This window comes from Candidatus Nitrospira nitrificans (assembly GCF_001458775.1).
Lineage (GTDB): Bacteria > Nitrospirota > Nitrospiria > Nitrospirales > Nitrospiraceae > Nitrospira_D > Nitrospira_D nitrificans.
In genome coordinates, this window is record NZ_CZPZ01000033.1 from 115,343 (window position 1) to 172,764 (window position 57,422).

The 57,422-nt window shown below is 57.5% G+C and carries 54 protein-coding genes, 2 tRNA genes and 2 riboswitches (1 of these 58 cut by a window edge); of the genes, 20 read left to right on the forward strand and 36 right to left on the reverse strand.

Annotated elements, in window-relative coordinates; all coding sequences use genetic code 11:
- The 16 genes from cobD to COMA2_RS17110 form a co-directional block, all read right to left on the reverse strand.
- Nucleotides 1-493 carry the start of a threonine-phosphate decarboxylase CobD gene (cobD, locus tag COMA2_RS17035; RefSeq protein ID WP_090901161.1) on the reverse strand. Its footprint begins 620 nt before the window's first position, so the window shows 493 of its 1,113 coding nt (coding positions 1-493); it begins with the start codon at nt 491-493; the stop codon falls past the left edge of the window.
- Complete coding sequence (gene cbiB / locus COMA2_RS17040) at nt 481-1,437, reverse strand: adenosylcobinamide-phosphate synthase CbiB (protein ID WP_090901164.1); 957 nt, start codon at nt 1,435-1,437, stop codon at nt 481-483. The genes cobD and cbiB overlap by 13 nt, the downstream gene beginning before the upstream one ends.
- The gene (locus COMA2_RS17045; protein ID WP_175304687.1) at nt 1,434-2,306 is read right to left on the reverse strand and encodes an adenosylcobinamide-GDP ribazoletransferase; all 873 of its coding nucleotides are present in this window, start codon (nt 2,304-2,306) and stop codon (nt 1,434-1,436) included. The genes cbiB and COMA2_RS17045 overlap by 4 nt, the downstream gene beginning before the upstream one ends.
- Before the next feature lie 10 nt (nt 2,307-2,316).
- Complete coding sequence (gene cobT / locus COMA2_RS17050) at nt 2,317-3,372, reverse strand: nicotinate-nucleotide--dimethylbenzimidazole phosphoribosyltransferase (protein WP_407919022.1); 1,056 nt, start codon at nt 3,370-3,372, stop codon at nt 2,317-2,319.
- Nucleotides 3,373-3,386: 14 nt separating this feature from the next.
- Complete coding sequence (gene cobU, locus COMA2_RS17055) at nt 3,387-3,947, reverse strand: bifunctional adenosylcobinamide kinase/adenosylcobinamide-phosphate guanylyltransferase (protein ID WP_090901174.1); 561 nt, start codon at nt 3,945-3,947, stop codon at nt 3,387-3,389.
- Nucleotides 3,925-4,521, reverse strand: a complete 597-nt coding sequence (locus COMA2_RS17060) for a cob(I)yrinic acid a,c-diamide adenosyltransferase (RefSeq protein ID WP_175304688.1) — start codon at nt 4,519-4,521, stop codon at nt 3,925-3,927. The genes cobU and COMA2_RS17060 overlap by 23 nt, the downstream gene beginning before the upstream one ends.
- A complete protein-coding gene (bluB, locus tag COMA2_RS17065) occupies nt 4,472-5,287 on the reverse strand; it encodes a 5,6-dimethylbenzimidazole synthase (RefSeq protein WP_090901181.1) in 816 nt (271 codons plus the stop codon). The genes COMA2_RS17060 and bluB overlap by 50 nt, the downstream gene beginning before the upstream one ends.
- A gap of 85 nt (nt 5,288-5,372) precedes the next feature.
- Entirely contained in the window at nt 5,373-5,804 is a 432-nt protein-coding gene (locus tag COMA2_RS17070; protein WP_139077455.1) for a hypothetical protein, read from the reverse strand.
- A gap of 8 nt (nt 5,805-5,812) precedes the next feature.
- The gene (locus COMA2_RS21430; protein WP_175304689.1) at nt 5,813-6,028 is read right to left on the reverse strand and encodes a cysteine-rich CWC family protein; all 216 of its coding nucleotides are present in this window, start codon (nt 6,026-6,028) and stop codon (nt 5,813-5,815) included.
- Entirely contained in the window at nt 6,025-6,624 is a 600-nt protein-coding gene (gene cobO / locus COMA2_RS17080) for a cob(I)yrinic acid a,c-diamide adenosyltransferase (protein WP_090901190.1), read from the reverse strand. The genes COMA2_RS21430 and cobO overlap by 4 nt, the downstream gene beginning before the upstream one ends.
- Nucleotides 6,621-8,021 (reverse strand): cobyrinic acid a,c-diamide synthase CobB, encoded by a 1,401-nt coding sequence (locus COMA2_RS17085; protein ID WP_090901193.1) that lies wholly within the window; start codon nt 8,019-8,021, stop codon nt 6,621-6,623. The genes cobO and COMA2_RS17085 overlap by 4 nt, the downstream gene beginning before the upstream one ends.
- Nucleotides 8,022-8,027: 6 nt before the next feature.
- On the reverse strand, nt 8,028-10,052 hold the full coding sequence (locus COMA2_RS17090) for a TonB-dependent receptor plug domain-containing protein (protein WP_090901196.1): 2,025 nt from the start codon (nt 10,050-10,052) through the stop codon (nt 8,028-8,030).
- Between the two features lie 24 nt (nt 10,053-10,076).
- A riboswitch (cobalamin riboswitch) is annotated at nt 10,077-10,248 on the reverse strand.
- A gap of 135 nt (nt 10,249-10,383) precedes the next feature.
- A complete protein-coding gene (locus COMA2_RS17095) occupies nt 10,384-11,148 on the reverse strand; it encodes a carbon-nitrogen hydrolase family protein (protein WP_245631080.1) in 765 nt (254 codons plus the stop codon).
- A gap of 7 nt (nt 11,149-11,155) precedes the next feature.
- Nucleotides 11,156-12,058: an ABC transporter ATP-binding protein gene (locus tag COMA2_RS17100; protein ID WP_245631082.1), complete on the reverse strand. Its 903-nt coding sequence runs from the start codon at nt 12,056-12,058 to the stop codon at nt 11,156-11,158.
- Entirely contained in the window at nt 12,055-13,209 is a 1,155-nt protein-coding gene (locus COMA2_RS17105; protein ID WP_090901202.1) for a FecCD family ABC transporter permease, read from the reverse strand. The genes COMA2_RS17100 and COMA2_RS17105 overlap by 4 nt, the downstream gene beginning before the upstream one ends.
- The gene (locus COMA2_RS17110; protein ID WP_217490805.1) at nt 13,206-14,267 is read right to left on the reverse strand and encodes an ABC transporter substrate-binding protein; all 1,062 of its coding nucleotides are present in this window, start codon (nt 14,265-14,267) and stop codon (nt 13,206-13,208) included. Before COMA2_RS17110 ends, COMA2_RS17105 begins: the two co-directional genes overlap by 4 nt.
- A 28-nt stretch (nt 14,268-14,295) precedes the next feature.
- Nucleotides 14,296-14,532, reverse strand: a riboswitch (cobalamin riboswitch).
- A gap of 136 nt (nt 14,533-14,668) precedes the next feature.
- On the opposite strand from COMA2_RS17110, the gene rpmB reads away from it, so the two are divergent.
- Entirely contained in the window at nt 14,669-14,860 is a 192-nt protein-coding gene (gene rpmB / locus COMA2_RS17115; protein ID WP_090901205.1) for a 50S ribosomal protein L28, read from the forward strand.
- A gap of 25 nt (nt 14,861-14,885) precedes the next feature.
- On the opposite strand, the gene COMA2_RS17120 is transcribed toward rpmB, so the two are convergent.
- The 9 genes from COMA2_RS17120 to COMA2_RS17160 all read right to left on the reverse strand — a co-directional run bounded on the left by COMA2_RS17120 (nt 14,886) and on the right by COMA2_RS17160 (nt 22,480).
- Nucleotides 14,886-15,200: a hypothetical protein gene (locus COMA2_RS17120; protein ID WP_090901209.1), complete on the reverse strand. Its 315-nt coding sequence runs from the start codon at nt 15,198-15,200 to the stop codon at nt 14,886-14,888.
- A 260-nt stretch (nt 15,201-15,460) separates the two neighbouring features.
- Entirely contained in the window at nt 15,461-16,225 is a 765-nt protein-coding gene (locus COMA2_RS17125) for a hypothetical protein (RefSeq protein ID WP_090901212.1), read from the reverse strand.
- A gap of 466 nt (nt 16,226-16,691) precedes the next feature.
- Nucleotides 16,692-16,766: transfer RNA gene (locus COMA2_RS17130), tRNA-Gly, on the reverse strand.
- A gap of 58 nt (nt 16,767-16,824) precedes the next feature.
- Nucleotides 16,825-18,051 (reverse strand): tyrosine--tRNA ligase, encoded by a 1,227-nt coding sequence (gene tyrS, locus COMA2_RS17135; protein ID WP_090901215.1) that lies wholly within the window; start codon nt 18,049-18,051, stop codon nt 16,825-16,827.
- Nucleotides 18,052-18,074: 23 nt separating this feature from the next.
- A complete protein-coding gene (locus COMA2_RS17140) occupies nt 18,075-18,530 on the reverse strand; it encodes a ComEA family DNA-binding protein (protein ID WP_090901218.1) in 456 nt (151 codons plus the stop codon).
- The gene (gene lpdA, locus COMA2_RS17145) at nt 18,527-19,960 is read right to left on the reverse strand and encodes a dihydrolipoyl dehydrogenase (RefSeq protein ID WP_090901221.1); all 1,434 of its coding nucleotides are present in this window, start codon (nt 19,958-19,960) and stop codon (nt 18,527-18,529) included. The genes COMA2_RS17140 and lpdA overlap by 4 nt, the downstream gene beginning before the upstream one ends.
- A 72-nt stretch (nt 19,961-20,032) precedes the next feature.
- The gene (gene gcvH / locus COMA2_RS17150) at nt 20,033-20,422 is read right to left on the reverse strand and encodes a glycine cleavage system protein GcvH (RefSeq protein WP_090901224.1); all 390 of its coding nucleotides are present in this window, start codon (nt 20,420-20,422) and stop codon (nt 20,033-20,035) included.
- Nucleotides 20,423-20,722: 300 nt separating this feature from the next.
- Complete coding sequence (gene ndk / locus COMA2_RS17155; protein ID WP_090901226.1) at nt 20,723-21,145, reverse strand: nucleoside-diphosphate kinase; 423 nt, start codon at nt 21,143-21,145, stop codon at nt 20,723-20,725.
- 825 nt (nt 21,146-21,970) lie between these two features.
- Nucleotides 21,971-22,480 (reverse strand): DUF2314 domain-containing protein, encoded by a 510-nt coding sequence (locus tag COMA2_RS17160; protein WP_090901229.1) that lies wholly within the window; start codon nt 22,478-22,480, stop codon nt 21,971-21,973.
- Nucleotides 22,481-22,718: 238 nt separating this feature from the next.
- Between COMA2_RS17160 and COMA2_RS17165 the strand changes: the two genes are divergently transcribed.
- From COMA2_RS17165 to COMA2_RS17180, 4 genes are all read left to right on the forward strand, one after another.
- Nucleotides 22,719-23,501 carry a lysozyme family protein gene (locus COMA2_RS17165; RefSeq protein ID WP_245631086.1) on the forward strand — a complete coding sequence of 261 codons (783 nt, stop codon included), beginning with the start codon at nt 22,719-22,721 and terminating at the stop codon, nt 23,499-23,501.
- 78 nt (nt 23,502-23,579) lie between these two features.
- Nucleotides 23,580-24,926, forward strand: a complete 1,347-nt coding sequence (locus COMA2_RS17170) for an MFS transporter (RefSeq protein ID WP_090901232.1) — start codon at nt 23,580-23,582, stop codon at nt 24,924-24,926.
- A 48-nt stretch (nt 24,927-24,974) separates the two neighbouring features.
- A complete protein-coding gene (locus tag COMA2_RS17175) occupies nt 24,975-26,417 on the forward strand; it encodes a cytochrome P450 (protein WP_090901235.1) in 1,443 nt (480 codons plus the stop codon).
- 68 nt (nt 26,418-26,485) lie between these two features.
- Nucleotides 26,486-27,685, forward strand: a complete 1,200-nt coding sequence (locus tag COMA2_RS17180; RefSeq protein ID WP_090901238.1) for a hypothetical protein — start codon at nt 26,486-26,488, stop codon at nt 27,683-27,685.
- Between the two features lie 39 nt (nt 27,686-27,724).
- Here COMA2_RS17180 and COMA2_RS17185 read toward each other — a convergent pair whose 3' ends face one another.
- Complete coding sequence (locus COMA2_RS17185; protein WP_090901241.1) at nt 27,725-28,030, reverse strand: hypothetical protein; 306 nt, start codon at nt 28,028-28,030, stop codon at nt 27,725-27,727.
- A 347-nt stretch (nt 28,031-28,377) separates the two neighbouring features.
- Nucleotides 28,378-28,746, reverse strand: coding sequence for a hypothetical protein (locus COMA2_RS17190; protein WP_090901245.1), 369 nt, complete (start codon nt 28,744-28,746; stop codon nt 28,378-28,380).
- A gap of 899 nt (nt 28,747-29,645) precedes the next feature.
- Between COMA2_RS17190 and COMA2_RS17195 the strand changes: the two genes are divergently transcribed.
- Nucleotides 29,646-30,092: a tetratricopeptide repeat protein gene (locus tag COMA2_RS17195; RefSeq protein ID WP_217490806.1), complete on the forward strand. Its 447-nt coding sequence runs from the start codon at nt 29,646-29,648 to the stop codon at nt 30,090-30,092.
- A gap of 159 nt (nt 30,093-30,251) precedes the next feature.
- On the opposite strand, the gene COMA2_RS17200 is transcribed toward COMA2_RS17195, so the two are convergent.
- The 4 genes from COMA2_RS17200 to COMA2_RS17220 form a co-directional block, all read right to left on the reverse strand.
- Entirely contained in the window at nt 30,252-32,543 is a 2,292-nt protein-coding gene (locus COMA2_RS17200) for a 6-phosphofructokinase (protein WP_090901248.1), read from the reverse strand.
- 252 nt (nt 32,544-32,795) lie between these two features.
- A complete protein-coding gene (locus COMA2_RS17205; RefSeq protein WP_090901359.1) occupies nt 32,796-33,440 on the reverse strand; it encodes a DJ-1/PfpI family protein in 645 nt (214 codons plus the stop codon).
- A gap of 509 nt (nt 33,441-33,949) precedes the next feature.
- Nucleotides 33,950-34,474: a P-loop NTPase family protein gene (locus COMA2_RS17215; protein WP_139077457.1), complete on the reverse strand. Its 525-nt coding sequence runs from the start codon at nt 34,472-34,474 to the stop codon at nt 33,950-33,952.
- 237 nt (nt 34,475-34,711) lie between these two features.
- Nucleotides 34,712-35,626 (reverse strand): hypothetical protein, encoded by a 915-nt coding sequence (locus COMA2_RS17220; RefSeq protein ID WP_090901257.1) that lies wholly within the window; start codon nt 35,624-35,626, stop codon nt 34,712-34,714.
- Between the two features lie 135 nt (nt 35,627-35,761).
- On the opposite strand from COMA2_RS17220, the gene COMA2_RS17225 reads away from it, so the two are divergent.
- Entirely contained in the window at nt 35,762-36,160 is a 399-nt protein-coding gene (locus COMA2_RS17225) for a DUF3015 family protein (RefSeq protein ID WP_175304690.1), read from the forward strand.
- 186 nt (nt 36,161-36,346) lie between these two features.
- On the opposite strand, the gene COMA2_RS17230 is transcribed toward COMA2_RS17225, so the two are convergent.
- Both COMA2_RS17230 and COMA2_RS17240 read right to left on the reverse strand, forming a co-directional pair.
- Nucleotides 36,347-37,696 (reverse strand): metal-dependent hydrolase family protein, encoded by a 1,350-nt coding sequence (locus COMA2_RS17230; protein ID WP_090901263.1) that lies wholly within the window; start codon nt 37,694-37,696, stop codon nt 36,347-36,349.
- A 224-nt stretch (nt 37,697-37,920) separates the two neighbouring features.
- Nucleotides 37,921-42,411, reverse strand: a complete 4,491-nt coding sequence (locus COMA2_RS17240) for a DEAD/DEAH box helicase (RefSeq protein WP_456236593.1) — start codon at nt 42,409-42,411, stop codon at nt 37,921-37,923.
- A 126-nt stretch (nt 42,412-42,537) separates the two neighbouring features.
- Here COMA2_RS17240 and COMA2_RS17245 point away from each other — a divergent pair, with 126 nt between their 5' ends.
- Nucleotides 42,538-43,263 (forward strand): glycosyltransferase, encoded by a 726-nt coding sequence (locus COMA2_RS17245; RefSeq protein ID WP_090901268.1) that lies wholly within the window; start codon nt 42,538-42,540, stop codon nt 43,261-43,263.
- 130 nt (nt 43,264-43,393) lie between these two features.
- Here COMA2_RS17245 and COMA2_RS17250 read toward each other — a convergent pair whose 3' ends face one another.
- Nucleotides 43,394-44,728 (reverse strand): coiled-coil domain-containing protein, encoded by a 1,335-nt coding sequence (locus tag COMA2_RS17250; protein ID WP_090901271.1) that lies wholly within the window; start codon nt 44,726-44,728, stop codon nt 43,394-43,396.
- Nucleotides 44,729-45,100: 372 nt separating this feature from the next.
- On the opposite strand from COMA2_RS17250, the gene COMA2_RS17255 reads away from it, so the two are divergent.
- The 4 genes from COMA2_RS17255 (at nt 45,101) to COMA2_RS17270 (ending at nt 47,025) form a co-directional block, all read left to right on the forward strand.
- On the forward strand, nt 45,101-45,337 hold the full coding sequence (locus tag COMA2_RS17255; RefSeq protein ID WP_090901274.1) for a DUF4160 domain-containing protein: 237 nt from the start codon (nt 45,101-45,103) through the stop codon (nt 45,335-45,337).
- Nucleotides 45,318-45,662, forward strand: coding sequence for a DUF2442 domain-containing protein (locus tag COMA2_RS21180; RefSeq protein WP_090901277.1), 345 nt, complete (start codon nt 45,318-45,320; stop codon nt 45,660-45,662). Before COMA2_RS17255 ends, COMA2_RS21180 begins: the two co-directional genes overlap by 20 nt.
- A gap of 191 nt (nt 45,663-45,853) precedes the next feature.
- Nucleotides 45,854-46,093 (forward strand): MoaD/ThiS family protein, encoded by a 240-nt coding sequence (locus COMA2_RS17265; RefSeq protein ID WP_090901280.1) that lies wholly within the window; start codon nt 45,854-45,856, stop codon nt 46,091-46,093.
- Entirely contained in the window at nt 46,090-47,025 is a 936-nt protein-coding gene (locus COMA2_RS17270; RefSeq protein WP_090901283.1) for a PP-loop family protein, read from the forward strand. The genes COMA2_RS17265 and COMA2_RS17270 overlap by 4 nt, the downstream gene beginning before the upstream one ends.
- Before the next feature lie 78 nt (nt 47,026-47,103).
- Here the strand turns inward: COMA2_RS17270 and COMA2_RS17275 are convergent, their stop codons facing one another.
- Both COMA2_RS17275 and COMA2_RS17280 read right to left on the reverse strand, forming a co-directional pair.
- On the reverse strand, nt 47,104-47,532 hold the full coding sequence (locus COMA2_RS17275) for a hypothetical protein (protein WP_139077459.1): 429 nt from the start codon (nt 47,530-47,532) through the stop codon (nt 47,104-47,106).
- Nucleotides 47,533-48,042: 510 nt separating this feature from the next.
- The gene (locus COMA2_RS17280) at nt 48,043-48,789 is read right to left on the reverse strand and encodes a hypothetical protein (protein WP_090901289.1); all 747 of its coding nucleotides are present in this window, start codon (nt 48,787-48,789) and stop codon (nt 48,043-48,045) included.
- Between the two features lie 284 nt (nt 48,790-49,073).
- Here COMA2_RS17280 and COMA2_RS17285 point away from each other — a divergent pair, with 284 nt between their 5' ends.
- The 8 genes from COMA2_RS17285 to COMA2_RS17320 all read left to right on the forward strand — a co-directional run bounded on the left by COMA2_RS17285 (nt 49,074) and on the right by COMA2_RS17320 (nt 57,416).
- The gene (locus COMA2_RS17285) at nt 49,074-50,393 is read left to right on the forward strand and encodes an NAD(P)/FAD-dependent oxidoreductase (protein ID WP_090901292.1); all 1,320 of its coding nucleotides are present in this window, start codon (nt 49,074-49,076) and stop codon (nt 50,391-50,393) included.
- Nucleotides 50,394-50,549: 156 nt separating this feature from the next.
- Entirely contained in the window at nt 50,550-51,830 is a 1,281-nt protein-coding gene (locus COMA2_RS17290) for an NAD(P)/FAD-dependent oxidoreductase (RefSeq protein WP_090901294.1), read from the forward strand.
- Nucleotides 51,831-52,147: 317 nt separating this feature from the next.
- On the forward strand, nt 52,148-52,423 hold the full coding sequence (locus COMA2_RS17295) for a hypothetical protein (RefSeq protein WP_139077461.1): 276 nt from the start codon (nt 52,148-52,150) through the stop codon (nt 52,421-52,423).
- A gap of 970 nt (nt 52,424-53,393) precedes the next feature.
- Nucleotides 53,394-53,486: transfer RNA gene (locus COMA2_RS17300), tRNA-Ser, on the forward strand.
- A 156-nt stretch (nt 53,487-53,642) separates the two neighbouring features.
- Nucleotides 53,643-54,320, forward strand: coding sequence for an FKBP-type peptidyl-prolyl cis-trans isomerase (locus COMA2_RS17305; protein WP_090901300.1), 678 nt, complete (start codon nt 53,643-53,645; stop codon nt 54,318-54,320).
- A 41-nt stretch (nt 54,321-54,361) separates the two neighbouring features.
- Nucleotides 54,362-55,735: an MFS transporter gene (locus COMA2_RS17310; RefSeq protein ID WP_175304691.1), complete on the forward strand. Its 1,374-nt coding sequence runs from the start codon at nt 54,362-54,364 to the stop codon at nt 55,733-55,735.
- A gap of 130 nt (nt 55,736-55,865) precedes the next feature.
- Nucleotides 55,866-56,387, forward strand: coding sequence for a peptidylprolyl isomerase (locus COMA2_RS17315; protein WP_090901306.1), 522 nt, complete (start codon nt 55,866-55,868; stop codon nt 56,385-56,387).
- A gap of 27 nt (nt 56,388-56,414) precedes the next feature.
- A complete protein-coding gene (locus COMA2_RS17320; protein ID WP_090901309.1) occupies nt 56,415-57,416 on the forward strand; it encodes an L-threonylcarbamoyladenylate synthase in 1,002 nt (333 codons plus the stop codon).
- The last annotated feature ends 6 nt before the right edge of the window (nt 57,417-57,422 follow it).

Below are 57,422 nucleotides of genomic sequence, written 5' to 3' on the forward strand. Positions count from 1 at the left end.
TGTTGGGATGACAGAGCACGATTCCATCGATCAAGCGGCCGTCGCTTCGTCCGGTTTTCATCACATGACAAAGCCGGTCGATCGGGATGGCATACTGGTCCCGTCGGTCTGCGCACAGGGAAGCGGCCTGTTTCTTCGCCCGCACCATTGCCGCCGTATATTCAGAAAAAGTGGGTTGGACGACCAGCAGCCGATGAATTCCCAATGCGCGAGGAAGCGCGTCGATCAACTCCGTGGAACCATTGCCCACCACGATCTGTTCCGGATCGATCTGCCAGAACGCGGCCAACGCTTGCCGAAGATCCCAGCAATCAGGGTCAGGATAGTGGCTTAAGAGATGTTTGGACCTCGCGATGGCTCGCCACACATGCGGAGAGGGTCCCAGTGGATTGATGCTGGCGCTGAAATCACAAATTTCGGTGGAATCACGGCCCAATTCTCGTGCCGCAGCGTAGATATCACCACCATGCCCTCTTCCGTTCAGACGAGCCATCGACTCCCCAACGCCAAACACACCCCCAGCGCCGAAGCAGCCACCATGATCGTGGCTGCCAACCGAATGTCTTTGGGTGCTGCGCTCCGTCCCTCCGCGCCGAGCACAGGACGGTCTTGCGCGATTCCATCATAAAAGTTCGTGCCGCCCAACCGTACTCCCAAGATCCCGGCCATCGCCGCTTCAGGCCTGCCGCTATTGGGACTGGGATGGAGACGTCCATCTCGCGCAAGCACGCGCCATCCGTTGCGAATCCGCTCGAGTTGTCGGGTGACGAGCCCTGCGCCAAGGAGAAGCAATACGGCCGACAACCGGGCCGGAATCCAGTTTGCCAGATCATCAAGCCGAGCCGACGCCCACCCAAGATCGGCATAGCGTTCATCCCGATGACCGATCATGGAATCCAATGTATTGACGGCCTTGTATGCCAAGGCCAATGGAACCCCTCCGATCGCCAGATACAACAACGGCGCAATCACGCCGTCCGCCGCGCTTTCCGCGACCGTTTCCACCGTCGCGCGGGCCACCTCCGATTCGGAAAGCTCCGCCGTGTCCCGCCCCACGATCATCGCCACAGCGCCGCGGGCAGCGGGCAGATCGCCGGCTTGGAGCGCATCATCCACCGCGCGGACATGGTCCCACAGGTCCCGCGCCGCAAGAGTTGTCGAAGCCAATGCGATCGACAGCGCCGATCCCATCCACCACGCAACACGTTCGACCTCTTCAATCATGATCACGCCGAGACAGTAGGTCGTAATCGGCAATCCCCCGGCCAAACAGACCCCTGCCATGCGAAGGCCGGCACGACTTCGACAAACCTTTCGGACTCGATGATCGAGCCACGCAATGCACCGGCCCATCATGCGGACAGGATGCGGCAACCAGCGGGGATCGCCACATACCCCATCAAGCGCGGCGGCGAGAAGGAATTCGCCGCCGGTCATGGCAATCGAAGCAGGAGTGGAACGAGTATGAGGAAGAGAATTTCCATCGCTTCATTCACAGCACCAAGCGTATCCCCGGTGATCCCACCGAACCAGCTACGGCAAGCCCACCAGCCGACGAGCACGATCAGAGCCCCGGCGAGAAGGATCAGGCATGCGCCGACCGCCCCAAACCCTCCTGCCAGAGCCATCGTCAAGACCCCCGTGGATATGGCCGCGTGCCGCCACGAGAGATGGGTGAGGAACGGCGCCGCCAGTCCCCCTTCTGATCTGGCATAGGGTGAAATCCAAGCGAGCGTGACCATCGCCCAGCGCCCCACCGCCGGCATGCAGAGCACGGCAGGAAACCGTAACTCAGCCGGCAGCGCCATGAGTCCGGCATACCGAAGAATCAGCGAGAGAAAAAGCCCTGTGGCGCCGATCGCGCCGATACGAGGATCGCGCATGATCGAAAGCCGTTCAGCCGGCGTCCGACCTCCGGCCAACCCATCCAATGTGTCGGCCAACCCGTCTTGATGAAGCCCGCGCGTGAACAATACCAACAGCACGATCAGCAGCACATTCACGACGACCGTCGAGAACATCGTGGTCAATCCGAAATCAACCGCGCTGAGCCCCCCACCGATCAGCAAGCCGACGACCGGATACCACGCCATCGATGCAGCCAGCTCGGGCGCGGTCGGCTCGTGATGAGCCCGGCTCAAGGGGATCGTGGTCAAAAAATGCCAAGCGATAATGAAAGATCCACACAGGTGACAGGTGACACGTGAAACGCCATCGCCGAGCGGACGGTTCGCCGGATGGCCGGAGGTCGATGGAAGACCGGCCGTCACGTTCGCTGCACCAGGATCTGATTCGCCGTCTTTCACATTGTACCTCTCACGCCTTACTGGAGACTCCTGCTTCGTCGAAGGTCGCCATCTCCGTGTAGATCTTGATCGCGGCACAGACCAGATCCATTCCCAAACAGGCCCCGGTGCCCTCGCCAAGACGCAAGTCGAGATCCAACAGTGGTTTCAGTCTCAGATAGTCCAGGATGACACGATGGCCCTGCTCGGCCGAACGATGGGAGGCGATGAGATACTCGCGGCACAGCGGCTGAAGCCCGACGGCAATCAGCGCCGCCGCGCCGGCGATAAAGCCGTCCAATACGACCGGAATCCGAGCCTCCGCCGCACCAAGCATCAAACCAGCCAGTCCGCCGATTTCCAGCCCACCCACCTTGGCGAGCACAGCAAGCGGATCAGCCGGGTCAGGATGATGTAACGCAAGCGCCTGCTCGATCACCGCCACTTTGCGCGCGCGGCCCGACTCGTCGATGCCCGTTCCCCGTCCGGTAACGTCCGCCGCAGGCCGCCCCGTCATCACCGCCGTAATGGCGGCGCTGGGTGTGGTATTACCGATCCCCATCTCGCCGGTGCCGATCAATCCGATGCCCTCTCGCACAGCGTCCGCCGCCAATTCCATGCCGACGGTTACGGCTCGTTCTGCCTGATCACGTGTCATGGCCGGCTCGGAGAAAATATTGCCTGTGCCTTTCATGATTTTGCGATCGAGAAGGCCGGCCACGGTTCCAAATTCGCAGTCCACACCGATATCCACCACCCGCACGGCCACGCCGGCATGTCGCGCCAACACGTTCACCCCGGCGCCACCCCGTAGAAAGTTCAGCACCATCTGAAAGGTAACCTCTCGCGGATAGGCGCTCACTCCTTCGAGGGCCACCCCATGATCGGCCGCGAAGGTAAAGACCATGCCTCGCGGCACATTCGGTTTCAGCTCGCCGGTCATGGTGACGTAGGAGGCAGCCAATTCCTCCAAACGCCCGAGGCTGCCGAGCGGTTTGGTTAGGCGATCCAGCCATGTTTTTGCTTTCGCCCGCACATCTTGATTGAGCGGCTGAATTCCACGACACACGTCCTGTATCACCATGATGACTCCTCTGTTGGTTACTTCAAGCGAAGCGATATCCCACTGACCACCAGATGAACTTCGTCCGCTCCGGCGGCAATCTGCTGGTTCATCCGTCCGGCAAGATCGCGAAACGCGCGGGTCGCAGGCTCAGCCGGAACCAGCCCGAAGCCCAACTCGTTGCTGACGATGACCACCCTCGCCGCCGTGGCCCGCATTCTCCGCACCAGCGTCTCAGCTCTGGCGAGAACGACCGATTCGTCGAGGCCGGTTCCGACCAAATTGCTCAACCACAAGGTGACACAATCGAAGAGAATCGTCCGATATCGAGGCCCCTGCGCGGCAAACCACGCCTCCGGATCGAGCGGCTCTTCAACGGTCTCCCAATCCGCCGAACGTGTGGCCTGGTGCCGGGCGATTCGTGCGGCCATTTCATCATCCAATCCCTGCCCTGTGGCGACGAATGCGCGCGGCCCTCGTGAGCCGGCCAATTTGAGCGCCGCCTCGCTTTTTCCGGACGACGCCCCGCCAAGCACAAGAATGATGCGGCTTGTGGCTCGTCGCGTCGGCTGGCCTTTACTCGGCTTTCTCGGCGACATCGCGTTCCCATAAGAATTCCGGCTCGCCCTGCGTCTTGGCGACCCAACGGGCCAATACAAACAGAGCATCGCTGAGCCGATTGACGAACTTGATGATCGTCGAATCGACCGGCTCCGTTTTGGAGAGGGCCACACACAGCCGTTCGGCTCGGCGACAGACCGTCCTTGCCTGATGCAAAAATCCGGAAACTTTCCCCCCTCCCGGCAGGATGAATTCCTTCAGCGGCTCCAAATCTTTTTGACACCGGTCAATCATCTTTTCCACACGTGTGACATCCTTGGCGGAGACCTGCGGCATATTGTTGAATGTTTGTCCCGGTGCCGTCGCCAGGATGCTGCCCACATCGAACAACTTGTTCTGCACCCACCGCAACTCAGTTTCGAGCTGCGCCGCCGCCCTATGCTCGTCGACGGCATCGGCATTCAGCACCCGCGCGACACCGATCGACGCATTCAACTCATCGATCGTGCCGTAGGCGTCGACCCGCAGGCTGTCTTTCCAGACCTGCTGTCCGCCGGCCAGTCTAGTTTTTCCCGCGTCGCCCGTTCTTGTATAGACCTTGGTGATGCGCATCCCCATCCCCTCTCTTGACTTGGATCCGATTTCCCCATGCCTCCTGGTGAATCAACTGGTCGATTGGAATCCGGCTCCGCCATCCGGCTGCTTGCAAATCCGGCTGCTCTTCAAACTTGGATACATAGCCGATGCAAAGATAGGCGAGGACCGTCACCGATTGAGGCACGCCGATGACCCGCTTCAGCTTCTCGTGATCCAAAATGCTGACCCACCCGACGCCGATGCCTTCGGCTCTGGCGGCCAACCAGAGATTCTGAACCGCGCAACAGGTGCTGTACAAGTCCGTCGCGCGGACCGTGGAACGACCGAGCACATTCGCCCCCCCGCGCCGCCGGCTGCAGGTGATGCAGAGATTGATCGGCGCTTCTTCGATGCCTTCCAGCTTCAGCTGCCGGTACAACGCCCCCTTGGCGCCTGCATACCGGGCAGACGCCGCGGTGTTCGCCTCGACGAAGAGATCCTTCACCGCGCGCTTCGTCGCGCGATTGCGGATGACCACGAAATCCCACGGCTGCATGAATCCCACCGATCCCGCATGGTGCGCCGCCGTCAGCAGCCTCATCATCACCGCATCCGAAATCGGCGTCGCCAGAAAATTCCGGCGCACATCACGGCGCTCAAAGATCGCCCGATAGACGGCGGTGCGCTCGACCGTGGAAAACGCCTGGTGATGACCGTCACGCTCTCGATCGCGACCGATCTCCGAAAGCTTTTTATCACGAGAGGATCGTGCGGCTCTGACGATACTGGTCTTCCGGCGCATGCCCTTCTTCTTTCGACATTCGACCGACCCAGAGTCGGTCTGTAGGTATGGGTTTTCGCTCAATCAGCCAAAATTCACTACTCGCCTAGACGGACGTCGTCGATCGGTGTCTTTGCGCCGTCAACGCGCCGGCCAGGCTGAAGAACGCATGAACGACACAGCCAATACCGGTATAAAACAACGAAACGTGACGTGAACTGTGCCAGGCTCGTCTGCTCGAACCGGCCGGTTCCCACAACATGCCATAGGCCGGCAACAAGAAACCATAGGCGGGACTGACGCAGAAACTACCGACTCCTCCCCAAGTAATGGCCGCAAAGTCCAGCAGTGCCGCTTCCGCCAGGAACGCCGTATAGATCCAACGAGAGCAGAGATAAATGCCCGCCAAAAAGAACACGGCCCATGAGGCGGTGGGCACATATTCGAGCGCGCCGAAATGGCGACCTCGTGTCGCCGCCATGAGCGTGGCAAGCGTGATACCCAGTACGATCTGCACTCGAGCTGAAAGTGTAATCATATGATGCCCTAGGGAATACGCTGATCAGCCTGCGGGAGTTGAGGTCCCAGCTCACCGGTTGCGATCTTTTCCAAACAATGAGAACAGAGACAATCCTGATACCGCGCCGCAATCCAATCCATCTGCGGCTCGGTAATGCCGACTTTTCCGCACCAACACTGGTATCCGCCACACTCGAACACGTGGCCGCAGCGCTCGCAAGTCTTCCGGATCGGTCCTCTCAAAATTCCACTCCTGGTTGCGCCTTGATGCCTTTTCGGAAGGGATGCTTCACTTGCTTCATCTCCGTCACCAGATCGGCCTCTTCCAGAAGGGCCGCCGGTCCTCCTCGACCGGTGATCACCACATGTTGCATCGTGGGACGGTCGCGAAGCGCCGGTAATACCTCTTCAAGGCGGACATAGTCGCACTGCAGCGCGATATTGAATTCGTCGAGGACGACCATGGCATAGGACGCATCGCGCAGGAATTCACAAGCCGTGTTCCACGCCTGTTGCGCGAACTGGATGTCTCGCGCGCGATCTTGAGTTTCCCAGGTATAGCCTTCTCCCATCCGGAGGAAGACCACTCGATCGCCGAAAGATTTCAGCGCGCGCTCTTCCGCCGTGTCGATGGCACCTTTGATGAATTGCACGACCGCGACCTTCCAGCCATGCCCGATGCAGCGCAACACCATCCCAAACGCGGCGGTCGTCTTTCCTTTGCCGGCGCCGGTATAGACGATCAAAAGGCCTTTCTCCTGTTGCGCCTCCTCGATACGCCGATCAACCGACGCCTTAAGCCGTGCCATTCTCGCTTGATGTTCGACTTGATTCGTCATGATGAACCCTTACCTCTGGCCATCCGAACGGTTGACTGACGAGCAGCCTCCACCAGCGCTGTCCCGACTTGTGGTCGGCCGGCAAAATGCAAATGGGTGTAGAGCGCCAGTACGTTTTCCTTCATGAGTCCATCCTGTCCCTTCAAAAATCCTTCCGCATCCCTCGATGCGCAGGCATACTGCAGCGGTCCCTTCGCAACCAGCGTGGAATAGTGAAACTCATGGCCTCGCGCCGTGACGCCGACTTCACCCAGGATGCAGCGCCGTGAACATTCCACTGTTCGGTATCCCAACGTGAGGCCGGGTTTCCGCATGACCGCTTGGGCCGGAAAGATGCCGACCATTTCATGCGGACGTCCGTCGAAATCGCGGATGGACTCCGTGAGATACATCAATCCGCCACATTCCGCGTAGATCACGCCGCCTCGTTCGGCAAATCGCCTGACGGCTGCGCGCATAGCGCGGTTCTCGGCCAACGTTGCGCCATACACTTCCGGATATCCGCCGCCAAGATAGAGCATCTCGACGTCCGGCAAGGTAACATCCCTCAACGGAGAAAAGGTGATTAGTTCGGCGCCCGCCGCTTCCAGCGACTCAAGATTGTCCGGATAGTAAAAACAAAACGCCTGATCCTGCGCCACTCCGATTCGAACCGTACGCCCCTGACTCTTGATCACCGGTGGAGACAGGGCTTCCGGCAACGTGCCAGTCGAATGGGCAAGGGTTTCGATACGATCCAGATCGATCGTCTCCAGCGCGGCCTTCGCCAAGCGATGATAGAGCCGACCATCGCCTTGTTCCATGGCCATGACCAGCCCAAGATGCCGATCCGGAATGGTCAGGGCAACGTCCGGACGCAAGTACCCGACAGGGATCACTTCCGTCTCTCGTTCCACGGCCGCTTTCAACAGCTGGTAATGGCCGTCGCTCCCGACCCGATTGAACAAGACCCCTGCCACGCGTAGGGCAGGATCGAAACGCGCATAGCCCGCCACCATCGCGGCGGCGGAACGGGCCATGGCGCTTCCATCGACGACGAGCAGCACCGGGGCATTCAATTGCTTCGCCAATTCCGCCGTGCTGCCGATCTCGTTCACCGGAGAGCTGCCGTCAAACAGCCCCATCATCCCTTCGATCATGGAGATATCCGCATCGGCCGCGGCGCGGGCGAAGATCGAACGATTACGCTCCGGCCCGAGCATCCACCCGTCAAGATTTCGAGAGAGGCGGCCTGTGGCCGCCCGATGATGACTTGGATCGATAAAGTCCGGCCCCGCTTTGAACGGCTGGACCAGGCGGCCTTGCTCGCGCAAGGCCGCCAGAATCGCCAACGTCGCCGTCGTTTTTCCGACGCCGCTTGATGTGCCTGCAATGACCAATCGTGGATACTGTTTCATGCGACGTTAGAGCGGCAGATCGTAATTGATCCGCACCCCTCCGAAAATCGACCGAATCGGTGTGCCGAAAAACAGGGTCTCTTCGTATTTCTCGTTGAAGATGTTGTCCAACCGGAGATAGGCCTGCACGGACTTCGTCACGTCATAGCTCGCGGACAGATTCCAGACCACGAACGACGGAGTCGGATTGCCGTTCCCCACATTGCCGAACCGTTCCCCGACATAGCGTCCCTCCAGATTGGCCTGCACACTTTCGACGGGCTGATAGCTGAGGACCGTCGAAATTTGATGGAGCGGCCACTTGGGAAGACGTGCATCCGATCCGCTACTGACATCCCGCGTCGCGGCGTACGTATACTGGATGAGCAGGTCCAAATTCTTCATCCAAGGGCCGTCACGATAGAGTTTCAGCTTCGTGCTCACTTCCACACCTTCCGCTTTGGCCAACCCGACGTTCTGCGCGCAAAACCCAAACGAGCCGGGAGCCGTACAAACGCCTGGGTCGAAGATCGACAAGATCAAGTTGCGGTACCGCGTCCAAAAGTAGCCGACGCTGATGCTGCCTCGATCATTCGGCAATGCCTGTTCGATCGCCACATCCAGCGCTTGGCTTTTTTCAGGCTTCAGATTTGGGTTGCCGAATCCAGGGAAAAACAGCTGGTTGATCGTGGGGGCGCGAAAACCGGTCGCATAGCTGCCTCGCAACTTCGTCCCGGTTTCCTTGACCAGATATCCCCCGGTCACTCGATAGGTCGTTGCGCTTCCGAATACATTGTACTCATCCTGGCGGACCCCTGCCGTTCCAAACACTCGGTCCCACAGATTCAACTGGGCCTCTCCAAACCCGGCATGGCTGCTGACGGATCTGTTCTCGAATACCGTCGTGTTTGTGATGAGATCACGATTGTCTCCCCTCTGTTCTCGAAACTGATACCCTGCGGTCAACTTGAGGGGTTTGCCGACTTGAATATTGTGCTGCCATTCGATCCTGTTACTGGTCGTTTCGATTTGAGACCTGAACGGGGAACCGATCGGTCCCGTGGTTCCGGTCACAAGATTACGTTCAACCGCGCCGCCGTCGCTCGCAAGATGTTCAGTCGCCCGCGACAAGGTCAGTTTGTGTGACCACCAGTCGGTAATCGGCTGAGCATAGTTTCCTGCGAAGACATAGTGGGTGCTTCTGGATCGCGCGCCGAAGACGTCGGCCGGATTTGACGCGAAGGTGAGAGAATTAAACGCAAATCCATCAAAATTCACGATGCCGTCGAGCCAGCGGAAGCTAAATTCGAGCCGACCGTCCTTCGGCAGATCCGCTCCCAGCCGAACCGACCCCTGCCAGTTGTGGTAGCCGTCACGCTCGGCCGCGCCGCGCCGATAGTTGATGGCTGAAAATCCGGCCGTATCCAAACGCGTGATCGATCCTGAAAAATCAATCGGACCCTTTTTGCCGGCCAGGCTGCCTCCTTCTCGAATCGTGTTGAACGATCCATACTCGACAAAGCCGGAGATGTTGGGTTTCTCTCGTCCACGTTTCGTCGTGATATTGATCACGCCGCCCATCGCATCCGATCCCCAGAGCATGCTCTGGCTGCCTCGCAAGATTTCAATCCGCTCGATATTGTCGGACGTGAGATTGGCAAAATCATAAATGCCGATGGTGGCGCTGTTGACGATCGCCCCATCGATCAAGACGAGTGTCTGTTCCGGTGTGCCTCCGCGCATCCGCACATCAACGGTCGTGCCAAGACCTCCGCTTTGGAAGACGGCCAGACCCTGCGCCCAGCGAAGGGCCTCCGCCACCGTTTTGACCTTCCGCTGTTGCATCTCTTCGCCGGTAATCACTTCCACCGCGCTGGTGACTTGCTTGGCGGGCAGTTCCGTCTTGGTTGCGCTGACGATGACGTCGGGAGCCTCAAGGTCAGGCTTGTCGGCCATGGCGACTTCTTGAGCCGATACGGGATGGGCAAGAAAAGCGATCGAGAGAATGACGGCACACGCACACGGAACACCACGAAATGAGAACCGCGACATGAAAACCTCCCTTTGACTCGAAGGGTGTCTATCGTCCCGGCAGTTGGGTCTCCTGACTTGCGGATCACAGCTTCTCCGCGCCTTCCCATGTGCCGAGGCACACAGTGGCATTCTGCAGAGTCACTCCCCGCTTACAGTGGCGGCACCGTGATGGATTTGCACCATCTTCCCCGTCGCTGACGGTATGACCTAACGAATCCCTCCCCAATGATTGTTCCGCACCAAACCGCTTGGGCAGGAGAGCGGTGCGTACTCATCCTGCTCGCATCGAATTATCCCGCTTGAATCTCCTTGCTCACACGTCCATCGAACATCCCTGCAGCATGCCGGATTAATGCCGAATGTAGTCGATGGAATATAGAGAAGAACGCGGCGCCATGCGGTCGAAATCCCAATTGAACGTCAAGACGGCAGATCGATTGGACGTATGCGTGAGCACCCGCATTCCATTCTTCACGACCAGGCTCGGCGCGTTCCAGAAGTCCAAGGTCTTTTCCGCGCCGGTTCGGTTACAGACAATCAAGGGGAGACCTGTTTCGTGGGTCCGTTGCTCCCATTCCCCATTCGGACCGTGTGGACCGGGTCCCCACGAGGCCGGCGAGACGAACATCTGCGCGCCTTCAAACTTCATGGCCCGAGCAATATTCGACGTATAGACATCGGCGCACACCAGCACACCCACCTTGACACCGTCACACTCGATCGGAGCGGCCGTATCGCCGGGACTTGACCACGACAGGGAATCGCTCGCCACATTGATCTTGCGATGTTTCCCCAAGATCTCACCCGTCGGACCGATGACAAACACCGTATTATAGAGCCGAGAGCCATCCCGCTCGGGGCACGAAAGAAAGACGGTCCGCTTCAACGCTCTCACCAAGGTGCGGACCTGCTGCATCCATGGATCAGGCTGCGGTTGAATCCAATCCGTGCCGATGAGCTGCGCGAACTGGAGTCCACAGACCGCCAACTCCGGCGTGACGATCCACTCCGCTCCGATCGAGGCCGCATGTTTGATGGCCTCGACAATGATAAAGCGGTTGCGCTCGATCGCGCCGGGAACCGTCTCAAGATGCAGCAACGCAATTGTGTTCATTCCCATCTCAATGATCACCGGACACGTGCCGTCCCGGCAAGGTCACGCGAGGCAATCCGGAACCAGGATGCCGATCGACGAACACACGACATCGATACACGGATTCCAGTACGTCCGGCTCGATGATCGCATCCGGGTCGCCGAGTCGGACGATCCGTCCGCGATCCATCAACAGGATTCGGTCGCAATACTGGCTCACCAGGTTCAAATCATGGGACACAAGGACAACGGTCAAGCCACGCTCATCTCTCAACCGGCGCAACACCGAACAGATCTCAACCTGATGGTGCAGATCGAGAAACGCGGTCGGTTCATCGAGCAGCAACACCTTGGGGGTCTGGGCCAGCGCTCGAGCGATCACCGTCCGCTGCCGCTCGCCGCCGGAAAGGTCCGTCACCACCCGGTAAGCCAACTGGACCATGTCCATCGTCATCATCGCCTGTTGCGCGATGGCCACATCTTCTCGGCTTTCCCATCCCAATCCACCCGTCCATCGGTCACGCGGCTGATGGGGGAATCGCCCCATCAGCACGGTTTCAGCCACCGTAAAGGGAAAGAGACTGTATGTATCTTGGGGCACGACTCCGACCACGCAGGCGACCTCTCGTTGCGGCATCGACGCCAAGTCTCGTCCGAATAAGTCGATGCGGCCTTCCAGTGGATTCAGGAGTTTCGCCAGCACTTTCAATAAGGAAGTTTTTCCTGATCCGTTCGGACCGACGATCCCCAGCACTTCACCGTGGCGCACCTGAAAGGAAACATCATCCAGCGTCCACTTGACGGCATCTGAATCGTGGGACCGGTACCGGAACCGAACAGCCTGGACGTCGTACGCCTGATGTCCTGACAGGCGGTCGGTTGAGTCAACCATCACATCTCCCGCCGTGTGGTTGCCGTCCGGCCCACTCATGTCAACCGATCTTTCCGCCGGAGCAAGAGATACACAAAGAAGGGTCCACCGACCAGGGCGGTGATGATGCCGACCGGAATCTCAACCGGCGAGAGCAGCGTGCGCGCCACCGTATCGGCTCCCATGAGAAAGGTGCCGCCGACCAAGGCGGACGCGGGAAGGAGCACGCGATGATCGGCGCCGGTCATCAGGCGCACGGCATGGGGAACGACCATTCCGACAAATCCGATCATTCCGCTGACAGACACGATCGCCCCCGTGACCAGCGCCGTCAGGACGAAGATAGACCGCTTGGTCTGTTCCGTATCGACACCGAGCGTGCGCGCGGATTCTTCCCCCAAGGCCAAGATGTTCAAGATGCGCATGTGTCTGAAGAGTAACAAGAGACCGATGAGCAGGTAGACCGCGAGTCCGACCAGACCACCGTAGGGCGGGGCGGTCAGCGTCCCCATCAACCAGGTGGTCATTCCATACGAACGATTCGGCTCCATGATCGAGGTAATGAACATGATCATGGCTGAAAAGACCGCGTTCAGAATCACGCCGGCCAACAACAAGCTGTGGATCGGCAACCGCTCGTCGCGGGTGGCCATCCGATACACGACGACCAACGCCACCAAGCCTCCGGCAAATCCACAGGCCGGCAAGGCCACATCGGCAAGAATGGTGGCTCCCACCCCGAACAAGATCCCGGTCGCCGCTCCCAATGCGGCTCCGCTGGAGACACCAAGCACATAGGGATCGGCCAGCGGATTTCTGAGTAATGCCTGCAAGGCCACTCCGACGGACGCCAGCGAACAACCGACTAAGAATCCCAACAGCATGCGCGGCAATCGAACCTGCAGCATGATTGTTCTGGTGACATCGGCAGCCTCCCCATCGGCTGTCCCTGGACCAAGGGGATGCGCGAGCACCTGGAGCATATCGCCATATGCGATCGGTTGCGCGCCGAAATGAAGGCCGATGAGACCGACCATCATCGCCACACACCCAAGACTTCCCAACGTCATCGCCCAGCGTGATCGGGTGAGAATCGCGCCAGGAGGGCCAGCACCGATTTCCAAACCGGCAGGCCTCGATGCAGGGGACACGACCCTCGCGCCTGTATCCGACCGAATCCCCGCGGAAGGCTGTGGTACCGGAACCGTCATGGGCGAAGATTTCCCGCGTCCGATCCGAAGATGTCCGGATGGATCGCGCGAGCAAGTTGTTCCAGGCCCTCGACGATACGAGGCCCTGGACGGTTCAAGAGGTTTGATGAGACTTCGTGGAAACGGTGTTGCTTGACGGCTGACAGCGAGTCCCATCGCCGCCACTGTTGTTGCTCGCTGCGCGGCACCGTTTCTACGTCGCCGCTCGGAAAGATCAGCACCTCCGGATCTTCCTTCAGCACGGTCTCCATACTCAATCGTGGATAGGCGACGTTCGCCTGGGACGCGATGTTGATTCCCCCCGCAAGACCGATCATCTGGTGGATGAAACTGCCAGGCCCTACGGAAATCAACGGGTGACTATTGAGGACATAGAGCACCCGCTTTCTGGGAAAGACCTCGGCCCTGCGCCGAATGTCGGCGATGCGTTGCCGCATGGCTTGCGTCACTTCATTCGCGGCGGGGCCTCGCTCAAACAGTTTTCCCAAGGTTTGGATCTGAAGCGGGATATCCTCCACCGTGGAGGCCTCAAGAACGAACAGAGGAATTTTCAGCTGGTCCAGCATCGTCTGGAGATCGGGATGGAGAAAATCCTTGGGCGCGAGCACCAAATCCGGCTGCAACGCGACCAATGCCTCGACGCTCGGATTCGAATACCCGACCTTGGCCTTGGATTTCGCGGCGGTCGGATAATCGCAAAACTCCGTGACCCCGACGACCTGTTCATCCAGCCCGAGCGCAAACAGCATTTCCGTGATGCTGGGAGCGAGTGAGACGATGCGAGCCGGCGGCTTGGCGAGATAGATCCGACGCCCGGCATCATCGACGAAGGCCCGCGACGAGACATGCGCCATGAACGGCATGCCGGTGAGGATTCCCTGTTGCCGCCGTTTCATCTCACCACACTCTTCCTCGTTGCATCCGTACGACGGCGCAAGCGGCAAGAAAAGCGCAACCAGAAGCCACGCCGTCCCGAGCGGATAATATCGTTTCCATGAGTTCAAAAGAAAAATCCCCAAGGCCTGAATAGACCCTGAGGATTGCACCCGCTTCTTCATCCTCACCTGTTCCCCAGCCTCGAGGGAACGACGGTCACTTCTCCGAGCAGGTCTTCTGGCTCATGGTTCACTCTACTCCCCGGTCTTCCCATCTTTTGCGTAAAACGTTAACCGTGAAACGCAGGACCTTGCGATGACCGATTCACGAGTAACGAATAACGATCAGACAGTGACTTTTACGGGTTTCGTCCCCATTGACAGCGGCGGGACCGCGAGGGATTCGCACCCTCTTCCCTTACTCAGAGCTTATGGTGGCAGCACAATAGAAGAGAACGGCAAAACTTGTCAAGGCTCGCGCCTAGCCCGATCGTAGACCTTGTGCTTGTGGCCATCGATTCAGCTGTGATACTATCGCCCGATTTCAATCAGGTTCATTCAGGCAAGCAAGAAGGAGAACGACCGTGGCATGGATGTGTGAGATTTGCCAAAAGAAGCCGGTATCGGGCAACAATGTGAGTCACGCGAACAACAAAACCAGGCGAGTGTTCAATCCCAACCTTCAAACCGTTCGCGCCGTGGTGGATGGGAGTCATAAACGTATCCGCGTCTGTACACGCTGTTTGCGCTCTGGATTGGTACAAAAAGCGGTCTGACGGCTGTTCGCTCTTCGCCCGCAGGTTACGGCGCCTTCCAGAGAATCTGACCTCCTCGCTCGACCAGCTTGATGACCGATGGATCATCAGGAGAGAGCGTTAAGGTGCGGTTACCGTCTTTGCTCCTGAGCACGAGCCCGACTTCGCCATTCGCGTCCAATCCGAGTCCGGCTCGGGCTTTCCCCTTGGCGTCCAGCAGCAAGAACTCCTCGGCATTCACTCCATTCGGCTTCTGCGCGTCAGCCGATATTGGTGAAAGCAACTGAGTACTCAGCAGGCCGCCGACTGTTCCACCAAGAAATGCCGCGAGGCAAAGCAGAAGCATCTGTTTCTGCGTCATGACTGATCCTTTCATGAAATCAAAAGAGAAACCGAACGGAGGGATCCTAGGCGAGGTGGTTGTGAATCGCAACCATTGCGTACGCCGTCAGAAAAGTCTTTGTCTCAAAAGAAGGCGTTACTTGAAGGAGGCAACTGGATCTGCCGCAGGACCACGAGCCCGGGGAGCGCATCTCGTAACGCGACGCTCCACTATTCTTGACGCGTCAGAACAGATGGATAGGTCCATTGACCGTTTGTAGCTTGTGCGTTCCGCGTGACTTACGGCTTAGTACCGATAAATACAAATCCGTTCGTTCTCGCGCTATTTAACGCGGTGCTGGTGAGCGTTTTGGTTCCGGCATCATAAAATCCGATCCCGTTCACCGTATCGTTTCTGTTGCTGCAGGCAGGGTCATCCTCGAATGTCACGGTAATATTAAACACGTTTCCATGAGTCCGCGGTGAAAATGAACCGGTGAAAGTACAGCCGGTATTGGAACTGCCGGAAATGTTTCCATTGGGTGAGACCTGAGCCGTCACGGTTTCAGTCGCAGTGATCGGACCGGTATAGGTTCCCGCAACAGCGCTTATATCCGGCGTCAAATCATAATTGTTGTCGTATGTCGTCGTAAAAGAAGTACTCGGCCCGCCGACCTGATAGGCAATCGTGCCGCTCAAGCTTTGCTTCATTGTATAGGTGCCGTTGATTGTGGCGTTGAGTATTCCTTGCCCCTCCACATTGAAATCCCTGGCGTTGGGAGAGGTGAAGGCTCCATGTTGTGAGCTGCTCTCGCCTTGTATAAGCCCGGCGACGGTCGAGGGGTCGTTAACCGAAGAATAGAGGACCCAGTAGACTCCGTCGTCGAGTACAACTCCCGCAACGGTACGGTTGGTATTTGTGGTCCCGGTCCAAAGCCCCTCGGCAGAAGTTGCCGCGAGAGGTGCGGGAGACGGCGGTGACGTCTCACCTTCACCGCTACAAGCAGAAAGAGAGGTCAGAAATAACAGGCCGAAAACCAGCATCGTCATCCGTTTCCCATGCATGACCGATCTCCTTGTGAAGCGAGGCCTGATCCCTTGAAACTTAGCGCAGCATTCCTAACAGCCTGTCCAGGAAGTTTCCAACCCCTCTCAAGTGGGGGAAGGCAGATGAACTTTAAATAAGGGAGTGATTGAGTGGTTATTTTCGTTGGATGGGAACCGTGACTAAATCGTGACGGGGACGAGTTGGCGTGGAGTTTGGAAAGGGTAGAAAGAGAGCTCTTTGAGATGCTATCCCGTCGGCAAGAATAATGAGAAAGGCTTGCGCTTCACGCTTAACGTTTCACGTCTTTTCTGGAGCGGGCGATGGGATTTGAACCGCACTCCGTCGCCGAGTCGGCCCTGAAACCTGCCTCCCGGCTCCTGCAGAGGGGGCCAGCCCCCTCGCACGCTCCCCACGAAAGGGGCTCGCCCCTTTCGAAATCCCCGTGTCGTGGATTCAAATCCAGCTGGCGAGTAATGTGAGGTATGGAGCGGGCGATGGGATTTGAACCCACGACAACTAGCTTGGGAAGCTAGGACTCTACCACTGAGCTACGCCCGCTCGCTGGCTGCATCCTACGCGGGGGCTCCATATCAAGTCAAGAAACCCCTTTTCAGTTTCAGCGCTTTAGTTCCGCGATGGCAAACTTCTTTTTCCCGACCTTGAGGCGGCGTTGTTGGTTCGGTTGAAAAAGAATGAGCTTGTCCGGATTTGTCTCTTTGATCCCATCGACTTCGATTCCGCCTTGAATGATCAATCGCCTCGCTTCACTGCCGCTGGAAATCAAACCCGTTTTTGCAATCAGCTTCGCAAGCTTTATGGAACTTCCCTCAACAACGTCTAGCTCTGACATATCTTCTGATTTCAGATCTATACGTTTGTCCGGCTCGTCTGGAAATTCCTTGGCCTGAAATTTCTGCTGAAAGTCAGTTCTGGCCTGCTTGCCGGCTTCCTCTCCGTGATAGCGCGTCACGATCAACTCCGCGAGCGCCTGTTTGGCTTCCATGGGATGCAGCGCTTTGACGTGGCTCAAAGTTTCCGTCGTGAGCAGTTCATAGTATCGATACATCAACGTGTCATTGATCGACATCAGTTTTCCAAACATGTCGCCCGGCTTGTCTTCCAAGGCGATATAGTTTCCGACGCTCTTGCTCATCTTCTTGACGCCGTCCATCCCTTCGAGCAACGGCATCGTGATCACGACTTGCGACTCCTGGCCGTAGTCCCGCTGTAACTCACGCCCCACCAAGAGATTGAATTTTTGATCCGTCCCTCCCAATTCCACATCCGCCTTCAATGCCACGGAATCATACCCCTGGACGAGCGGATAGAGAAATTCGTGGACGCTGATGGGTTTCTGCTCGTGATACCGTTTATGGAAATCGTCCCGCTCCATCATGCGAGCCACGCGATAATGGGCAGCCAGTTGAATCAGTCCGTCGGCAGACATCGGCCCCATCCATCGACTGTTGAACTCAATCACGGTCTTGGCAGGATCCAGAATCTTGAAAATCTGCCGCTGGTAGCTCTTGGCGTTCTCCTGGACTTGTTCCTTCGTCAGCGCCTTGCGAGTCTCAGATACTCCCGTCGGATCACCGATCATCCCGGTAAAATCACCGATCAGGAAGATGACCTGGTGGCCGAGGTCTTGGAAGTGCTTCAATTTGTGAATCAGGACCGTATGTCCGAGATGAAGATCCGGCGCCGTCGGATCGAAGCCCGCCTTTATCCGTAAGGGACGATTCTCCGCGACCGCCCGCTTGAGCTTCGCTTCCAACTCGACCTGGTGAATCATCTCGACCGCGCCACGCTGAATCAGATCCAGTTGTCGGTGTATCTCGTTCATCGCTTTTCTTGCTCCGCCACTGGTTAGGAATTCGCCGCGGAGACCATCACGAACGATCTAAGACGCTCGAATTTCTTGGCACCGATGCCTTTGACCGCGCGAAGGTCTTCGATCTTCTGAAATCCTCCGACTGACTCTCGAAAGGCGATCACACGTTGAGCCAGCACTGCTCCGATCCCGGGCAACGACTCAAGCTCACCGGCATTGGCGCGATTGAGGTCGATCCGTGAATGACTCGACGCTGTCGAGGACTCTGTCTGCGCGGCGGCATCGAGGCTCGAAGCCTGTGCAGTCCGATCAGGTAAGCCGGCAATCCGGCGGTCCAGCCCTTCCAATTCCATAGACTGAGAAGCGACGACCGGCTTCTCGATCGTCGATGGGACGCCGTGAACAGGAGGGTATGGAGCCCATTTGGCCCAGAACACCACACCGATAGTCATGGACAACATGCCGAGTTTCAGGAGCAGGGATCTGATCATCCTCCCGCCTTCTTTCGAACAGCGTGGATGGCGGAACCCCTGACGTCTTCCATCGCCTCCATCAAACCTTCAGCAAGCGTCGGATGGGCATGGATCATCCCGGCCACTTGCGCTACCGTCGCGCCCACATGCATGGCCAGCGTGGCCTCATGAATCAAATCGGCAGCATGAGCCCCGAGGATATGCACTCCGAGAATCTTGTCGGTTGCCGCTTCCGCAATGACTTTAAAAAACCCGGTGGTATCACCCGTCGCTTGGGCCTTGCCCAATCCGCCATAGCGAAACCGCCCGACATTCACGCTCTGGTCAGGGTTCTTGCCGCTCATCCGAGCCTGTTCTCTCGCCTGTTGTTCGGTCAACCCCACTCGCCCGATTTCCGGCAAGGTGAAGATGCCCGCCGGAATCACGTCATAACGAATGGTCCGCCGGTGCCCCAGGATATTTTCCACAGCCACCTGTCCCTGCGTCGAGGCGACATGCGCCAACATCGCCTTACCTGTCACGTCGCCGATCGCATAGATACCCGGTTGATTGGTTTCCATTCGGTCGTCAACGGGAATTTCGCCGCGCGTTCCGATCCGAACACCGGCCTCTTCCAGCCCGATCCCCCGTGAGTTGAATCCCCGTCCCACCGAAACCAACAATTTCTCGACTGAGACCGCGCTGCCGTCCTTGAAGCGCGCTCTCACCGCATCCGATAACTGTTCGAGACTCTCAACGGTCGTTCCGGTCATCACGGTGACACCGCGTTTCTTGAGTTCACGCTCCATCACCGATGAAATATCTTCATCCTCCAGCGGCAAGACATGCGCCTGCGCCTCGACCACCGTCACCTGCGTTCCAAGCGCGCTGTATAAGGAGGCAAATTCGCAGCCTTCCACACCGCCGCCGACGATCAAGAGACTCACCGGGACTTGTGTGAGCGCAAGCATCTGTTGGCTGGTCAGAATCCGTCGCCCGTCGATCGGGAATTGTGGGAGATTAGGCCACGAGGATCCTGTCGCGATCACGAGCGCATCGGCTTGAATATCCACCTGACTGCCGTCCGGTTTGGTCACCGCGAGCGTCAGCTCGTTCTTCAGCGTCCCCTGTCCGATGACATGCTCGATCCTCCATTCCTTCAACAGCGTGGCAATTCCCTTGACCAACGAAGCCACAACCTTATCTTTTCGAGCCACCATTCGGGCAAGGTCATAGGCAGCGGCTCCTTGAAGAATCAGACCCAACTCATCGGCTTTTTTGAGCTTGTCACCGAGTTCCACGACGGACAGGAGAGCTTTGCTCGGAATGCAACCCCAGTTGAGACAGACGCCCCCGAGCTGTTCCTTTTCGACGACCGTGACACGCGCGCCGAGCTGCGCCGCGCGGATTGCTGCGACATAGCCGCCTGGTCCGGCTCCGAGAATAGCGATGTGGGGGTGAGGCGTCATATCAAGGTTGACGTGACGATGGCGGACTAAGAGGGAAGCAAGAGGCGCCGAGACTCAACCTGAGCGTGAACATCAACCTTTCTTTTGGCTGGCAAGAAAGCCCTCGTATTGCGAGGCCGTCATCAGTTGATCGACTTCCCCAAGATCGGCAAGCTCAATCACGGCAATCCATCCTTTGCCATAAGGATCGGAATTCATCACTTCCGGATTATCTCGAAGGGCGGTGTTGATCTGGCTCACCGTTCCGCTCACCGGCGTATAAATCGTTGACGTTGTTTTCGTCGACTCCACTTCCCCGATCTGTTGGCCGATCTTGACCGAAGCACCCACTTTGGGCAACTCCAGGAAAACGATATCGCCTAAGGCATCTTGCGCGAAATCACTGATGCCCACCGTCGCTCGTGTTCCCTCAAGGCGAACCCACTCATGCTCCTTGTGAAACCGCAAATCAGCTGGAATCATGTCGGCTCCAATTTAAGAAATCAGTGCTAGAGGCGGACATTAAGGAAGGCGACACAGTTGCTTCGCCTCGCTTAACCCGAGACTTTTCCGGATGGTAGTTGGGGCTGACTGTTGTTGTCAAGGAAACATCTGCCCGGAGTCGAAGGGAACGATCCTAGGCCCTCGAACCTGAACCGGTTTCGGCTCCGAAGCGGTTCCTGTAAACGAAAAACCGAGAAACAGCGCCGGCGCTGTTTCTCCTATGCCTGTACCCGCAGAGCTTGGAGGGCGAGGAGATCCTCGCCTTCCGACAGAGGAACGTTAGTGAAAAATCTCCATGCCGGGGAAGAAATATCCGATCTCAAATTGCGCGGTTTCCTGCGAGTCCGAGCCATGGACGGCGTTGAATTCAATGTTCGCTCCATGCGTTTTGCGGATGGTCCCAGGATCGGCTTTGGCTGGATCGGTCGCCCCCATCAACTCCCGATTCTTCTTGATGGCATTGTCCCCTTGCAACACAAGGACGACCGCGGGTCCGGAAGACATAAAGGCACAGAGACTCCCGAAAAATGGGCGCGCTTTGTGTACGGCATAAAACCCTTCAGCCACGGTCTGAGACATGTGAATCATCTTGACTGCCACCGGCTTGAGGCCGGCTTGCTCATAGCGATTGATAATATCCCCCACGACATTTTTTTTCACGGCATCCGGCTTGATAATGGCCAACGTTCTTTCGCTCATGATGTCAACGAGTCCTCCAGATAGTTAATGCATGTACTGAACGGCGAAACACATTATAGGGGGGGCCTCTTCTCCCTTGCAACCATCAGCGGAATGGAGGGGAACCATGTGTTGATGGATCTCTGCTCTGCGACGATTGCCGTTCGATGACGACACTACAGTGATTTTATAGCGCCTATTTCTTTGATTCCGACTGAAACGGATTCCTCGTTTGAAAGGGGATGGGCCTCGGCGGAACCAGCCTCGCCGAGACTGAGATGGGGATCGTTTAGAAACTCAAGCCGGTCTCTTTATACCTTCACGAAAGACCTTGTGGATCAATCACATGCAGGACCATATCAATACAATGCGTTTAATTTCAAATGTTTATAAAGACCATACAAGAGCAGCTACACTAGAGGGACGACAGTCATACGGCGAAGCAGGTTTACCTATGTGCCGGGTGGGACGGATGCAGGGGGTTTTCGGGGGCTAGAGGAGGTCACGATGCGACGTCCAAGCCTTCATCCTCAAGGGCAATACAAAGGAGTTTGAACATGCAGGTTATCGTCACCTTCTTTGTTTGTATTGGCTTCATCATTGCCGCTTATACGTTGTTCATCGACAACAATTAAGAAAACGGTAGGCCCTGCCGGCAGTCCCGCCACATTCTCAAAGATGTATCGGCGTCCCATTTCATGGATGCGGGATGCGCGCGCCAATCACTCTCCGGCCAGGAGTAGGGAGTAGGTTTGGATAGTACTCAGGAGTGATCAGCGAATAGGTTCACGAAGCGGATCGGCTAATCTCAATCGCCGGAAGCGTTCAGAACGCTTGGACGTGCGACCATCAACGATCGCATTCGAGGCCATATTGTTTCTGAATCGATTCCGCAACACTCGGCGGCTCCTTGGTGAGGAGCGCACAGGTAGTGAAATTGCCGACAACCTTCTTCTTGCTCTTATCGATATATGTCCAATCGACGATCTCCGTCTTGGCAAATATGTACGACTGCCCCTTTTTGACGGACCGGATCATCGGGAGGTTGTCGATCCTCCCGGACCAGAGATCTCCCTGTACCTTCAGGTTGGAGACCCACAGATATTCTTGCTTGTCGTCTTCGCTCACTCTGACCTTGACCGAATACTGATCAGTGTTGGGCGGCGGTGATCCGGCCTTTCGAAGAAAATCTTCCAGGCCTGCCCGGGCGCGTTCCATGGCTTTCTGCATCGCGGGATCCTCATCACTGATTTCGACCGCATTGTCCTTCTTGGCCTTGTCGCTGAATGATTGCGAGAACGCGGAAGAAGAGAGAAAGAACGCCAACAAAGCGACACTCGGCACAACGAGTCGTTGCATATAAGCCTCCCAGAGCCTACAGCTCACCGTGAATGAGGTGAGCCCGCGATTTCTCGGGCATATTGAACTCGTCCTGCCTGCAAAGCAAGATGCCTCTCACAGTCAGCGTCTCACAAAACCGTTACGCCATCCCCTACTCTGAGAGGAAGAATTTATCTGTTTTTGGTACTCTGCCAACATGTCCGCTCGCCGCCACACTCGTCTTTCCCGCTCCCGCCATCCGCGCCCATCAAGGTCGATGGCGCGCTTCGCGCACCGGCGCTGGCAAAATCTCTGCATGTTTCTCCGGGCCGTCGGTCGAACGCCACCTGCGACAAGGCTGGGAATCAGCGTACTCCTGCTCTTCGTTGTCCTCCTGGGAATCAATTGGGTTTATCACACGTTCTATAAACCGACGGAATTGTTCTTTCCAGTGGAGAAGGCGCTCAGCAAGAATCCCCGCCAGACGTGGCAAGAATACGGCGCGCTGTTCGAGACCCATTCGACAGCCGTCGTTACACCTGAGCTGCTTGCCGCATTGGCCCAGGCCGAAGGCTCCGGCAATCCTGTGGCACGGACCTATTGGCGATGGCGCGTCGTCTCGTCGAATCCTCTGGAATGGTACCAACCGGCCTCGACGGCGGTCGGCATGTTCCAAATCACCGACGGCACGTTTCAAGAAGGGAAACGCTACTGTATCCACAACCATGTGGTCGTTGAAGACGGGCCATGGCACGACCTCGACTCCTGTTGGTTCAACAGCCTCTACACGAGGGTCTTGCCAGGCCACGCCATCGAGCTGACCGCAGCGCTGCTCGACCGTTATGTCGCCAGAATAATCGCAGAGCGACCGGTGACGTTCCAGCAAAAGCAAGACCTGGCTGCGGTCATCCATCTCTGCGGCGCCGGGGCTGGCCGGGACTATGCAAAGCGGAACTTTCGCCTCACGCTTCACCAACGTTGCGGCGACCATGATGTGAAAACCTATCTGCTCAAGATTCAGACATTCAAACAGCAGTTCGCTTCTCTTCGGTTACCGTGAGCGCCCAGTCGGTTTGAAAGACGCGCAGAACAGCAGACGAGATCAGCATCGTCATGCTCACGCGTGACCGAGGCATTCATGGTATGGTGGCCGCGGCAACGTGGCTCGATTGTACGAGAGTGCGTCTTCATGGCGTTGGACGGACCAAGAGCGTTACGGAAGACTGTCTTGGCGGGCGCCGTCGGCAACGTCCTGGAGTGGTATGATTTCGCCCTCTTCGGATACTTCGCCCCGGTCTTGTCTCGTCTCTTCTTTCCCGCTTCGGATCCGTCGTTGTCGTTGATTGCGACGTTCGGTGTGTTCGCCGTCGGCTTTCTGGCCAGGCCATTGGGCGCGCTGCTGTTCGGATATTGGGGCGACACCAAGGGACGACGAGCGGCCCTGGCCTGGTCCATCATTCTCATGGCATTTCCTACCTGCTTGGTCGGCTTATTGCCGACCTATGCTCAAATCGGTCTTGCCGCGCCGCTCGCACTCACGGTCCTGCGCTTTCTTCAAGGTCTCTCGGTCGGTGGAGAGTTCACCGGATCCGTCACGTTCCTCGTTGAGCATGCCGGGCCGACCGAGCGAGGCTACGTCGGCAGCTGGGCGGGGTTCAGCGCGCAGATCGGCGCGCTGTTGGGCTCCGGTGTCGGCACCTTGGCGACTGCGAATCTCTCATCGGAGGCACTCCAGCAATGGGGATGGCGCATCCCGTTCGTGGCGGGAAGCGTCATCGCATTGGTCGGCTGGTATCTTCGTCGGCGCATTCCCGAATCGCCGGCTTTTGAACGGCTGCAACAGACTGGTGCGGTATCTTCCTCACCCGTCCGTGAGTTGCTCACATCACACCGCGCTCCACTCCTCCAAGTGATCGGCCTCGTGCTGTTGCATGGTGTCGGGTTCTACATCTTTTTCGTGTTTCTCCCGACCTATCTGACCAAAGTGACCGATCTCCCGATGGGAACGACGCTGCTGATCAACACGGGGTGCATGGCGCTATTGGCGATACTGATTCCACTCATGGGCAAGCTGTCCGATCGAGTCGGGCATCGATGGGTTCTGGCCGGCGGCGCCGCCGGTCTGGCCCTCGGCACCGTCCCGCTCTTTTCGTGGCTGAGCGGCGGTCATCTCGCGCTGATCGTCATGGCCCAAGTCTTGATAACGCTGTTCGTGTCGGCCTATATGGGTCCGTTTTTTGCCGTTGTGGCGACGCTCTTTCCGGTCGCGAGCCGTTACACAGGCCTCTCGATTTCGTACAATATTGCCGCGGCGCTCTTCGGCGGGACCGCCCCCTTGATGGCCACGGTGCTGATGGAACGGAGCGGGAGCGCGCTTGCCCCTGGATGGTATGTCGGCCTCTGCGCCGTCCTGTCGTTGATCGCGCTGTCTACGATTCGCAAAGAGAAGAAAGAAGCCGCCGAGATTCCTGCCGGCACGTATTGACAGCAGTGACTCGATAGACGGGATCTTCACAAACCAGGTAGAGGCCGCGTGACCGATCACACGATTCCACCACCCTCCCTTTCCGGTCCACCGGTCTCTCGCTGGTGGGGATGTTTTCCCGAACTTCGCCGTGACACCCTCGGCGTTCTCTTGCGCTGTCACGCTTATGGCGACGTCGTCAAACTTCCGATGGGTCTTGTCCTCGAATTGCTCTTGCGGCGGCGTGACGCCGCCATGTATGTGCTCAACCATCCCGCCGACGTCAAACATGTGCTGGTGACGAATCAAGAGAATTATCGGAAAGCCCCGGTCGCGCCGGCCGAATCGCGCATCTTTGGTCGGGGCCTGCTCCATGCGGAAGGCGAAACGCATCATCGTCAGCGGCGGCTTTTTCTGCCCTTCTTTCACGGCAACCATGTCACCGCCTATGCCGATCTGATTACCGGCAAGGCCGACAAGTTGGTCACAGGATGGCAAGACGGCGCGACGATCGATATCGGACGGGACATGGCGGATCTCACCCTCACCGTGATCTGGCGTCTCCTCTTCGGCCGGGATGTCGGGCCGGAGGCCGACACCATACGGGAGACCATTGCGGTCGGCCAGAGTTTGATCAAACGACAGTACGATTCGCTTCTCGCAAGCTTGACCCCCCTGTGGGTTCCGACACAAACCCATCGCCGGCTCGCGCGTGGCCTCGGGGCGTTGGAGTCGATGATTCGAGGATTCATCGACGAGAGGTGCATGTCGCCTCATCGGAACGACGACGTGCTATCGCTGTTGCTTGCCGCGACCGATGCCGACGGCCGCCGGCTCGGCGATCAAGAGATCCGCGACGAACTCATGACGTTCTTGCTGGCCGGTCATGAGACCACCGCCAATGCGCTGACCTGGACCTGGTTTTTGCTGTCGCAATTTCGATCGGTGCGGGAGCGGCTCACTCATGAATTACACGAGGTGTTAGGCGATCGTCTTCCCGAGGCGGCGGATGTCCCTCGCTTGCGGTATACGAAGATGATTTGGGACGAGTCGTTGGGCCTCTACCCGCCCGCGTGGACCCTCCATACCCGTCTGGCCCATGCGCAAGACCGGCTTCCATCCGGAGCGGTCCTTCCACCAAGCTCGTGGGTCTTCATCAGTCCCTGGAATCTACATCGCAATGCTCGTTGGTTTGCGGATCCGAATCGGTTCGACCCTGAGCGGTTTTCTGAAGAGGCACAACGGACTCGTCCACCGTTCAGCTACATCCCGTTCGGTGCCGGTGGACGGCGATGCCTCGGAGAGTCTTTCGCGGAGTTGGAAGGATTGTTGATCCTAGCGACGATCGCCTCCAAAGTTCGCTTGCGCCTGGTCGACGGACAGACGATCCGTCCGGAACCGGTCATGACATTACGCCCGGATGGTCCGGTACAGATGATCGTTCAGCGGGCCGGAATGACCGAACACATTCCATCGCCTAGACCGAATCCCCTCATTCCCTCCCCCTGCTAGGCATCGCGGTGTCGATATGGTACAACCGCGTCCGATTGTGGTCGGCGTTCGCAGAGAGGTGCGGCTTGATGAGGAATTTCGTTGTATCCAATGCTTGGTTCAGCTTCGGGATTGTCTCCTGCCTACTCCTGTTGCCGGGATGTCTCTCGCCGGTCACCTTGACTCGAGCCGTGATCGCCTATGACGAGGCCATCACCGAATCGCAATCCAAGCAACTGCTCCTGAACATCGCCAGAGCACAGCACCATCAACCGATTCACTTTACCGGCGTCTCCAATGTCGCGGCGACCTTCGATTTTCGTTTCACGGCCGGTGCCACGCCCGCTCTCACGGGAGACGCCAGCCGCACGATCTTGCCCGTCATCGGCGGCAGCGTGGCCGAGAACCCGACCATCAGTATCGCGCCCATCGAGGGGGAAGAGTTTACCAAACGCTTGCTCACGCCGTTCCATGAAGCCAAGCTGACACTGCTCCTGCGGCAAGGGATCGATATCGATCTCCTCCTTCGGCTGATGGCCAAAGAACTCCGGGTGAACCAGAGCGACGGCACGATCGCCTATCGGAATAATCCGTCCGACAAGGTCGGCTATGAGATGTTCAGGCGGGTGGTCCTCCATCTTTCGGCCATTCAGGACCACAATAGTCTCTATGTCGAACCCCTGAGCATCGAACGAAGTTGGACGATTCCCGCCGACTCGGTTACCGCGGAAGGATTCAAAGCGCTTGAACAGGACTATCAGGTGGCCTACAACGCGAAGGACAAGACGTTCACCTTGCGGAAACAGGCCGAAGGCGGCACACTGATCACGAACTATGACCCGAATGTCCTGTCCCGTGAGGAACGGGCCCGCTTGCAGAACGAGAACGAACAGGGACTCCCGCACGACGTGACGTTTGATATTCGCCCCGGCCATGTCGGCGGCGACTGGCCGCTGAAGGGAGACTTTCGGCTGCGCAGCTTCAATGCCATGCTGAACTTTCTGGGACTCTCCCTCGCGGAAGAACCGGAATACCACGTCGAGAAGGATCGCCGCACACCTGAGGTGATGGAGAATCCTGTCAAGACGATAGACCTGATCCTGTCGCGATCGACTCCGTCAGGACTGGATCTCGTCATGAAATCCCATGGAAACTACTATGCCGTCAACACGATCGGGCCACAGGCACGCTGGAACCGTGAGGCCTTCAAGCTCCTCTCGCAGCTGTTTCAGATGACGGTCACGGAGCTCTCGCGCGCCGGCGTGCCGAGTATTACCATCGCCAAATAGCCTGGCAAGCTCAGGCGCGTTGGAGAGGGGCGACCCCGGTTACGCGTCCACTCGATCGAGGCTGGGCTTTGATGGACGGCGGCCGATAAGATAAATGATGGCGGGAAAGAGCATGGTGGTGCCCGGAAAAATCAAGCGGTACCCCCACCAGGGCAAGTTCGGTCGAAAAAATCCCAGACCAACGGTCAACAGAATCGAGGCCACGATTCCAAAGACGTAGGCCGGAACAAGCGTCGTGGAATGATGCTCGCTGCGTTGTCTCGATGCGGCTATGAATCCCTTGATGAGGATATAGAGGGAGAGAATGATACAGGCGGTCCCGTAATACACTGCGTACTCTTGCATAACGCCGACCTCGTTCCGAGCTCACATACGTTGTTCGACTCATACTATATAGCGTATCGGCTCCACTTTTGTCGAGCCGGACTCCACGCACAGGCCCTCGATCAGGTAGGTGCCGGGCTTTCCACTGAGAAGGGAGCAGACACCTCCAAGTCATCGTCCTACCCGCAACCAAGTGGAAGAACCAAGCCTGCCATTGCCCGCCATCGGCGGCAGGATTACGCCTACATCGATTCCGAAATCTTTATTTTGACTGTGTGTCAAAGGACGACGACCTCCGGCAACCAAGTTGCCGGAGGTCGTCCGGCAGACGGCGGAAGTCCCGAGTAATGAGGATCGGAACCATTCGCCTAGTATGAGCTGGATGTCGTCGATTCAACCGTCTCCTTGGCCTTCTTCTGTGCCTTGCTTTTCTTCGCGGTTGCGGCGTTCTTCATCTGCTGCCTCTCGGCCTTGAGCGCATCTCGCTTCGTTTTCATCTCGGATCGCATCTGCTCTCGTTTGGCCTTCATCTCATCCTTCATGTGATCTTTCTTGGCTTTGAAATTATCGCGCATCCGCTCCTGCTCGCCCTGCACAGCATCTTTGGTCTCGCCGGCCATCGAACCCATTTCCTGCTTCATGTCGGAACCGAGGTTTGTGAGTTCGTCCGCCATGACCACGGGACCGACTCCGATGACGAGTGCGGATGCAACCGCCGATACGAGGATGAATCGCATAGAGACACCTCCTTGGAATAGGTTGTCGTAAAGGTGACCGGCGCCAGGAACCGGCGCCCCGTCTAGGGGTATCGCGAGACGGATTTTCTGGCAACTGATTTCACGGTTTTAGACTCAGAAATCTTGCGGGACATACGGAAACGCCAGGTGAGAAATGAGGCGCAAAAAACCACGGCCTCCAGCAGGTCGTCCCCTGGAGGCCGCGTAAGGGCTGCGCCTCATGGGCGCGCACTCGGTACGTTCACATGAAAACAAGCCCTACGGCCTGATCTCCCACAATAAATACACCAACCCGACCGCGATGGCTGACACCACGACTAGATGCATGAACATCCTCCCCTGCGATTGATTGTTATGCGCTGTTCAACGCTGGAAACCAGCGCTTGATTAGGGGTATCGCGAGATGGATTTTCTGACAACTGATTTCACGATTTGTGACACGCGGGATTCAGCGACATGCTGAACTTGAGATAAGGTGACATGGCTGGCGGTGCCCTTGCCTAAGCTCTTGGCATCAAACGGCCGCTGGAGATCGTACTCGATGAGCAGCCTGGTGAGTTGCGCCGCATCAACACCAAACTCTTCGGCAAAATGTAGAGAGCACGATCAATCTCCCAGGCGGCAAACGAATCATGACCGCACAGCCACCGCAAAGCCCCGGGCTCAACCTTGGCCCGCCTCTTCAATTGAACAATGGGACACTCGCGCTTCCTCCTCCACCCCCGACACCCGCCCATCCCCCCATGCCTGAGTTTCCACAGCGTGTTAGCAGCTGTACGTCGATCTCAGTATCACGATCGGAGAAAAAACACTCCAGCCTCGTGTCTGTGTCTTTCGTCTTGACGATCCCTTCGCGTGCGCGGCATACTCCACACTCCATGCGTGCCATTGCCAGCATCATGCTTTTCGCAACCCTCGCCCTTCCGCTTGGAGAAGGAGCGGCATTTCCCCCACCCGACAACAAAGACCTCCATGCGCTCCAGGCCCAAGCCACCCAGGGGGATACGGAGGCACAGCATCGACTTGGGGAACTCTATGCCAAAGGAAGAGGGGTCCCGCAGGATTATGCCCAGGCGCGAGCCTGGTACGAAAAGGCCGCCGCGCAGGGGCACCCAATGGCGCAAAATAACCTTGCGGAATTGTATTTCGCGGGACTGGGGGGGCCATCGGATTATGTGCGGGCCTATATGTGGGTGAGCCTTGCCGCCACACACATGCAGGGTGAGGAAAAGAAGCAAGCGGAAGAAAACCGCGAGGATGTCGCCCAGCGTATGTCGTCCGCGCAGATCACGGAAGCCAAGCGACTCTCGGAACAATGCCGGTCAAAGAAGTTCAAGGGCTGCTGAGATTCACTCGGCTGCCTCCGCTCTCACCGTATAACTCTCCCATCGACTCTCGCACTCACCGACAGGCTCAACTCCCTGCCGAACGTTTGAGCACGTCGGCGGCGGATTTCGTCAACAGCCTGCTGAGTAGGTGATCGGTCCTGACGGCAGCCGAGCGAGTTACGAGACGCGGGTGCTGCCATGCATCCGACTGAAGACGTCCCAGTCGAACTGCTTCGATGTGACCGCATGGAGTGGAATCGGACTGATTGATCCCCGTTCACGGTAGGCCAAGAGACAGCCGACGATATCCTCAGGCGAGTCGATCAGCCGATGCACCACTTCATGGGCAAGATGCTGCGCAATCGCCTTGTCCTCCGGTATTGGACGAGCACCCCGGAGCGTGTGGCCAAGAATCGTGGCTTTGGTGGCCGGCGTGAGCGGATAATGATCGGGGCGCGATTGCCGTTCCGGCCACCGTGCGATCACTCCGGCGACATAGTCCACCAGCCCATGGACACCGCCGTCCTTATGATGACGGTGCGGCGTCCGTTCGGCGACGACGAAGAGATGGCTCTTGTTCGGCACACCCAATGTCCGCTTGAGCGTGCCGAGGATCACCTCATCGATATAGGCATTCGGGTCGGGATGTTCATTGACCAACAACCCCTCGGCTCTCGCCTGATAGGCGCAGGCCAACGCAAGATGGCCTGACCCAGCGCCCATGATCTCCACGAAGAACACACTGCCCATCGCCGCGCTGGTGGCTTTGAGAGATTCGATGGACTGATCCGCCAACGTCACGGCGGACTGAAAGCCGAGAGAGATGGTTCCTTCGAGATTGTTGTCGATGCTGCCTGGAATGCCGACCACCTGTACCCCGAACTCTTCGTAAATGGCCCGAGCTCCTCGCATGCTGCCGTCGCCCCCCAGCACAATCAACGCGCCATCACGGACGTAGGGTTCCAAATGGCGCATGGCTACATGCTGCACGGCCTCCTGTTTGAACTCCTCGAAGCGGCTGCTGCCGATGGGACTGCTGGGATGGCTGCCCAGGCCGCGCGTATGTTCGTCGGTGACGCGTTCGATCCAATTGTTGGCCAGACCCAGATAGCCGTGCCGAACGAAATAGACCTCCAACCCCATGCGTTGGCCGGTCACATGCAATTCTTTTAGCGCGGCGCCGGCGCCGGCAAAATCACCTCCGGAGACAAGCGCCACGATCCGCTTGAGGAATCGAGGTTTGAGCGTGACGCGATCTTTTCTCGCCGTCTCCACTGTCACCCAAGTGTTGCGCGCGACCCGCTCCCGTTCGGACAGCCCAACCGCCGTTGAATAGCCGGACATCCGGCCCTGTTCGACCGTGAGCAACACCACATTGTCTTGGCTTTCCTTATAATCGCTGAACTCACTGAACGCTTCATGGAACGGACGTGGGTCCAAATAGATCATCAAGGCCCGCAGGGTGGAACTGTGAGTGTAGAGGCAGGCGACTCCTCCCTTCTGCGCGGAGCCCAATCGGTGGAGACCATCGATGACGTCGACATAGAGGTCGAAGAAAGAATTGCCGGCCGGATAACAATAGAGCGGATCTTTCATCAGCCGCTTGGCCGTCGAGGTCTCCACGCCGAACGCCTGCGCGGCCTCTTCGAGCTCCACCGACTTTTCCAATCCCGTGACCCAGCCGAAATCCGACGATTCCAGTGCAGGCTCGACGATGGGTTCGGACGCGGACGCTCCTTGCAGTAACGTCGCAGACACCCGTTCATAGAGTTGTTTGGTATTCGGGCTGCGGCTGATGCAATGGAGGAAGGTTCGCGGATCGAGGTAATTCGCGAGATGCAGAAAATCCAGCTGCTGTCCCACCAGGCCGATCATGTGGGCGAGCGCCGCTCCGACCGCATCGGCTTTGGCTACACCTCGTTCTCGATCCAATTGATTCGGCAAGCGGCGTCCGACGCGATGGGTCTTGCTGTCCACCTGTGACACGCCGTGGCGCATCGTGAAAAACAGCGTTCGGTCTGCAAGATCGAGCGGCAACAACCAAAACCGGTCGTCGCCCAGTTCCAGAACAATGCGGCCTTCCGCCAGCGTGGGGGTCAGCTGCGCGCGCGGCACAATGGCGACCGGGCGCCGATAGGTCGGTTTGGCCACCGACCCGATCGCCGCTCGGAGCAGCGGCTGCAGCGAGCCTTCCGCCAGAAGCGCGTTCCATGCCGCAAAAAATACCAGCTGATCATCGATGAGACCTTCCCGAGCTGATCGGTATGTGTCTGCGGTTGCAAACCCGGACGCAGCGCGCTCAACGAACGAGCGAAGCCGCTCCATCTTGGTCCGGACGCGATCAATCTCATCGGCGGATGGTTCTATTGATGGAGGTTCGACGAGTCCCCGCTCCGATGCCCGGCGAGCAAGGGCGCGACCATAGACAAGAAGTCCTTCAACGGTGACGAAATCCAACGGGTGACTCATACGCTATGCTAACAATCCTAAACCGATGCACGGACTGTAGCAAGGGTGAGCATCTCATCTGACGTTAGACTCATGGGGCAGGAAAATTTCCCATGCCTTCGCAGGAAGCCATAGTTGTGATCCGCCGAAGTTCTTTAACTACTTGCGTGTTGGGCCTCTGGTCGCCCCCATATGCGATCGGCAAGCGATAGATGGAATGTGAAGAAGCGGCAGCGGTGAGATAAACCGTCCCTGTGATGTCATCGACAGGGATTATGGCATGACGACCAACTTGCTGAACTCCTTACGTGCCGCATCCACGATCGCGCTCGGCGCTTTGTCGGGACTTCCGGCATCAAACGGCGGCTGGGGATCGTATTCAATGAGCAGTTGGGTGAGTTGCGCCGCATCGGCGCCAAACTCTTCGGCAACCAGGGTGAGGGCCATATCGATCCCGGAGGAAACCCCGGCGGCAGTGAGGATCTTGCCGTCGCGAACGACACGCTCTTTGGTTGGAACGGCGCCGAATTGTTTCAAAACATCGAGCGCGAGCCAATGCGTGGTAGCCTTCAGGCCCTGAAGCACACCGGCGGCTGCCAGACCTAAAGCGCCGGTACAGACCGACGTGGTCCACTTGGTCGTGCGGTGCACCCGTGCAATCCATTCGAGGACCAACTGATCGCCCATCACGGCTTGTGGAAACGCAGTTCCTGGCACCACGAGGATATCGGGGCTGATGGTTTCATCGAGCGTATAGTCCGCCGTCAAACGCAGCCTCCCGAAGTCGGTGCGCTTCACGCCCTTCTCGCGCGCCACAAAGCGCACGTCGGTACCGAGCGTCGGCGACTGAAGGACTTCATAGGGGCCGATCGCATCGAGCGCGGTCATGCCGTCGTACAACAGTATGGCCACTTGCAGTTTCTTCTCTGGGATCATCACAGCCTCATTCTTGATCATCAATCAGTATTGAAAGGCCGGCTCGGCCAGCTTGGGGTCTATAACAACTTGAGCAAGGAGACAGTATATAATGGAACTCATGCATCGGATCACTGCCTTTTTCATTATCCTAATGGGAATCATGTGGCCGAGCTTGCCCGCCGCTGCGGAGGAGCCTTCTCAACAGCCGAGCGCGAAGCAACGGTTAAACCAAGTACTGGGTCCGGAAGGCGGCATCCAAGTCTACAAAGACCATCGAGGAAACGTCGAAAGCACGATTAATCTGCCGAATGGTGAGCGACTCATCAAGGTGCAGCCTTCGCCAAGTCCGGGATTAAACCTTGGCCCTCCCCTTCAATTGCACAATCAAACATTTCAGTTTCCTTCTCCACCGGCCGCTCCAGTTCAGCCGTCTGCTCCAGAGTTTCCCCAGAGGTCGCGTTAGAAATAACTCGATGATAACGTTCAATGAGCGGACTTGCTTGTTGACACTATACTATCGATTGATTCACCGACTTCAGGACGCGGGAGACGAGCTCGTCCGCTGAGCGGCAATGAATAAACTTATGCACATATGGCTCGATGCATTCCATCGCACGTTTCAGATTGGCCGTATCATACTGATGATTCCAAAGCAAAAGACGGTATAGATCTCCGAATCCTTCTTGCTTTGAAGTACTGATTCCCAATTTGCGGTATCCAAACCTCCTCACAATTCTCAAGTCACGCATGAACACATGTGGCTGCAACACTGCGATGAGGTCTGCTCGTTCAAAAACAGGCTTCAGCCATGTATAGTAAACACCTTCGACGATCCATTGTTCCTGCCGAGCAATGCCGGCAAGTTTCGTATCGCGTCCATCCTCAGCAGCCCGACGACCATAGCGGTCTGCTTGCACATCCCAGAATAATCCATCTAAATCGTGAGCCGGAATCTGCAGCATTCGAGATAGACGACCAGCCGCATAAGTCTTTCCGCTGCCAGGTCCACCCAAAATATGAATACGTTGAACCATGCAATATTGGTCGAACGATTATGCTAGCCGGAAGAGGTCTACTGCATAGCAGTGAGTGACGCAAGGGAAAATATGAGGTTGGGCCTCCGCTGCTCGTCTCTTAGACACTCGCGCGCTGAACGAACGCCGGCATTGTCTGAATCTTGAACATGAAACTTGAGCCCACTGCTTGATTACCTTACGATGGCAAGTGACTTCAAGAGTAACATGAAGGATTCTCGAGGGCTATCGGTGGGATTAACCGTGCATCGACAACGAGAATGATGTCTCTGTGACGGTTCGGTAGGCAACAAGCAGGCTCCTACTGCTTGCCGGCGAATTCACTTCATCTGATACTTGAGCTATCGAATGATCCTGATCATCAATCTTTGGTTCCCGCTCGCCATGAAATTCCTTCACCAAATCATCCCGCAACTTCTCGAAGAAGTCCGGCAGATAGGCGCGAACCTTTTCTAATTCCACCTTCGCATCCTTCAGTGCATCGAGTACTTGTTGAATGAGTGATGCGAGATGCGCGTCCTTCACTGGCACAGTGAGATGAGTCCCATCGGGCAAGCCCGATGACGGGGTGGGCGCCGTGGTACCGTTGGACGGCTGCGGGATCGCCGCGACCGCCGCTGGCGCCCCACCCGAGGTAATGTGTGATGCCGCCGCCACCACAACCGATCGAACAACGTCGACACTCAAGTCGGGACCGGAGAGTGAGTCCATCCCCCTGAACCCCTCCGCAAGCTTGGTGGTATGGGCCCTGGTAACTTCATCTTCTCCTTGAAAGAATCCACGAAAGATGGTCGCGATGTTCCCGAAGAGGATCTTCAGGTCGTGCAGCTCCTCCTTGTTGAGATCTCCCTCCACGGCTAGGCCGAAGTCACGTTGGACAGCGTAGTGTGTATACGTCGCTTCGACCCTTCCCATTGTACGATCGTCCGCCATCTGAGAAATGTGGCTCTCGGATCGAAAATCGGTCGCAAGGTCTGCGGTGAACGTAATCCGATCCCCTTCCGCTGTCGTCACCGCGAGCCGCCCTGAAAACTCGTTGGACACCGCCACGCCGCTGACCCTTGTATCCAGTCGATGGACCTCGCCATCGGGTAGCCGGCGCAGATTGAAGAAGTGATGTGGATCGACGGACGTCAGGGCCTGAACCGGCATAGGAGATCTCCTACTCGATCGATCAGGGATACGCCTTGCCTCGCTCCGCTATCGGCACCCAGTCGGCTGAACTTAAGAGACCATAATGATATAGTGTGGGCATTCAGACGATCCTGCTTGAAGAGGGAGGACTCCATGCGGAAATCTTTTCGAAATATAGCAGCCATCGGTGCAAGCCTGATGCTTGGCCTAACGGGTTGCACCCTGAAAGCCACCATTAACCAAACGACCGACACGACATCCAACGTCACCGGCACCACATCGGGAGCAGCCTGGTGGAGCGAGGACGGGCAGATCAAGCCGGATTTCAAGGCGACGGCGTTCGTCTCGTTCAATCATGAAAACCTGGTTCAAGATGTCGCAGCAGGTCGCGGAGAGTATTTGGCCTCGATCAGCAGGCTGTTGGGAGTTCCAAATGACCGACAGACAGCATTTTTCTCCGCCGCCCAGGCAAGCTATGCCGGGAAGATAGGCAAGGATTCCACGGCCTTGCTTTTACTGCTTCGGGATACATCCGGAGCATTCATTCGATAACGTGGCTTGAGGGATCTGAGCAGGGGGACCGGCCGACGCAGTCAGCAGAAGCACTACACTGTCACCTGAAATTTGGCTCTAGCTGGAGCGATGTTGGTCTCAGCCGACACAGGTGAGAACAATAGTCTGGACGCGCCGGCAGCCGGAATGATGATGAGCGGTGCGCGAATCATGCCAGCCCTCTTCTTACTTGACCAGATTCTTGTAGAGGATTCCGTTCTTCATGATCACAAGAAAATTCTTTTCCGGGTCGTCGATCAGCTTCAGGTTGTCCAAGGGATTGCCGTCGACAAGCAGCAGGTCCGCCATCGCCCCTTCCTGAATGATGCCAAGCTTGCCGGGATAGGGACTCCGCAAGCCCGAGAGCGCGAGCAGCTCGGCGTTGTCCGCGGTCGCCATTCTGAGCACTTCAGCCGGCTGATACCACTGCGCCATCTTCGAGAGCATCTTTCCCTGTCCGGCTGCGTTTTCAGCACTGAAGAGAATGTCGGTACCCCAAGCTGTTTTGATCTTGTATTTCTTGGCCAGTGCGTAGGCCGTATCGGTGCCGTTGTACATCTGGAGCTGCTTGATCCGGTTCGGCGAACCTTCGGGGAATGGCGAAGGACGGTCGTCGGTGAATGGTTGCAGGCTCCACCAGACGCCTTTTTCCCCCATCAGCTTCGCGGTGGCATCATCGAGTAACTGACCGTGGTCGATGCACTTCACCCCGGCTTCAATTGCCTGCTTCACGGCGCGCGGCGTGTAAGCGTGCACGGTCACGTAGGTGCCCCAGTTCTCGGCACTCTCCACCGCGGCACGCAACTCGTCGGTGCTGTATTGCGTGACATCAAGCGGATCAAAGCTCGACGCGACACCGCCGCCCGCCATTAACTTAATCTGGGAGGCCCCCAACATCAGCTGCTCGCGCACCCGCCGGCGCACCATATCAGGGCTATCGGCGATCACGGTCGCGCCGATGCGCTCACCATAGGTGTAGTCGCCAGGGCGGGATGGAATGTCCGTCGGCAACCGGAAATCACCATGGCCGCCCGTCTGGGAAATGAACGCACCGGACGGCCAGACACGTGGTCCGGCCACAAGCCCCTGATCAATCGCTCGCTTGAGCCCGAACACCGGGCCGCCCAGATCGCGCACACTGGTGAAGCCGCGCATGAGCATCTCGTGTGCAGCCTTCCCTGCAGCAAGATTGACGTACCCGATGTCGGCCATCAGGATCACCGCCTGCGACACATTCGAGAACATGAGATGAACATGGGCGTCGATTAATCCCGGCATGAGTATACGCCCGCCGCCCTGAATCCGCGTCACTGATGTACCGGAGGGAACCGTTACGGGCACAGTGGAAATCGCTTTGATGGTGTTGCCGACGACCAACACGTTCGCAGGCGACGACAGACGATCGGAGGATCCGTTGAAGACGCGCACATTCTCGAACAACACACTTGATGGAACATCGGCAGCCTGAGTATTCGGCCCAAGGATGTCGTTAAAAATGATGAGCACCGCCAGTGCCGCCATGAGATAGCGTTTCATGTCTTCCCTTTCTCCAACACAATCAGAGTGCCGGCCATGAATCGTCTCCGAGTTGCCCGATTCTATTCTCCGTTCAACTCACATTGCGCCGGAATCGTGATCGGCAGCAATGGCTGTCTCGCACTTTCTCCGTCAGACGAAAGAGATACATCGGAGCGAGATTCCACGGCCTTGCTCGCACTGTTGCAGGACACCTCGAGGCCGTTTGTTCGCTGACCTGACCGTCACGAACGCTGTTGCACAGCCCGCGCATCGATCCGCTCTTGAGCGAAGGGCGCGGTCTCACCCTGACGGCCGATGACCGTCCGCGCCACAACACCATCTTTGAGGATGAGAAAGTTTGTCGGTACAGCCGGGATTCGTGGCCCTGGCAACACAATCCCCGCGAGGTTCAGCGGATCGCAGGCTGAAATCTTCACCTCTATCCCGGCGCTCAGGTTGCCGCTCTTGCGCAATGCGCGCAACCCCTCCACCGCCTCCGGCAGAGCGAATTGCTCGCCGGTAAATCCCGTCACGAATCGCCCGCCCCTCACCTCGCCCGCCATCTCCATCCGCCGATACTGCACCAGCAGATCCCGCCACGACTGAACCAACGATTCCCGCGCCAGCAGGTCACGAAAGACGACCCCGTAGCGGCGAAGCAGTTGGCGAGCGACGGGTTCAACCGAGCAAATGGCTGATGGCCGATGGCTCGCCTCGCTGAGCTGGCGAAGCAGGCTGATGACTTGATCCGGAGCCGACGACCATTGACCAGTGACCGATGACCGACCCTCCTGTCGCAGCAACGACCACCGTCCTCCCGCATGCCGGGGCCGACGGGTCCGTTCACGCCCTTCGGCCCGTCGCCGATGGGGATTGATGAGGGCACGGAGGTTATCGAATCCATCGGCCGTCACCAGACCGGCTGCCACCAATTCCCACAACCCGTTCTCGACTTCCGCCGGAAGATGATGGCTCACCCGCGCCAGATCGGCAAAAAAGCTGGCGCCTTGTTGTTGCAACACATGACACAGATCCTGCGCGACCACGCTCAGTTGAGCATGGCGATCAGCGAGAGTCGGAGTTGCTTCACCGTGAAACACCTTCATCAACCACTCACGGTCTTCACGAGGAAAGAGACTGATGGGAGCGAGGCTGGTTGGAACAATACGCCGCCGGTCCATCGCGCCTGCTTGTGACAAGTTCGGATGCGGCGAGAGGCGCCCCCAGCCGACCGCGCCGCTCAGGCAGAGACGATCCAGGAGCTCAGGTTCGTATTTCGCCATGCGAAGACGCAAGAGCTGTGGTTCCCACGCAGACGCAGCCGCCTCGAACCCTGCAACTTGTCCGATCACTTGCAGCAGGCCGGCTTCTCCGTGCTGACGCGATCCCGGCGTGACATGCTGCCATTGCATCACGAATCGCATGAATTCCGACGCCGTCACCGGCTCAACGTCTTTGCGCAGAATCCCGATCGTTAAACGATGGATCCTGGTCAGCAAGCGGCGGTGGCACCATTCAATCTCATCGTTCGTCGCTCGTGAGGCGTGAAGCGTAAACCGGCCGCGGAGAACTTGGCCGGAGGCTTCGAGGCGGAGCATCGCATGCTCGACGTGCTCAATGGAAAGATGGAGCCGAGTCGCGAGTTCGCTGATGGTCGTTGGGCCGATGCTCTCCATCCACCCGAGCATCATGGCATCGAGCGTCGAGTCATCGCCTGCCGCGAATAATTGCTCGACCCGTTCTCGATTCTCCGTTGCCACCCAGCCCCGGACCTCGTAAGGCGTGAAGCCCGCTTCGCCGACGATGCGAGGCGAGTGTGAAGCCTGCTTCGACTCAGCGAGGCGAGCGTGCAGCGCAAGAGGGACGGCACGACCAGATTCCACGAGTGGCGGCAGATACGGCTGCCATTGTGGGAAGGTCGCCTCAGGCACCCACACCAGTGTCAGGAGCGCGTCATGCAATTCATCCGGATCGCGCACGACCGGCCGGGACTCACGCCGAACTTCTTCAATCGCGGCCGGATCCAAGGCGCCGACCTGCTCCAACAGATCGGGCGGCAGCGTCCGGCGCATGTCGACGGCGCGCGCCCGCCGTTCTTCCAGCGGCGCATCGTCCAGGAAGGCGTACGGATTGGCGTTCAAGATTTCGTGCGACAAAACGGACGGCGCCGGCGTATCCACCGCGATGCAGGCGATCGCGCCTGATTCGATCTTTCGCAGGACTTCGATAAGCCCATCGAGATCCATCGCCTCGGTCAGACAATCACGGATCGTCTCCTGCACGAGCGGGTGGTCAGGCATCCGACGTGCCGACCGTTCCCCTGTCAGATTCTCCTGGCAGGCAATGGCATCGGGGAACACTGCCGCCAGCAGATCTTCGGCCCTCATGCGCTGAATCTGCGGCGGCACCTTCTTGCCGTTCGCAAAGCGCAACAGCGCCAACGATCGCGAGACATTCCACCGCCATCGCGTGGCGAACATCGGCGCCAGCAACACCGCTTGAATCAAGACGTCTCGCACGCTGTTGGAATGGAGATAGCCGAAGACGGACTCCAAGGGGAAACTGTGCTTCTCGCCCAGCGAAATCACGAGGCCGTTATCCGTCGCCGCTGCCTGCAGCTCGAAATCGAACGTCACGCAGAACCGCTTGCGTAGCGCGAGTCCCCAGGCCTTGTTGATCCGCCCGCCGAACGGGGCATGGATCACCAACTGCATCCCTCCGCTTTCATCGAAGAACCGTTCAGCGACAACCGTCTCCTGCGTCGGCACCACCCCTAACACGGCTTTTCCCATCAGGACATATTCGATGGCCTGTTGCGCGCCGCGCGGATCGAGCGCGCATTCATGGCGAAGCCACGACAGGACTGAGTACTCTGAATCGGCAGGAGAAGACGCGCGCGCGGCGATCTCGTGACGAAGTGAAGCGACCTCCGCGGAGAGTTCCGCCGTGCGCGACGGCGCCTCGCCTCGCCAGAACGGAATGCTGGGCGGCGCCCCCCGCGCATCTTCCACCCGCACTTTTCCGGCCTCGACCCTCTTGATCCGCCATGACGTATTGCCGAGCAACATGATGTCGCCGGCCAGACTTTCCACCGCGAAATCTTCATCGACGGATCCGACGACCGTGCCGTCCGGTTCCGCCACGACCGCATAGTTGGCAGTATCGGGAATGGCGCCCCCTGACGTGATCGCCGCGAGCCGCGCCCCGCGCCGCCCCTTGATCCGATGGTTGATCCGGTCGTGGTAGAGATAGGCCAGCCCCCGCCCTCGCCGCGTCGCGATGCCATCGGCCAACATCCGCACCACGGCATCGAAATCGTCCCGTGACAACGCGCGATAGGGAAAGGCTCGTCGGCAGAGACTGAACAAGTCTTCCTCTACCCAAGTCTGGCCGGCCGACGCGGCAACGAGCTGCTGAGCGAGAATGTCGAGCGGAGCCGGCGGCACGGTGATCCGGTCCAGCGTCCCCTGCAGGATCGCGCGGACCAACGCCGCGCATTCCAGCAATTCATCCCTGGTCATCGCAAACAACCGGCCTTTTGGAATCGCATGGATCCAATGGCCGGCCCTTCCGATCCGTTGCAGCGCCGTGGCGATGGCTCTCGTCGAGCCGATCTGACAGACCAGATCGACCGTGCCGACGTCGATGCCCAACTCCAGCGAGGCCGTGGCGATTACGACGCGTGTTTTCCCCGTTTTTAATCGCTCTTCCGCCGAGAGACGGATCTGCCGCGAGAGGCTTCCGTGATGAGCCGCCACGACATCGGGACCCAAATCCTTGAGACGTTCCTCCAAGTAATGGGAGACGCGCTCAGCCAACCGGCGTGTATTCACAAAGACCAGGGTCGAGCGATGGTGGCGAACCAACTCAGCCACCCGATCGTAGACATCGGACCAGATCGCATTGGTCGCCACGGCGCTCAGCTCATCCTTCGGCACTTCCACAGCGAGGTCCAGTTCACGACGATGGCCGACGTCGATGATCGTGCAAGGAGAAGAGCCGGCGGCTGATAGCTGACAGCCATCGGCCGGTGAATCGGGAACGATTAATAGTTGACCATCGGCACGTGACGCCCTTGAGCTACCGACGAGAAACCGTGCGACCAGCTCGATCGGTCGTTGCGTCGCCGAGAGGCCGATCCGCTGTGGTTTCACGTGGGTAAGCGCTTCCAGTCGTTCCAGCGAGAGCGCCAGGTGAGCCCCGCGCTTGTTCGGAGCCAACGCATGAATTTCATCGACGATCACAGTGCGCACGGTCTGCAAGAGTCGCCGGCTCTTCTCGGCCGTCAATAAGATGAACAGGGACTCCGGCGTCGTCACGAGAATATGCGGCGGCCGCTTGAGCATCTGCTGCCGATCCGCCATGGGCGTGTCGCCGGTGCGGACCAAGGCGCGTAGTTCCGGCATCAGCAGCCCGGCTTGCAACGCCAGCTGTCCGATTTCCGCCAGCGGTTTCTGGAGATTTTTTTGTATATCGTTGCTCAGCGCTTTGAGCGGCGAGACATAGAGCACGGAGGTATGGTCGTCAAGTTCACGATTGAGCGCCTGTTTAAACAGGCTGTCGATGCAGGAGAGAAAGGCCGCGAGCGTCTTTCCCGATCCGGTCGGCGCGGCGATCAACGCATCCGTTCCCGATTGGATCGCGGGCCACGCTCGGAGTTGAACGTCGGTCGGTCGGCCGACCTGCGAAGCAAACCAGTCCGCGATGATCGGATGGAATCGAGTGAGTGGCATCGACGGCATTTTATCATGCATGAAAGCTGTCCGCAGGCTGCGTCTTCGCGTCCTCGATCTTCACCATCATTCGAAACCGACGGCCTATTTCGTAACCTATGGCACATGTGGCATGATGGCGGCCTTATGTATCTCTCTATCGTCATCCCTGCATTCAACGAAGCACGTCTGATCCAACAATCCCTGCACTCCGTCGCTACTTCAATTGCGACGAACCAGCGCTCAGGGTTCACATCCGAGACCATCGTCGTGGATAACAATTCCACCGACAATACAGCCGAGCTTGCCAGGCTGGCCGGCGCAACCGTCGTCTTCGAACCGATCAATCAAATCGGCCGGGCGCGCAATGCCGGCGCGGCCCACGCGACGGGAGACTGGTTACTGTTCTTGGATGCCGACAGCCTGCTGAGCCCCGGTCTGCTTGCCGAGATTCTGCAGCTGATTGAGTCCGGGAAGTACGTCGGATGCGGCAGCACGCTGCGCATGGACGGATTGCCTTGGTGGGCCGGCATGACGCTGCGGTTCTGGACGACAGTCTCTGTTCTCTGTCGCTGGGCCGCTGGAGCGCTGGTAGTCTGTCGACGCGATGCCTTTCAACAAGTCGGTGGGTTTGACCAAGAACTTTACGCATTAGACGAGATTAGGCTCAGCAAACAGCTCAAACAATGGGGACGACGGCAGGGCCTTCAATTTACGATCTTGACGGGGCATCCACTCAAGACATCGTCACGCAAGGTCGCGCTCTACTCAGGCCGGGAGATCGCCGTGCAAATCTTCCGAATCTTTTTCCTTCCCAAAAGGACGTTGCAGGATAAGAAGCACCTCTCTGTGTGGTATGACGGACGGCGCTGACGATTATCCGATACAGGGAGGCGGGTGTCGTGTTCCACCATATGCCGTTTCACATTCTCAATCTCGTCTCCATGATCATCAAGATGACCATCAGGATCTTCAGTTTCCTCCTTGGTCTCTTCTGCAAGCATCAGTCCAGTAATGCCGCCAAGGCAGCGTAATCAATCGACGCTTTGACTCGGTCGAGCCAGGTCCTGCGCGCAGCCTGTTCAGGACGCTGCAGAATATCCTCTTCGGCCAAGGTCCCCGTCGACAGGACGATAACCTGGATCTTTCCCGGCTGACTCCGGCTCGGAAAGGTCGGATCCATCTTATAGGCAAGTACTTGTTCCGCCGGGCCTGGTTTCAGGTTGGTCAATTCATAGGCGCCTCGCAAGGCTTCTTCCTCCAGTGCAGCACGTTCCCTATGGTCCTTGCCGACTTGGTCGGCATCCTGCAACAAGTCCCTGGCTTGGGTGCGCAACCGACGCGCCGCCGCTTCATTGTCGCTCGCCATCGCCTCCCTCTCCAGGCTTCGACTGTGCTCCCGTATGTCACCCACTCTTTCCTGCTCATCCACGCTGAACGCTTGCAGCTCATCGATCTGAGCCTCCATCGTCTTGCGGACGGAGCCGTCCGTATCCGCCCAGACCGCCGACATAGCGAGTTGCTGAGCCGTAAACGATGCTCGATAGGCATGGTAGTCGTTGAGGAGTTTCGTGAGCAGCGCTTCTCGTGCCGCATCTTTGGCCTGCCCCGCTTGAATGTCCGCCGTCAGCCGCCTCATATTCTCCACATACTGGTCGGCGCCGGCTGGATCGGTCTTTCTCCGCAAGGCCGCAGTCCGATCGATCATGGTCTGATCGGGAGCTGTGCGTAAAGCCCTGGCGCTGCGCCAATCGGCCAAGGCCCGCTCACGGGCAGCCCCTACGCGATCGAGTCGATCGCCGAGAGTTTGAGGAATCCATGGCAGCCGCCCGTTCTTCGAGATCACCACCCACCCGTTGTACTCGGGATACCCGCCCCTCGAACCGGTCAACTTCGGAACCTCGTCCTGGCCCATGAACAGGTCCTTCGAGAGGTGGTTGAAATAGATGCTGATCCTTCCGATCGATCCGGCCATGCGGTCTGCATCGGGACTAATCCCGCATTCTCCTTGCCAGATCCCGATACCGAGCGACGTCTGCTCCGGATAGGCCTGCACGACCAACCGCGAGTCTTTCGGTTCATACCGATTGGCCGCCATCGTGGCCCGCAGACGGACGGGAACCGGCGAATTCAGAAACTCCTGTGACTGCTTGAGAATGGTTTCTGCGGCGCTCATCGCCTTGAGATGGCGGGACCAGCGTTTATCGGTGACAGGCCCCTCGTTCTGACGAGGCGCCCAGCACTTGACCTGCGCATCGGCCACACCCACGTGAACGATCAGAATCAAGGCGAGAATGCCGACGCCGAACAGAGGCGTGGCAACCATCCGAATCGACATTGGCCCTCCACAGGTTGTTCCTCAGGACGAGGCATCGTACTTACGCAGCGTTTGGGAGCGATCAATGAAGGAATTACGGTAGCAGAGTCTAGCACCGGATGAGAAAACGAGGCAATGTGAGCAGAAGACGGTCTTCCCACAAGGGACGGTATTTCCTGAAACCGCCTCTACTAGACTGTTCAATTGAGACCACCATAAGAATCCAGATGGGGTGTTAGTGAAAGAGCAATGAAACAATTAAATTTGGAGGTCTTGATGCAAGTGATGAGACCTATGGCGTTCAGCGGGTGAGGCATCGCATAAGGAAGCAGTAGAACGCTTCAGCTTGAGAGAGCCAACGTGCTAAGATGCGTTCGTAATGAGCGCACGTTCATGCCGACAGTTCTGAAGGTTGGTCCTTATCGGTTTTTCTTCTACGCGGGTGATCGCGATGAACCACCCCACATACACATTGAACGGGAAGACAAGGTGGCGAAGTTTTGGCTGGATCCCGTCCGGTTGCAAGAGAGCGGTGGATTTTCACGTCCGGAAATCGGTCGCCTTCATAAACTCATGATCGAACATCAGGACGGTCTTCGGGAGACGTGGGATGAATACTTCGCCGATTGAGATCTCAGTGCCGGTAGCAGAAACAGTGACGGTGACGGAAGACACGTTAACCGTAGAACTGAGCGACGGAAGGAGTTTGTCCGTACCACTCGCCTGGTTTCCTCGATTGATCCACGCGACACCGGCAGAACGCAAGAACTGGCGTTTGATTGGCCGAGGGTACGGTATTCACTGGAGCAAACTTGATGAGGACATCAGCATCGAAGGCCTCCTCGCCGGCAAACCGTCGGGGGAAAGCCAGGCCTCGTTCAAGAAATGGCTCTCCGCTCGCAGGTCCAGTGGAACGCGAGGTTCTGTGAGACGGGCCCCCAATGGTCGCCACTAACTACTCCCATCAACTTTTCCTCGCCGCCACCTTCATCGATCGCCTACACGAGGCCACGCAACCCCTCACGAGTCGCACGATCAGGATGTGAATGTATTCTGCATGTATGCACTCCGTCGGAAAACTCCGCAGACACTCGTAGACCCCAAGGCCCCTTGCTCCCTTGCGCATCCGCGGCATATGATCGCGGCATGCAGGTTCAACTCAGCCATCCCGCACGAACCATTGAGGTCAAAGGTCCGAAGAAGGCGAAAGATCTCTTCAAAGAACTCAATCTCGTGGTCGAGGCGCATTTGATCATACGCGGCGATGAACTCGTGACCGAAGACGAGATGCTCTACGACCAGGACCAGATCGAGATCCGTCCGGTCATCTCCGGCGGCTCTCCGTGTTTCACGCTTTACGAGTCTCGCTTCGCGAATCGAGCATGAACTGCACGAAATGCAAAACCCGAGCAGTGATCGACCTCCCCCGCCACAATGCCGCCTTCTGCAAAGGCTGCTTCAATACCTATGTGCATGACCAGGTCAGCCGAGCCATCAAGTCTGAAAAGATGTTCGGAAAGGATGATCGCATCCTAGTGGCGGTCTCGGGCGGGAAAGATAGCCTGGCTCTCTGGGATATTCTCCTTAAGATGGGTTACAAAGCCGACGCTCTCTATGTAGACCTCGGCATCGGCGGCTATTCGAAAGTGTCCCATGCCAAAGTCGTCCGGTTTGCCGAAACGGTCGCCACGCCGATCGGCGCAGTCCTGCATGTCCATATTGTCGAGCAGGAAGCCGGCGCCGGCATCAAGGAACTGGCCATGCTGATTCATCGTCCGACCTGTTCCACCTGCGGCACCATCAAACGGTACCAGTTCAATCGCGTCGCGTTGGAACACAAATACGATGTGATGGCGACCGGACACAATCTCGACGATGAAGCGGCCCGCCTGCTGGGCAACGTGCTCCGCTGGCAGGAAGAGTATTTGGACAAGCAGTCCCCCAGCCTGCCGGCCTCTCTCGACGGCTTTGCCAAGAAAGTGAAGCCGCTTTTTCGCCTATCCGAGCGCGAATTGGCGGCCTATTCGGTGCTCAATCGCATCGACTACATCGTGGAAGAGTGTCCGATGGCCAAAGGCGCGCGAACCCTTCTCTATAAAGAAGTGTTGAATCGGCTTGAGACAGAATCCCCGGGCACCAAGCAGGCCTTCTACTGCGGGTTTCTGGATAAACAACGGAAACCGGATACCGCCCTCTCCACGATGACGGAAAAGGATCAGGCCATATTGCGCCCCTGTACGACCTGTGGCCAGCCGACCACCGGCGATGTCTGCTCCTACTGTAAAATGATGGTGCGTGCCAAGGCGCACAGCGTGTAAACCACCACCATCCTTGCGCGTGGCATGGCTGTCTCCCGCATAAACTCAGCAGGCTCGCGGCAGGCCCGACCTAGGCCACTACGTCCTTGTGCTCTCTGGAATACGGTATCGTTGTTTGATGGCCGTCACGATCTGTTTCGCTTCTGCTTCATCAAGTCCAGCCCCGAATCGATAGGTTCTCGCTCCATGATCGAAGGCGATCACTCCACCACCGACTCCCCATAATTGAAGACTCGATGAAAAATCGAACGGATTGACGTCGATCTGGGCCACCCGTAAATCGCGCATCCGCACAAGATCATATTCCTTGTCAAAACCGAATCCTCCGATGTCACGCCTGGTTTTGAACGTCTGCCCCTGTACTGTAAGAATTTCCTTCCCCATCACCTGCCAAAACCATGCAAAGATGGCCAACGCTCCGCCGACCGTCCAGACTCCAAGCCAGGTCAGCATGAAGACTTCTCCCACCGGCGGAGCATCCCCGTTAAGAAGCTGCAGGGTGACCATGATTTCACCTACCCCCCAACCACAAATCCAAAACCCCAGAACGCACATTACCAACCAACTGCGCCGGCAAGGCATGACGATACGGAGCCCCTGCGACGTATCCGCGATGGTGATTCGAAAGTCCGTTGGTTGTCTCTTGGCCATCGAGCTCTCACGCTGAAACGGTCGGCATTATTACACGGATGAGACGCCGCCTCCACAAGTTGTCCGTGACGGTCTGCAGGCACTTCTGATTGAGTCTGGATGCCCAATATAATCTAGCACTTATGATGAGAGCAGCATCTGTTCAGTGAATTACTAGCTGCTTTCGTCGAGGCTCAAACGAATTGGACAGGGTGGGATTTTTGACAGGTCACATCCTGGCTACCGTTCTATCAGCCGTGGAATATGCGTTAATTGATCTGAGCCACGAACTCATACCGGCCGTCGCGCAAGCTCGGCATACACTCAAACGCCGATCGATACCTCAATGATCGCACACTGTTTCTCGTCATGCTGTGAGTCGTGGGGTCAGTGAGCCGGAATATTGGGGCCAATTTTCTCTAGGATGACTTGCCTGACCTGCTTGGCGAAGCGTTTGGAGACCTCCAGGTTTTTTAAGACATGGCCTGATTCTGAAACATTGTACGTTGCCGGTGGGACCTGCGTCGTGATCGTGGCCTCAAAGACGACCGCCAGCACCTTACTCGGTTTTCCTGTCTTTCGATCGACTCCATAGGCTTCCTTCAGCGAAACCTTCGGCAACACTTCGACATCGGGGCTTGCCGGGACATGCGGCTTCAACAAGCCGGACCGACTGCGATTCTCCTCGATGAGCTTGATGATGGGATCTGCCTCGAATTCGCTTCGAATCTGCTCCGCCACCACCCCTTTTGATCGCTCGGCCTTTTCCATTTGCGTATCCAGCACGGGTTGGGCAAGACTGACATAAATAGGATCATTCGGCTGCCGTTTTAGCGCCCGGCTCAGCTGTTCAAGTCGGTCGGCTCGCTTCGCGCTGAGCGGTTCTCCAATCCCCTGCGCAGCAGCCTGCTGCTGCGCCCTTGGATCGTCGGCATCATGGATGATGGTATTGCCGTCCTGGTCCGTTTCATACACGAGCGTCTTGGCGCCCTGTTCGTCGACGCGATAGACCTTCTTTCCGCCGTTCACAGTGGCCGTATAATAACCGCCCGAACAGGCGACCATCATGAACACGACGACGGCCAAACAAACAGAACTGGTCATCCGCGAAAACCGGCGAGGTTTGACGGCCATGAGCTATACTCCTTTCTCTCTCCGTGCAGGTGCTCCCAATCGATGAACGTCTTCCCGTAATGAGGTAAGTGTAGCAGCACTCCCACCGCCGCTCAGCGATAGGATGATCCTCACTAAACAGGCTCAAGAAAAAGCCGGACCTACCGATTCTTAGAGAGAGGGCACACATGCGACTTTGGAGGAAGTCTTTGACAGGTTGTGGTTCGCCACGTAGTTTACTCAATGGATGTTCCGACGTCTTGTAAAGTGAATTTTCGATTGAACCTTCCCTTTCATTCGATCCCATGACTCAGAAACGCGTTGTCATAATCGGAGGCGGGTTTGGAGGCATGACTGCGGCGCGCTTCCTGCGCGATGTCGAAGTCGTTCTGATCGACCGCACCAATCATCATGTGTTTCAACCGTTGCTCTATCAAGTCGCGACCGCGGCCTTGTCTCCGAGCGACATCGCCTGGCCCCTGCGCACGCTCTTCCGTTCACAACCCAATGTTCGTGTGGTAATGGATGACGTGAGCTCGATCGATCGGTGCGCGCGGGTAGTCCGGCTCCGGGACAGCGCCCCGATTTCTTTCGACACCTTGATTGTCGCTCCGGGATCTCGGCATGCCTACTTCGGACACGATGAGTGGGAACCCTTGGCCCCGGGACTCAAAACCATGGCTGATGCCATCTATTTGCGCGAACGGATGTTGCTCGCATTCGAAGAGGCTGAACGACAGCGAGCTGAAACCGGCGTGCAGAATCGCCTCACCTTCGTAATTGTCGGCGGCGGCCCTACCGGAGTCGAGTTAGCTGGTTCGCTTCTCGAGATCGGGAAACGAGCGATGGGTCCGGATTATCCCCACTTGCGCCTGGAAGATCTCTCGATCATCCTCGTGGAGGCCGGCCCGCGCATTCTTCCAGGATTCGACCCCAAACTGTCGGCCAAAGCTCTTACGGCTCTTGAACGCATGGGCGTCATGGTCAAACTGAATAACCCCGTGAGCACTGTCCGTCCGGATGGAGTGATGGTCGGCAACGAATGGATCTCATCTGTCAATGTGATTTGGGCGGCAGGCAACAAGGCCTCGCCGCTTCTCAATACTCTGGCGGTTCCTCAAGATTCATATGGTCGGGTCAAGGTCGGAACGGATCTCTCGATCCCGGATGATCCCTGGATCTTCGTCATCGGCGATGCCGCCCATTGTCTCGGCCACGACGGCAAACCCTTGCCAGGGATCGCGCCCGTCGCCATGCGAGAAGGCCAGTACGTCGCCCAGGTGGTCAATCACGAACTCCTGCCGGACCGACGTTCCCCATTTGTGTATAAAGATCGTGGCATGTTGGCGACAATCGGCCGCGCGCAAGCCGTCGCCCAATTTGGTCCGATCCGCGCCTCAGGGCCACTCGCCTGGGTGCTCTGGTGTATTGTCCATGTATTTTTTCTTATCGGTCTCAGGAACAGAATACGGGTGATGTCGGAATGGACCTGGTACTATCTCACCTTCAAGCCAGGCGCGAGATTACTGTGTGAACAACCGGCCAATCTTCGTAATACCTCACCCAACAGTCAGACGCATGAGAGCGCTACCGAGGACCGTACACGCTCACGTCGCGCAGCATAATACCCCGGATACCGTCCTTCCGCGCTCAATCGCAGCCTATCCGTTGCAGTGCTCCCCTCGACCACGCCATACTCATGAAAATAACGATCAGGTTGTCGCAAGACGCCCGAACTCCCCGGCACACCATCAGCGTCATGCGCAAACGGAGCATACAGAATGGCGTATAAGCGGGTCGTCATTATCGGAGGCGGCTTCGGAGGGCTGACTGCCGCACGCTCCATCCATCACGCCGAAGTGACCCTCATCGACCGCACGAATCATCACCTCTTTCAACCGTTACTCTACCAAGTAGCCACCACCGCGTTGTCGCCCGGTGATATCGCCTGGCCTCTGCGCACGCTCTTTCGTTCGCAGCGCAACGTCCGCGTCATGATGGATGACGTGGTGTCGCTTGATCGCGCGGCTCGGATGGTCCACCTGCAAAATGGTTCGCCGATTGCCTTCGACATTCTGATTGTCGCGTCGGGCTCGCGCCACGCCTATTTCGGGCACGACGAATGGGAGTCGTCCGCGCCTGGCCTTAAGACGATGACCGATGCCGTGCAGCTTCGAGAGAAGATGTTGCTCGCGTTTGAGGACGCGGAACGACGGAGAACCTCGACCGGCGTCCGGAGCCAACTGACGTTCGTCATCGTGGGAGGAGGTCCGACCGGGGTTGAATTAGCCGGTGCGCTGGCCGAGCTCGGCAGGAAAACCATGGGACCGGACTTTCCCAGTTTGCGCCTTGAAGACTTTTCAATCATTCTCGTGGAGGCCGGTTCACGGATTCTACCGGCATTCGATGCCCAACTTTCAGCAAAGGCCGCCGCCGCGCTTACTCGCATGGGCGTGATGATCAAACTCGGAAGCCCAGTGAGTGCCATCCATGCCGACGGTGTGAGGGTCGGACAGGAATGGATTCCCTCGACAAACGTCATTTGGGCGGCGGGCAATCAAGCGTCTCCCCTCCTGAACACCCTCTCGGCTCCACAAGACTCCTTTGGCAGGATCAAAGTCCGACCGGATCTGACGATTCCCGAGGATCCCTGGATCTTCGTCATCGGCGACGCAGCACATTGTGTAGGCCATAATGAGAAACCGTTGCCGGGAGTGGCACCGGTCGCAATTCAACAGGGGCGGTATGTTGCCGACCTCATCGATCAGGACGTCGCTCCCGACCAACGGCCACTATTTGCCTACGCAGACCGCGGCATGTTGGCCACGATTGGCCGGGCGCAAGCCGTGGCGCAGTTCGGTTCGGTGCGCGCTTCAGGACTCGCTGCCTGGCTGCTCTGGTGCGTCGTCCATATTTTCTTTTTGATCAGCTTCCGGAGCCGATTCCGAGTCATGTCGGAATGGGTCTGGTACTACCTGACATTTAAGCCAGGAGCAAGGTTGATTTTTGTGCAGTCTGCTATCAGTCACAACAGACCGTCGACAGATCATGCGCATAAATGAATCGTGTCCCATGGATATCCCAGGCCATTCATATACAGCAATTCATATATGAACTATTTCTCATAACTATTTGTAATAACTACTTTTAATACAATTTAAAATGTTCACGTGAAGGACGAGAATCATGCCGATGCCTCTTTAGTTCGGTCTTTCCACCTACCAGAGTAATAGCCCTCGCTCCGCTCCCTGTAGTACCGTTCCTCATCGTTCAGACATTCCACACGAGGAGCGCGGACATGCCTACAGGACTTCTATCAAAAGTCGGGATCGACTGTATGCTTTCAAAGGGAGGCGACGGCCTAAGAGGGGATGGGTGCGTGTATGAGCTCTCATCCTCGCATCCTGTGATCTTAAACCCGAAGAAGCTGCGCCCTGGTGATTATGTCAAGCTCCGTCTGTGGTTCCCCGATGAAGACACCTTTAGCGCAATCGAATTAGCAGAGGTTCAGTGGGTCAAGAACGAGTGGATCCAGATAGAGCTTCTTCTTGTTTCATCCAAAGACCAATCACGGCTCAGACAATTCGTGGCCTCTGAAGGAAATCACCCGGCAGCATCAGCCCGGACAGGCCAGCAGATCATGATTCGTGCGTGACAGCAACCGCTGTACTCAGCAACCTTAGGCTAGAAACACTCGGTCTTGTCCGAAACGGAAGTATTTGAATGGAATACGACGTGGGTGCAGGTCCCTGTCTGTGGATGCCCACCCTCAAAGCAGCAAGCGATTGCTTCTCGCTCCAGAACAGTTCAGCTACTGAAACTGGGGAGGAATAATGGAAGAGCAACTCAACCGACGGGAATTGATCCGACAGAACCTCCAGCGGGAAGCCTGCCCCTTTTGTGGTGGAAAGATATACCGGCTCGTCCTTCGAACTTCGGGGACATCCGATAACTCAAGCCTATTCGTTCGTTGCCGCCAATGCGGCCATCCACGAAGCTTGGATGAGGACTTCACACGCGTTTTGTGGATCTAACTTCTACCAGGCTGAGCCCGGCTCATGGAAATGGAGATCACAGCATGCCGCGTCATCAACTGCAAACTGAGATAGAGCGCACACTACAAAAAGAGAAGGCTCTTCATATGCTGATTCTCAGCGGCGTCGTCCGACCAAGCTACGCCAAACTTCGTTATGCGATCCCGCTCTTGAATAGTGAAGATCCATCGAGCGCCCTCCAAGAAAAACCTGTACACGCGGTCAGAGCACCGGGCCTCCTACGCAAATTCTTTGAGTTGCTGAGCAGGACACCAAGAATGAGAGATCGCTCAGACACCCTCGAGCTCGGACTTCTTACACGTTTGTCCACAAGCACACGTTCTTCCCTATAGAGCCCACGCTCAGAATGGTGTCGGCTGCGGCATGATCATGCACACGATGCATGAACCTGTCCACAATGCAGACACCAGGTTCATCGAAATCCGATTGTGAGACAGGATGCGTGTCAGCGAGGCCGCACTCCTCTCTTGTACCCTTCCTATCAGCTGAGGTAAGATGCCCCTTCGTCGGTGATTCCCGCCCTGGCGACGCTTTCCGCTGTGGATGCGGCGTAATCCATTAATGTGACGTGGAGAGGTGGCCGAGTGGCCGAAGGCAGCGGTTTGCTAAACCGCCGTAGGGACAAAATCTCTACCGAGGGTTCAAATCCCTCCCTCTCCGCCACCCTCTTGACCGCATAGTTGCGTGGCCGGCATAGAGCCTGGCCTGACCGGCCATCCCCTATTCATGTGGGATTTCTGTTGTGAGGTTTGGAAAGTCTATCGTATCCTTACAGGTCACATCAGCCCATCGCCCATCATAAGAAAGGACCTCCACTCCATGCGAATCCGTACATTATGTGTTGCCATAGGGCTCCTCTTTCTTACGACACCGTTATTGGCCGCCTCGCAAGATCCGACGAATGATGACCAGAAAACGTTGTATGCGCTCGGGCTGGCCATTAGTCAATCACTGGGGACCTTTTCCCTCAGCGAAGCCGAACTCGATATGGTCAAAAATGGCCTCACCGACGGCGTACTCAAACGCTCCCCAAAAGCTGATCTCCAAACATTCGGGCCGAAAATCCAGCAACTTCAACAGGCTCGATTGGCGCTGGTTGCTGACGGCGAGAAGAAAGCAGGAGCCGCGTTTCTAACCAAAGCGGCCTCGGAGAAGGGCTCGACCAAAACTGAATCCGGCATCGTGATCACCACCATCAAGCCGGGAACCGGAGCTACGCCAAAGGCAACGGATACGGTTAAGGTCCACTACCACGGTACCTTAACCGATGGGACGGTGTTTGACAGTTCCGTCAAACGAGGAGAGCCTGCAACCTTTCCTCTCGACAAAGTCATCAAATGTTGGACAGAAGGGGTTCAACAGATCAAGGCCGGGGGAAAAAGTCGGCTTATCTGCCCGTCGAATCTGGCGTATGGCGACGCAGGATCACCGCCGGTTATCAAGCCCGGATCCACGTTGGTGTTCGAGGTCGAGTTACTCGAAATCGTCAACAAGTAGGCGTCTGAGTGACCGCCCCTTCAAGAAGGGGCGGTCACGATTTGATTGAGACGGGAACCTCGCCGCAATCTGAACACCGCTCACGCTATGTGTCTCTGGTCGAAACTACCGTGAGCGAGACGATTTTCTCCCATCCCATAGAATCTTCGCCTCCTTCTCCTCTACGCTGGCTCATCCTTGGGCTACTCTTTTCCATCAGCGTCGTCACCTACATCGATCGTATCAACATTTCAGTCACGGCACGCCACATGATGCCGGCGCTGGGATTGACCGAGCAAGAGATGGGATTTGTCTTCTCCGCGTTCGTCGTCGGTTACGCCTTGTTCCAGATTCCCGGTGGGTGGCTGAGTGATCGCTGGGGCATTCGCATCGTCCTCATGATCGCACTGATCTGGTGGTCCTGCTTTACCGCCTGGACCGCCATCGCCGCGACATCGTTCCTAGCCGGACCGCTCGGCATCGTCGGTGCCCTGGCCCTGGTCAGATTTCTTCTCGGTGTCGGCGAAGCAGCGGCCTTACCGACCTTTAATCGCGCCGTCACCGACTGGCTTCCCGCTCATGAGCGCGGCCTTGGCATCGGGATTGCCATCGGCGGGATTGGCATCGGCGCAGCGATCACTCCGCCGGTAACGGCTTGGATCATGGTCAACTACGGCTGGCAATCTGCCTTTTATCTTTCAAGTGGCATTGGGCTCGGCCTTGCCGTTATCTGGTGGTGGCTAGCCGCCGATCGTCCATCGCGTCACCGATGGCACATTCATGACAAAGCCATACCGCCCGCAGCTCAACCTGTTCCGCCACGCCCTTCGATTCCTTGGGCTACCCTTCGAAACACGCCGAGCGTGTGGTGGCTGATGTTGAGTTACGGATGTTTGGGCTATGTCGCCTATGTCTACATGTCTTGGTTCTATCTCTATCTCGTCAATGAGCGTGGGTTCAGTGTGCTACGCGGTGGGGTGTTTGCTGCCGCCCCCTTCCTTGCAATCCTTGTCTCATCCCCTGTGGGCGGATGGGTCACGGATCGATTGGCCATGAAGTATGGCGTCACCAGGGGGCGACAGCTCGTGGGGATGACGGGGATGGGACTAGCCGCCGGCTCCATCGCCCTGGGTGCGGTTGCGGAATCCCCCTACCTTGCTCTGGCCAGCCTGTCACTAGGCGCCGGATGGCTGTACTTCACCGTCGGGGCCTATTGGTCCTCGACAAGCCATCTATCACCGACCCATGCCGGAAGCCTCTCAGGTCTCATGAATATGGGCGCCAACCTTGGCGGAGCCATTTCTCCGACACTCACACCCTGGCTCGCTCAACAGTGGGGTTGGGGTGCTTCGCTCGGCCTTGCCGCCTGCATTTCCCTGCTCGGGGGAATCATGTGGTTGCGCATCAGGCCTGGAGATGGACTCAAGCACCGTTGAAGAGTGAATGGGGAACATGCAGTTTCGTTGTTTCAGGGTTTCACAACCGGTCAGCCGACAATCGCCACGCCATGCGATGGGCTGATGAGAGCCTTGCCTCTCGGAAGAGCGCCTTGCTACATTCACGACCATGACACTCGAGTTCAGAAAGAAAGATCCCCGCGTCACGATCGCCACGAGATTCGGCGAGATCAAGATTCGCTTTTACCCGGACGCGGCGCCGCGCCATGTGGAGAACCTTATCAATCTCATCAAGATGGGGTTCTATGACGGCACCACGTTCCATCGTGTGGTGCCTGGGTTCATCATCCAGGGCGGCGATCCACTGAGTAAATCTCCCGACCGCACCCTCCACGGGACAGGCGGACCAGGATACTTTCTCTCCCCCGAGCCGAACGATTACCCGCACAAGCGCGGGGCGCTTTCCATGGCGAAAATGCCCCGAGAGAGCAATAGCACACGCGACTTCAACGACAACGGTTCACAATTCTTTATCTGCGTCGGAGATAACAGCGGGTTAGATCGGCGCTACACGGTGTTTGGAGAAGTCTTTCGTGGGATCGAGGTTGTCGACAAGATTGTCGGCGCGTCTCGCGACGAGCGAGACAACCCACTGGATCCGATCCGGGTCACGATGACCGTGAAAGAATAGGTAATCAAGCGGCAGCGCGGCGTGCCTATGGATGTGAAGACCATTCATGTGAATAGTGTCATCCTCTCGGCCTCGGATGCTGAATCCATCCGCCGGGCGGGACGGATCATCACAGCAGGTGGACTCGTCGCCTTTCCGACCGAGACGGTGTATGGACTCGGATGCGATGCGATGAATGCTGACGCAGCCGCGAAGGTCTTCGAAGCCAAACAACGTCCGCAGTTCGATCCGCTCATCGTCCACATCGCCGACCACAAGCAATTGGAGATGGTGATCGGTCGCTTGCCCTCTCTGGGTCAACGGCTCATCGATGCATTCTGGCCCGGTCCGTTGACGTTGGTCTTGCCCAAACAGCCGGCGATCCCGGATCTCATCACCGCCGGGCTCTCGACCGTCGCAGTGAGAATGCCGAACCATCCGGTAGCGCAGACTCTTATTCGAGAGGCAGGCACCCCGATCGCAGCGCCCAGCGCCAATCCGTTCGGCTATGTCAGCCCGACCACGGCTCAGCACGTGGCGGCAGGGCTTGGGAGTGTCGTCGACCTCATCCTCGACGACGGACCATGTCCGATCGGAGTCGAATCGACGATTGTTTCACTGGCAGAATCACAGCCCGAGTTATTGCGCCCGGGCAGTATCACCATCGAACAACTCCGTGCCGTCATCGGCGCTATTCGTCCGGCGTCATCTGTGAATCAAACGCCACTGGCACCCGGTCAAGCGTCACGCCACTATGCAACGCGAACACAACTGATGCTCTTACCATCAGCCGAAGCCAGGCCGCTCCTGAAAGATGATGAGCGCGCAGGATTGCTGATCCACTCACGCCCAAAAGACACCGACCATCGCTTTGCCGCTGTTGAAATTCTCTCTTCGACCGGTGATCTGAGGGAAGCTGCGCGCCATCTGTTTGCAGCGCTTCGACGGCTGGACTCCCTTGGTCTGGATAGGATCTATGCAGAACCTTATAAGGAAGAAGGGCTGGGAGTCGCAATCATGGATCGCTTGCGCCGCTGCGCGACGCCATGACGGCGC

Excerpts from the sequence above, each read along its gene's own strand:
- COMA2_RS17305 (WP_090901300.1), top strand. The coding sequence starts at position 53,643 with ATGCGAATCCGTACATTATGTGTTGCCATAGGGCTCCTCTTTCTTACG.
- COMA2_RS17140 (WP_090901218.1), bottom strand. The coding sequence starts at position 18,530 with ATGATCAGATCCCTGCTCCTGAAACTCGGCATGTTGTCCATGACTATC.
- COMA2_RS17280 (WP_090901289.1), bottom strand. The coding sequence starts at position 48,789 with ATGGCCGTCAAACCTCGCCGGTTTTCGCGGATGACCAGTTCTGTTTGT.
- COMA2_RS17125 (WP_090901212.1), bottom strand. The coding sequence starts at position 16,225 with ATGCATGGGAAACGGATGACGATGCTGGTTTTCGGCCTGTTATTTCTG.
- COMA2_RS17170 (WP_090901232.1), top strand. The coding sequence starts at position 23,580 with ATGGTATGGTGGCCGCGGCAACGTGGCTCGATTGTACGAGAGTGCGTC.
- COMA2_RS17060 (WP_175304688.1), bottom strand. The coding sequence starts at position 4,521 with ATGCGCATCACCAAGGTCTATACAAGAACGGGCGACGCGGGAAAAACT.
- COMA2_RS17200 (WP_090901248.1), bottom strand. The coding sequence starts at position 32,543 with ATGAGTCACCCGTTGGATTTCGTCACCGTTGAAGGACTTCTTGTCTAT.
- COMA2_RS17285 (WP_090901292.1), top strand. The coding sequence starts at position 49,074 with ATGACTCAGAAACGCGTTGTCATAATCGGAGGCGGGTTTGGAGGCATG.
- COMA2_RS17110 (WP_217490805.1), bottom strand. The coding sequence starts at position 14,267 with ATGAAGAAGCGGGTGCAATCCTCAGGGTCTATTCAGGCCTTGGGGATT.
- COMA2_RS21180 (WP_090901277.1), top strand. The coding sequence starts at position 45,318 with ATGAATACTTCGCCGATTGAGATCTCAGTGCCGGTAGCAGAAACAGTG.
- COMA2_RS17220 (WP_090901257.1), bottom strand. The coding sequence starts at position 35,626 with ATGCCGGTTCAGGCCCTGACGTCCGTCGATCCACATCACTTCTTCAAT.
- COMA2_RS17100 (WP_245631082.1), bottom strand. The coding sequence starts at position 12,058 with ATGAGTGGGCCGGACGGCAACCACACGGCGGGAGATGTGATGGTTGAC.
- COMA2_RS17230 (WP_090901263.1), bottom strand. The coding sequence starts at position 37,696 with ATGAAACGCTATCTCATGGCGGCACTGGCGGTGCTCATCATTTTTAAC.
- COMA2_RS17105 (WP_090901202.1), bottom strand. The coding sequence starts at position 13,209 with ATGACGGTTCCGGTACCACAGCCTTCCGCGGGGATTCGGTCGGATACA.
- COMA2_RS17290 (WP_090901294.1), top strand. The coding sequence starts at position 50,550 with ATGGCGTATAAGCGGGTCGTCATTATCGGAGGCGGCTTCGGAGGGCTG.
- cobO (WP_090901190.1), bottom strand. The coding sequence starts at position 6,624 with ATGACGAATCAAGTCGAACATCAAGCGAGAATGGCACGGCTTAAGGCG.
- cobU (WP_090901174.1), bottom strand. The coding sequence starts at position 3,947 with ATGTCGCCGAGAAAGCCGAGTAAAGGCCAGCCGACGCGACGAGCCACA.
- COMA2_RS17315 (WP_090901306.1), top strand. The coding sequence starts at position 55,866 with ATGACACTCGAGTTCAGAAAGAAAGATCCCCGCGTCACGATCGCCACG.
- cbiB (WP_090901164.1), bottom strand. The coding sequence starts at position 1,437 with ATGACCGGCGGCGAATTCCTTCTCGCCGCCGCGCTTGATGGGGTATGT.
- tyrS (WP_090901215.1), bottom strand. The coding sequence starts at position 18,051 with ATGAACGAGATACACCGACAACTGGATCTGATTCAGCGTGGCGCGGTC.
- COMA2_RS17085 (WP_090901193.1), bottom strand. The coding sequence starts at position 8,021 with ATGAAACAGTATCCACGATTGGTCATTGCAGGCACATCAAGCGGCGTC.
- COMA2_RS17275 (WP_139077459.1), bottom strand. The coding sequence starts at position 47,532 with ATGGTCACCCTGCAGCTTCTTAACGGGGATGCTCCGCCGGTGGGAGAA.
- lpdA (WP_090901221.1), bottom strand. The coding sequence starts at position 19,960 with ATGACGCCTCACCCCCACATCGCTATTCTCGGAGCCGGACCAGGCGGC.
- COMA2_RS17270 (WP_090901283.1), top strand. The coding sequence starts at position 46,090 with ATGAACTGCACGAAATGCAAAACCCGAGCAGTGATCGACCTCCCCCGC.
- COMA2_RS17090 (WP_090901196.1), bottom strand. The coding sequence starts at position 10,052 with ATGTCGCGGTTCTCATTTCGTGGTGTTCCGTGTGCGTGTGCCGTCATT.
- COMA2_RS17165 (WP_245631086.1), top strand. The coding sequence starts at position 22,719 with ATGGCGCGCTTCGCGCACCGGCGCTGGCAAAATCTCTGCATGTTTCTC.
- gcvH (WP_090901224.1), bottom strand. The coding sequence starts at position 20,422 with ATGATTCCAGCTGATTTGCGGTTTCACAAGGAGCATGAGTGGGTTCGC.
- COMA2_RS17255 (WP_090901274.1), top strand. The coding sequence starts at position 45,101 with ATGCCGACAGTTCTGAAGGTTGGTCCTTATCGGTTTTTCTTCTACGCG.
- COMA2_RS17160 (WP_090901229.1), bottom strand. The coding sequence starts at position 22,480 with ATGCAACGACTCGTTGTGCCGAGTGTCGCTTTGTTGGCGTTCTTTCTC.
- COMA2_RS17120 (WP_090901209.1), bottom strand. The coding sequence starts at position 15,200 with ATGACGCAGAAACAGATGCTTCTGCTTTGCCTCGCGGCATTTCTTGGT.
- bluB (WP_090901181.1), bottom strand. The coding sequence starts at position 5,287 with ATGCGCCGGAAGACCAGTATCGTCAGAGCCGCACGATCCTCTCGTGAT.
- COMA2_RS17070 (WP_139077455.1), bottom strand. The coding sequence starts at position 5,804 with ATGATTACACTTTCAGCTCGAGTGCAGATCGTACTGGGTATCACGCTT.
- COMA2_RS17240 (WP_456236593.1), bottom strand. The coding sequence starts at position 42,411 with ATGCCACTCACTCGATTCCATCCGATCATCGCGGACTGGTTTGCTTCG.
- COMA2_RS17180 (WP_090901238.1), top strand. The coding sequence starts at position 26,486 with ATGAGGAATTTCGTTGTATCCAATGCTTGGTTCAGCTTCGGGATTGTC.
- COMA2_RS17245 (WP_090901268.1), top strand. The coding sequence starts at position 42,538 with ATGTATCTCTCTATCGTCATCCCTGCATTCAACGAAGCACGTCTGATC.
- COMA2_RS17185 (WP_090901241.1), bottom strand. The coding sequence starts at position 28,030 with ATGCAAGAGTACGCAGTGTATTACGGGACCGCCTGTATCATTCTCTCC.
- COMA2_RS17250 (WP_090901271.1), bottom strand. The coding sequence starts at position 44,728 with ATGTCGATTCGGATGGTTGCCACGCCTCTGTTCGGCGTCGGCATTCTC.
- COMA2_RS17265 (WP_090901280.1), top strand. The coding sequence starts at position 45,854 with ATGCAGGTTCAACTCAGCCATCCCGCACGAACCATTGAGGTCAAAGGT.
- COMA2_RS17095 (WP_245631080.1), bottom strand. The coding sequence starts at position 11,148 with ATGAACACAATTGCGTTGCTGCATCTTGAGACGGTTCCCGGCGCGATC.
- COMA2_RS17195 (WP_217490806.1), top strand. The coding sequence starts at position 29,646 with ATGCTTTTCGCAACCCTCGCCCTTCCGCTTGGAGAAGGAGCGGCATTT.
- COMA2_RS17225 (WP_175304690.1), top strand. The coding sequence starts at position 35,762 with ATGCGGAAATCTTTTCGAAATATAGCAGCCATCGGTGCAAGCCTGATG.
- COMA2_RS17320 (WP_090901309.1), top strand. The coding sequence starts at position 56,415 with ATGGATGTGAAGACCATTCATGTGAATAGTGTCATCCTCTCGGCCTCG.
- COMA2_RS17215 (WP_139077457.1), bottom strand. The coding sequence starts at position 34,474 with ATGGTTCAACGTATTCATATTTTGGGTGGACCTGGCAGCGGAAAGACT.
- COMA2_RS17190 (WP_090901245.1), bottom strand. The coding sequence starts at position 28,746 with ATGCGATTCATCCTCGTATCGGCGGTTGCATCCGCACTCGTCATCGGA.